Origin of the sequence: Parasphingorhabdus sp. (assembly GCF_039939955.1) — a bacterium.
Classification (GTDB): Bacteria; Pseudomonadota; Alphaproteobacteria; order Sphingomonadales; family Sphingomonadaceae; genus Parasphingorhabdus.
In genome coordinates, this window is record NZ_JBDVHS010000002.1 from 454,756 (window position 1) to 512,237 (window position 57,482).

General features: G+C 55.2%; 52 protein-coding genes (2 of these 52 only partly in view). 35 read left to right on the forward strand and 17 right to left on the reverse strand.

The window, feature by feature from the left end; all coding sequences use genetic code 11:
- From kduI to ABJG22_RS02475, 4 genes are all read left to right on the forward strand, one after another.
- A protein-coding gene (gene kduI / locus ABJG22_RS02460; protein WP_348018644.1) for a 5-dehydro-4-deoxy-D-glucuronate isomerase crosses the window boundary here: on the forward strand, positions 1–401 show its final stretch. The gene continues 436 nt to the left of window position 1, outside the view; only the last 401 of its 837 coding nucleotides appear in the window; the start codon falls outside the window, past its left edge; it ends in the stop codon at positions 399–401.
- A complete protein-coding gene (gene kduD / locus ABJG22_RS02465; protein WP_348018645.1) occupies positions 401–1,168 on the forward strand; it encodes a 2-dehydro-3-deoxy-D-gluconate 5-dehydrogenase KduD in 768 nt (255 codons plus the stop codon). The genes kduI and kduD overlap by 1 nt, the downstream gene beginning before the upstream one ends.
- Before the next feature lie 91 nt (positions 1,169–1,259).
- Entirely contained in the window at positions 1,260–2,684 is a 1,425-nt protein-coding gene (locus ABJG22_RS02470) for a carboxylesterase family protein (RefSeq protein ID WP_348018646.1), read from the forward strand.
- A gap of 47 nt (positions 2,685–2,731) precedes the next feature.
- Positions 2,732–3,253 carry a hypothetical protein gene (locus ABJG22_RS02475; protein ID WP_348018647.1) on the forward strand — a complete coding sequence of 174 codons (522 nt, stop codon included), beginning with the start codon at positions 2,732–2,734 and terminating at the stop codon, positions 3,251–3,253.
- A gap of 19 nt (positions 3,254–3,272) precedes the next feature.
- Here ABJG22_RS02475 and ABJG22_RS02480 read toward each other — a convergent pair whose 3' ends face one another.
- Together ABJG22_RS02480 and ABJG22_RS02485 are read right to left on the reverse strand one after the other, a co-directional pair.
- Positions 3,273–4,292 (reverse strand): alpha/beta hydrolase, encoded by a 1,020-nt coding sequence (locus ABJG22_RS02480; protein ID WP_348018648.1) that lies wholly within the window; start codon positions 4,290–4,292, stop codon positions 3,273–3,275.
- A 4-nt stretch (positions 4,293–4,296) separates the two neighbouring features.
- Positions 4,297–5,673, reverse strand: coding sequence for a pectate lyase (locus tag ABJG22_RS02485; protein WP_348018785.1), 1,377 nt, complete (start codon positions 5,671–5,673; stop codon positions 4,297–4,299).
- Positions 5,674–5,910: 237 nt separating this feature from the next.
- On the opposite strand from ABJG22_RS02485, the gene ABJG22_RS02490 reads away from it, so the two are divergent.
- The gene (locus tag ABJG22_RS02490) at positions 5,911–8,664 is read left to right on the forward strand and encodes a TonB-dependent receptor (protein WP_348018649.1); all 2,754 of its coding nucleotides are present in this window, start codon (positions 5,911–5,913) and stop codon (positions 8,662–8,664) included.
- Positions 8,665–8,853: 189 nt separating this feature from the next.
- Here ABJG22_RS02490 and ABJG22_RS02495 read toward each other — a convergent pair whose 3' ends face one another.
- A complete protein-coding gene (locus ABJG22_RS02495; RefSeq protein WP_348018650.1) occupies positions 8,854–9,906 on the reverse strand; it encodes a LacI family DNA-binding transcriptional regulator in 1,053 nt (350 codons plus the stop codon).
- Positions 9,907–10,096: 190 nt separating this feature from the next.
- Here ABJG22_RS02495 and ABJG22_RS02500 point away from each other — a divergent pair, with 190 nt between their 5' ends.
- The 15 genes from ABJG22_RS02500 (at position 10,097) to ABJG22_RS02570 (ending at position 25,298) form a co-directional block, all read left to right on the forward strand.
- Entirely contained in the window at positions 10,097–10,885 is a 789-nt protein-coding gene (locus ABJG22_RS02500; protein ID WP_348018651.1) for a 2-keto-4-pentenoate hydratase, read from the forward strand.
- Positions 10,886–10,997: 112 nt separating this feature from the next.
- On the forward strand, positions 10,998–11,651 hold the full coding sequence (gene eda, locus ABJG22_RS02505) for a bifunctional 4-hydroxy-2-oxoglutarate aldolase/2-dehydro-3-deoxy-phosphogluconate aldolase (protein ID WP_348018652.1): 654 nt from the start codon (positions 10,998–11,000) through the stop codon (positions 11,649–11,651).
- 15 nt (positions 11,652–11,666) lie between these two features.
- Positions 11,667–12,698, forward strand: a complete 1,032-nt coding sequence (locus ABJG22_RS02510; protein WP_348018653.1) for a sugar kinase — start codon at positions 11,667–11,669, stop codon at positions 12,696–12,698.
- Between the two features lie 53 nt (positions 12,699–12,751).
- Complete coding sequence (locus tag ABJG22_RS02515) at positions 12,752–13,798, forward strand: TRAP transporter substrate-binding protein (protein ID WP_348018654.1); 1,047 nt, start codon at positions 12,752–12,754, stop codon at positions 13,796–13,798.
- Entirely contained in the window at positions 13,791–14,321 is a 531-nt protein-coding gene (locus ABJG22_RS02520; protein WP_348018655.1) for a TRAP transporter small permease, read from the forward strand. The genes ABJG22_RS02515 and ABJG22_RS02520 overlap by 8 nt, the downstream gene beginning before the upstream one ends.
- Positions 14,321–15,601: a TRAP transporter large permease gene (locus ABJG22_RS02525; protein WP_348018656.1), complete on the forward strand. Its 1,281-nt coding sequence runs from the start codon at positions 14,321–14,323 to the stop codon at positions 15,599–15,601. Before ABJG22_RS02520 ends, ABJG22_RS02525 begins: the two co-directional genes overlap by 1 nt.
- 112 nt (positions 15,602–15,713) lie before the next feature.
- Entirely contained in the window at positions 15,714–16,229 is a 516-nt protein-coding gene (locus tag ABJG22_RS02530; protein WP_348018657.1) for an RNA polymerase sigma factor, read from the forward strand.
- A 97-nt stretch (positions 16,230–16,326) separates the two neighbouring features.
- Positions 16,327–17,334, forward strand: a complete 1,008-nt coding sequence (locus tag ABJG22_RS02535) for a FecR domain-containing protein (protein WP_348018658.1) — start codon at positions 16,327–16,329, stop codon at positions 17,332–17,334.
- A gap of 140 nt (positions 17,335–17,474) precedes the next feature.
- Positions 17,475–21,047: a TonB-dependent receptor gene (locus tag ABJG22_RS02540; protein WP_348018659.1), complete on the forward strand. Its 3,573-nt coding sequence runs from the start codon at positions 17,475–17,477 to the stop codon at positions 21,045–21,047.
- Positions 21,048–21,067: 20 nt separating this feature from the next.
- Complete coding sequence (locus ABJG22_RS02545) at positions 21,068–21,667, forward strand: biliverdin-producing heme oxygenase (protein WP_348018660.1); 600 nt, start codon at positions 21,068–21,070, stop codon at positions 21,665–21,667.
- The gene (locus tag ABJG22_RS02550) at positions 21,651–22,118 is read left to right on the forward strand and encodes a YbaN family protein (RefSeq protein WP_348018661.1); all 468 of its coding nucleotides are present in this window, start codon (positions 21,651–21,653) and stop codon (positions 22,116–22,118) included. The genes ABJG22_RS02545 and ABJG22_RS02550 overlap by 17 nt, the downstream gene beginning before the upstream one ends.
- Positions 22,118–22,900 carry an energy transducer TonB gene (locus ABJG22_RS02555; RefSeq protein WP_348018662.1) on the forward strand — a complete coding sequence of 261 codons (783 nt, stop codon included), beginning with the start codon at positions 22,118–22,120 and terminating at the stop codon, positions 22,898–22,900. The genes ABJG22_RS02550 and ABJG22_RS02555 overlap by 1 nt, the downstream gene beginning before the upstream one ends.
- A 254-nt stretch (positions 22,901–23,154) precedes the next feature.
- Positions 23,155–23,733: an ureidoglycolate lyase gene (locus ABJG22_RS02560; protein WP_348018663.1), complete on the forward strand. Its 579-nt coding sequence runs from the start codon at positions 23,155–23,157 to the stop codon at positions 23,731–23,733.
- Positions 23,726–24,082: a hypothetical protein gene (locus tag ABJG22_RS02565; protein ID WP_348018664.1), complete on the forward strand. Its 357-nt coding sequence runs from the start codon at positions 23,726–23,728 to the stop codon at positions 24,080–24,082. The genes ABJG22_RS02560 and ABJG22_RS02565 overlap by 8 nt, the downstream gene beginning before the upstream one ends.
- Positions 24,083–24,107: 25 nt before the next feature.
- Positions 24,108–25,298, forward strand: coding sequence for a class I SAM-dependent methyltransferase (locus ABJG22_RS02570; RefSeq protein ID WP_348018665.1), 1,191 nt, complete (start codon positions 24,108–24,110; stop codon positions 25,296–25,298).
- A gap of 51 nt (positions 25,299–25,349) precedes the next feature.
- Here the strand turns inward: ABJG22_RS02570 and ABJG22_RS02575 are convergent, their stop codons facing one another.
- Positions 25,350–26,864: an aldehyde dehydrogenase family protein gene (locus ABJG22_RS02575; protein WP_348018666.1), complete on the reverse strand. Its 1,515-nt coding sequence runs from the start codon at positions 26,862–26,864 to the stop codon at positions 25,350–25,352.
- Positions 26,865–27,026: 162 nt separating this feature from the next.
- On the opposite strand from ABJG22_RS02575, the gene ABJG22_RS02580 reads away from it, so the two are divergent.
- On the forward strand, positions 27,027–28,418 hold the full coding sequence (locus ABJG22_RS02580; RefSeq protein WP_348018667.1) for an MFS transporter: 1,392 nt from the start codon (positions 27,027–27,029) through the stop codon (positions 28,416–28,418).
- A gap of 27 nt (positions 28,419–28,445) precedes the next feature.
- Here the strand turns inward: ABJG22_RS02580 and ABJG22_RS02585 are convergent, their stop codons facing one another.
- Positions 28,446–29,828, reverse strand: a complete 1,383-nt coding sequence (locus ABJG22_RS02585) for an MFS transporter (RefSeq protein WP_348018668.1) — start codon at positions 29,826–29,828, stop codon at positions 28,446–28,448.
- Positions 29,829–30,116: 288 nt separating this feature from the next.
- Here ABJG22_RS02585 and ABJG22_RS02590 point away from each other — a divergent pair, with 288 nt between their 5' ends.
- On the forward strand, positions 30,117–31,199 hold the full coding sequence (locus ABJG22_RS02590) for an LLM class flavin-dependent oxidoreductase (protein WP_348018669.1): 1,083 nt from the start codon (positions 30,117–30,119) through the stop codon (positions 31,197–31,199).
- 11 nt (positions 31,200–31,210) lie between these two features.
- Here the strand turns inward: ABJG22_RS02590 and ABJG22_RS02595 are convergent, their stop codons facing one another.
- Together ABJG22_RS02595 and ABJG22_RS02600 are read right to left on the reverse strand one after the other, a co-directional pair.
- Positions 31,211–31,594 (reverse strand): hypothetical protein, encoded by a 384-nt coding sequence (locus ABJG22_RS02595; protein WP_348018670.1) that lies wholly within the window; start codon positions 31,592–31,594, stop codon positions 31,211–31,213.
- Positions 31,591–32,568 (reverse strand): alpha/beta hydrolase, encoded by a 978-nt coding sequence (locus ABJG22_RS02600; protein WP_348018671.1) that lies wholly within the window; start codon positions 32,566–32,568, stop codon positions 31,591–31,593. Before ABJG22_RS02600 ends, ABJG22_RS02595 begins: the two co-directional genes overlap by 4 nt.
- A gap of 156 nt (positions 32,569–32,724) precedes the next feature.
- Between ABJG22_RS02600 and ABJG22_RS02605 the strand changes: the two genes are divergently transcribed.
- Both ABJG22_RS02605 and ABJG22_RS02610 read left to right on the forward strand, forming a co-directional pair.
- The gene (locus tag ABJG22_RS02605) at positions 32,725–33,582 is read left to right on the forward strand and encodes a DUF1838 family protein (RefSeq protein ID WP_348018672.1); all 858 of its coding nucleotides are present in this window, start codon (positions 32,725–32,727) and stop codon (positions 33,580–33,582) included.
- Positions 33,572–34,930, forward strand: a complete 1,359-nt coding sequence (locus ABJG22_RS02610) for an MFS transporter (RefSeq protein ID WP_348018673.1) — start codon at positions 33,572–33,574, stop codon at positions 34,928–34,930. Before ABJG22_RS02605 ends, ABJG22_RS02610 begins: the two co-directional genes overlap by 11 nt.
- Here ABJG22_RS02610 and ABJG22_RS02615 read toward each other — a convergent pair whose 3' ends face one another.
- From ABJG22_RS02615 to ABJG22_RS02635, 5 genes are all read right to left on the reverse strand, one after another.
- Positions 34,931–36,298: an MFS transporter gene (locus tag ABJG22_RS02615; protein WP_348018674.1), complete on the reverse strand. Its 1,368-nt coding sequence runs from the start codon at positions 36,296–36,298 to the stop codon at positions 34,931–34,933.
- On the reverse strand, positions 36,295–37,308 hold the full coding sequence (locus ABJG22_RS02620) for a phosphotransferase (RefSeq protein ID WP_348018675.1): 1,014 nt from the start codon (positions 37,306–37,308) through the stop codon (positions 36,295–36,297). The genes ABJG22_RS02615 and ABJG22_RS02620 overlap by 4 nt, the downstream gene beginning before the upstream one ends.
- Positions 37,283–38,044, reverse strand: a complete 762-nt coding sequence (locus ABJG22_RS02625; RefSeq protein ID WP_348018676.1) for an alpha/beta fold hydrolase — start codon at positions 38,042–38,044, stop codon at positions 37,283–37,285. The genes ABJG22_RS02620 and ABJG22_RS02625 overlap by 26 nt, the downstream gene beginning before the upstream one ends.
- 38 nt (positions 38,045–38,082) lie before the next feature.
- Positions 38,083–39,267 carry a serine hydrolase gene (locus tag ABJG22_RS02630; protein ID WP_348018677.1) on the reverse strand — a complete coding sequence of 395 codons (1,185 nt, stop codon included), beginning with the start codon at positions 39,265–39,267 and terminating at the stop codon, positions 38,083–38,085.
- A gap of 167 nt (positions 39,268–39,434) precedes the next feature.
- On the reverse strand, positions 39,435–42,017 hold the full coding sequence (locus ABJG22_RS02635; protein ID WP_348018678.1) for a TonB-dependent receptor: 2,583 nt from the start codon (positions 42,015–42,017) through the stop codon (positions 39,435–39,437).
- Positions 42,018–42,317: 300 nt separating this feature from the next.
- Between ABJG22_RS02635 and ABJG22_RS02640 the strand changes: the two genes are divergently transcribed.
- The 3 genes from ABJG22_RS02640 to ABJG22_RS02650 are packed head-to-tail and all read left to right on the forward strand — an operon-like array spanning position 42,318 to position 45,557.
- A complete protein-coding gene (locus ABJG22_RS02640) occupies positions 42,318–43,709 on the forward strand; it encodes an MFS transporter (protein ID WP_348018679.1) in 1,392 nt (463 codons plus the stop codon).
- Positions 43,699–44,733: a Gfo/Idh/MocA family oxidoreductase gene (locus tag ABJG22_RS02645; RefSeq protein WP_348018680.1), complete on the forward strand. Its 1,035-nt coding sequence runs from the start codon at positions 43,699–43,701 to the stop codon at positions 44,731–44,733. The genes ABJG22_RS02640 and ABJG22_RS02645 overlap by 11 nt, the downstream gene beginning before the upstream one ends.
- On the forward strand, positions 44,733–45,557 hold the full coding sequence (locus ABJG22_RS02650; RefSeq protein WP_348018681.1) for a formylglycine-generating enzyme family protein: 825 nt from the start codon (positions 44,733–44,735) through the stop codon (positions 45,555–45,557). The genes ABJG22_RS02645 and ABJG22_RS02650 overlap by 1 nt, the downstream gene beginning before the upstream one ends.
- A 17-nt stretch (positions 45,558–45,574) precedes the next feature.
- Here ABJG22_RS02650 and ABJG22_RS02655 read toward each other — a convergent pair whose 3' ends face one another.
- Positions 45,575–46,357, reverse strand: a complete 783-nt coding sequence (locus ABJG22_RS02655) for an SDR family NAD(P)-dependent oxidoreductase (protein ID WP_348018786.1) — start codon at positions 46,355–46,357, stop codon at positions 45,575–45,577.
- Positions 46,358–46,570: 213 nt separating this feature from the next.
- Between ABJG22_RS02655 and ABJG22_RS02660 the strand changes: the two genes are divergently transcribed.
- Positions 46,571–47,917: a cytosine permease gene (locus ABJG22_RS02660; protein WP_348018682.1), complete on the forward strand. Its 1,347-nt coding sequence runs from the start codon at positions 46,571–46,573 to the stop codon at positions 47,915–47,917.
- Between the two features lie 13 nt (positions 47,918–47,930).
- On the opposite strand, the gene ABJG22_RS02665 is transcribed toward ABJG22_RS02660, so the two are convergent.
- Positions 47,931–48,788 carry an alpha/beta hydrolase gene (locus ABJG22_RS02665; RefSeq protein ID WP_348018683.1) on the reverse strand — a complete coding sequence of 286 codons (858 nt, stop codon included), beginning with the start codon at positions 48,786–48,788 and terminating at the stop codon, positions 47,931–47,933.
- 114 nt (positions 48,789–48,902) lie between these two features.
- Here ABJG22_RS02665 and ABJG22_RS02670 point away from each other — a divergent pair, with 114 nt between their 5' ends.
- Genes ABJG22_RS02670 through ABJG22_RS02685 form a run of 4 tightly spaced genes read left to right on the forward strand, consistent with a single transcriptional unit; the run spans position 48,903 to position 53,267 of the window.
- Positions 48,903–50,198, forward strand: a complete 1,296-nt coding sequence (locus tag ABJG22_RS02670) for a M24 family metallopeptidase (RefSeq protein ID WP_348018684.1) — start codon at positions 48,903–48,905, stop codon at positions 50,196–50,198.
- Complete coding sequence (locus tag ABJG22_RS02675; protein ID WP_348018685.1) at positions 50,195–51,034, forward strand: LLM class flavin-dependent oxidoreductase; 840 nt, start codon at positions 50,195–50,197, stop codon at positions 51,032–51,034. Before ABJG22_RS02670 ends, ABJG22_RS02675 begins: the two co-directional genes overlap by 4 nt.
- A complete protein-coding gene (locus ABJG22_RS02680; RefSeq protein ID WP_348018686.1) occupies positions 51,031–52,299 on the forward strand; it encodes an NtaA/DmoA family FMN-dependent monooxygenase in 1,269 nt (422 codons plus the stop codon). Before ABJG22_RS02675 ends, ABJG22_RS02680 begins: the two co-directional genes overlap by 4 nt.
- Positions 52,296–53,267, forward strand: a complete 972-nt coding sequence (locus tag ABJG22_RS02685) for an alpha/beta hydrolase (protein ID WP_348018687.1) — start codon at positions 52,296–52,298, stop codon at positions 53,265–53,267. Before ABJG22_RS02680 ends, ABJG22_RS02685 begins: the two co-directional genes overlap by 4 nt.
- 54 nt (positions 53,268–53,321) lie before the next feature.
- Here ABJG22_RS02685 and ABJG22_RS02690 read toward each other — a convergent pair whose 3' ends face one another.
- A complete protein-coding gene (locus ABJG22_RS02690; RefSeq protein ID WP_348018688.1) occupies positions 53,322–54,242 on the reverse strand; it encodes a hypothetical protein in 921 nt (306 codons plus the stop codon).
- A gap of 174 nt (positions 54,243–54,416) precedes the next feature.
- Here ABJG22_RS02690 and ABJG22_RS02695 point away from each other — a divergent pair, with 174 nt between their 5' ends.
- A complete protein-coding gene (locus tag ABJG22_RS02695) occupies positions 54,417–54,707 on the forward strand; it encodes a DUF1330 domain-containing protein (protein ID WP_348018689.1) in 291 nt (96 codons plus the stop codon).
- Positions 54,708–54,740: 33 nt separating this feature from the next.
- Positions 54,741–55,715, forward strand: coding sequence for an alpha/beta hydrolase (locus tag ABJG22_RS02700; RefSeq protein ID WP_348018690.1), 975 nt, complete (start codon positions 54,741–54,743; stop codon positions 55,713–55,715).
- A gap of 25 nt (positions 55,716–55,740) precedes the next feature.
- Here the strand turns inward: ABJG22_RS02700 and ABJG22_RS02705 are convergent, their stop codons facing one another.
- Positions 55,741–56,181 (reverse strand): c-type cytochrome, encoded by a 441-nt coding sequence (locus tag ABJG22_RS02705; RefSeq protein WP_348018691.1) that lies wholly within the window; start codon positions 56,179–56,181, stop codon positions 55,741–55,743.
- 254 nt (positions 56,182–56,435) lie between these two features.
- Here ABJG22_RS02705 and ABJG22_RS02710 point away from each other — a divergent pair, with 254 nt between their 5' ends.
- Positions 56,436–57,380 (forward strand): alpha/beta hydrolase, encoded by a 945-nt coding sequence (locus tag ABJG22_RS02710; RefSeq protein ID WP_348018692.1) that lies wholly within the window; start codon positions 56,436–56,438, stop codon positions 57,378–57,380.
- Between the two features lies 1 nt (position 57,381).
- Here the strand turns inward: ABJG22_RS02710 and ABJG22_RS02715 are convergent, their stop codons facing one another.
- A protein-coding gene (locus ABJG22_RS02715; RefSeq protein ID WP_348018693.1) for a hypothetical protein crosses the window boundary here: on the reverse strand, positions 57,382–57,482 show its final stretch. 271 nt of this gene lie beyond the right edge of the window; only the last 101 of its 372 coding nucleotides appear in the window; the start codon falls outside the window, past its right edge; the stop codon is at positions 57,382–57,384.

The window sequence follows — 57,482 nt, forward strand, 5'->3', positions numbered from 1 at the left end:
CCAACCCGTTAGACCGGGGGGATCTCGCCAATTCGAACCAGCGGACCATTTATCAGCTGGTCATTCCCGGGGTTTGCGAAAGCGCGCAATTGTTGCTGGGCCTGACGGTGTTGGAAGAAGGCAGCGTGTGGAACACCATGCCGCCGCATCTGCACGACCGTCGCAGCGAGATTTACATGTATTTTGACATGCCCGAAGAAAGCGACCGTGTTTTCCACTATATGGGCGAGCCGGAAAGCATGCGGCATATCGTGATCGCCAATGAAGAAGCGGTGATCAGCCCGCCATGGTCGATCCATATGGGGTCTGGCACCAAAAAATATGCCTTCATTTGGGCAATGGGCGGTGAAAATCTCGACTATACCGACATGAATGTTCTCGACATTTGTCAGCTGAAATAATGGATATGTTCAACCTCACCGGGAAAACAGCCGTTGTAACCGGCGCCAATACCGGCATCGGTCGGGGCATTGCGCTGGCGCTTGCCGAGGCAGGCGCGAATATTGCCGCTGTGGGTCGCTCGCCGGCCACCGAGACCGTCGAAAAAGCGAAGGCGCTTGGTTCCGATGCGGAGATTATCTCGGCCGATTTGTCATCGACCGAGCCGGTCCAGCGCATCATCGATGAGACCAAGGAAAGATTCGGCAGCATTGATATTCTCGTCAACAATGCCGGAACGATCCGCCGGAACGATGCCGTCTATTTTTCCGAGGACGATTGGGACGTGGTGATGGACACGAACCTGAAGAGCTTGTTCTTCCTGAGCCAGGCCGCAGGGCGTGAGATGATCGCCGCGCATGAGAGCGATGGTCGTATCGGCAAGATTATCAATATCGCTTCCATGTTGACTTTTCAGGGCGGCATCCGCGTGTCCAGCTACACGGCGTCGAAATCAGGCGTGGGTGGGCTGACCAAGCTTCTGGCAAATGAATGGGCTGCAAAGGGCGTGTGTGTGAACGCTATTGCGCCGGGCTATATCGCCACCAACAATACGGCCGCCTTGCAAGCGGATGAAGATCGCAACCGCCAGATTATGGAGCGGATACCGGCGGGCCGCTGGGGCGATCCGTCGGATGTCGGTGGTGCCGCCATCTTCCTGGCATCAGATGCATCCAACTATGTGCAGGGGCACATACTCGCGGTCGACGGTGGTTGGCTCGCGCGTTAGATTTCGTCCGAACCGCCGGGTTGTTCTTGGCGGGATCGGGGCCGCTGTCCTGACCGCTAGCGGTGTCCAGGCAACGACAATAGCTTTTCCAATGATAGAAGCGCCGGCTGGCCGCTATGTCGGAAGTTTCGCATATGACGTCGCTGAGCCAGCAAAAAGCAAAGTCAGGCGTTTTGTCGGCATACGCTATGCCCGCGCGGACCGCTTTCGGGCGCCGCAGCCGGTCTTGGTTGCCGAGCAGACAGCGGACAGAGAATTTGGTCCGGTATGCCCCCAGCGTGGCCAGAGATATCAGCCGCAATCAGAGGATTGCCTGTTCCTGAATATCTGGACCCCCGCTGCGGCTTCTCACCAAGCGCGGCCGGTCATGGTCTATTTCCACGGCGGCGCTTATGCGTCGGGAAGCGTGACTGATCCCGTCAATGACGGCACCGATTTGGCGGCACAAGGTGACGTTGTGGTGGTCACGGTCAATCACCGGCTCAATGTTCTGGGCTATCTCTATCGGCCTGATCGTTTTCCCGGCAGCGGCAATAATGGTCAGCTGGACCTGATCGCGGCGCTGCAATGGGTCCAGCGCAACATCAACGCCTTTGGTGGTGATCCCGATAATGTTACGGTCTTCGGCCAGTCTGGTGGTGGCGCAAAAATCGCAACGCTCATGGCTATGCCCGCGGCCAAGGGACTGTTCCACAAAGCCATTACCATGTCCGGCCAGCAGGTGACCGCTTCGGGCCCACTGAATGCAGGGAAGCGCAGTGCTGCGTTTCTCGCGGCACTGGGTGAAGATGTGGATCCAGAAACGGCCGCCGTTGACCGATTGATGCGCGCGCTATCCGCAACCGACCCGATATTGGGTGGTCGCCTTTACATGGGACCGGTGCTGGATATGCGGCATTTGATGCGCCACCCGTTCTGGCCAGATGCCGCGCCGCAATCGAGCCATATTCCGATGATGCTGGGCAACACGATCATGGAAAGCCGGGCGTTCTATCGTTTAAACAAACCGCCGATCGCCGACTTGACGATGGACAATCTGGCCGAGCGGATTGCGCCGCAGATGCGGGTCGACATACGGCCCGACTGGGTGGTGTCACAATTTCGCAACCGCTACCCCGAGGCAAAGCCACTTGAGCTATTCCATCGCATTGTTACCGCGGCGCGCAGTTGGCGTGGGCAGGTGGAAGAGGCGGAAGCGCGGGCAAGACCTAGTGCGCCGTCCGCTGATCGTACCTTTGTCTATCAGCTGGATTTTGCGCAGGCCAAACATACCGATGATATTGCGCTGTCTTTCGGGACCATGATCAACCCCACCGCCGAGCAACAGGCGATGAGCGACAAGATGATGGTAGCCTTCGTGCGGTTCGCGAGAACCGGGAACCCCGGCTGGGCGCCTTATGATCTCGCATCACGACAGACGATGATTTTTGATGAGAATAGCCGGGTCGAGGAAGACCCACGAAAATGGGAAAGGCAAATATTTGCGACGGTTCCCTATATTCAGCCGGGAAGCTGAAGCGGCATGAGTTCACAATTTGATAGTGCGATAACAGGAGAGAGAGAATGAAATATCTGATCACAATGACAATTGGCTGCGCAGCATTGGCGGCCTGTTCACCATCAGAACAGGATGCGGGCGAATCCGCGATATTGGATGCAGGACCAGAAGCGACGATTACCAAAGTCGACGATGTTCCCGAAGCGGTGCGGTCCACCGCCTTGTCCAAAATTCCCGGGATGGTGATCCTGGAAGCTGAACGCAAAGAACGCGACGGCATGGTCTTTTACGATGTCGAAGGAACGCGGCCCGATGGCAGCGAGGTCGAGCTGGATATGTTGGAGGAAAATGACGGCTATGTGGTGGTCGAAGTGCAGCGCGATATAGCATGGACCGATGTGCCGGAAGATGCCCGTGCCGCTGCCCCTTCAGGTCTGTTCGCCCCGGTGCGCGTGATCGAGAGCGTGCAGCAGGACGGAACGATCATTTACGAACTGTTCGAAGACGGAAATCCAAAAGAACCATCTGCAGAAATTGCGGTGAAAGACGGCAAGGCTGAAATGCTGACGGAACGCTGGAAATATTGACGGCGAACGGCTGCTGTTTTCAAGTCAGCTTGTTTGCATGCAGCCAGTTCCAGAGCAATTCTGGCCAAATAGATACGGGTAGACCTGCCGTTTTCATGAGCCCGAAGCCGTGCGCACCCTGCGCAAAATAATGGGCCTCTACCGCAGCTCCGATGGCGCTCGCGGCTTCGTGCAGCCGTTTGCTGTTGGCGATAGGCACGATGTCATCGTCCTCGGCATGCAGCAGAAACAGGGGTGGCATATCGTCCCGGACATTTTGTTCGGGCGAATATCGCTCGGTCATGGCAGGATTGGGGTGTGCCCCGATCAAGCGATCGCGGCTACCAACATGGGTGATAGCCGGGTCCATTGATACGACCGGATAGATGGCGATGACCGCATCCGGGCGAGCGGATGCACCATCCGCTAGGTCGACGGGATCATAGACGGCGGCATCGAAACGCGTCAGCAGGCTGGTTGCGACATGGCCGCCAGCCGAAAAACCAATGAAGGCCATTTTGTCGGGGTGAATATGGTCTTGCGTCGCGCGTGCGCGGACCATGCGAACCGCGCGCTGTGCGTCGACAAGCGGTACATCATGGGCATCTGCCCAGCCGTCGCCGGGCAAGCGGTAGAAAAGAACATAGACGGTAACACCGCGTTCGCGCAGCAGCCGGGCCAGCTCATAACCTTCCTTGTCGACCACGCAGTAGCGATACCCACCACCGGGCGCGATGATGGCAGCCGCCCCATTGGGCGTGGCGGGTCGAAAGATCTCCAGCCTCGGGTTGGTTATATATTGAGCGATGCGGTCGCTAGCGAGCGGATCATCGCTGCGCTGCACGATCTGTTCTGACAGGCCTTTTGGAATGGTCAGGTGGTGTTCGGGCCATAGGGATATAATTTCATCCGGCGCAATATTGGCGGGCCGATTCCATCTTGTCGTTGGACCGGATGAACGATCAGCAAGTTGGGCGTATAGCGAGTCATTGCGGACGACAAGGCTCGCTATACCGGTCAGAAGCGCGGCCTTAAAAAGGTCGCGCCTTCGTAATCCCATCGCCCTACTGCTTCGTCGTGCGCATGGCTGCATCCCGATCGCTCAGCCTTTCTTGCGGCGCTGGAGCGGACTGGCCGGGATAAAGACCGGACAAGGGTTCCATCGTCGCAATGTCCCATTGGCTTTCATCAAATGGCATCCGCACCGGAGCGGTCACTTCGGGATAGCCGCTCACCTCATTCTCGTCGTCGATGATCTCGCCGCGGCCCTCGGCCACGTAGAATAATATCCGGATTTCCTCATTATCACGGGCCCACGGTCTTGCGCCTACGTTTGCCAATACGGATGTTTCTACGTCACGCGCGGGCAGAATCTGCATATCGCTAGTCGATGCCATTGGCTCCTGAACGGTGATCAGTTCGGCACGGGTTTCTCCATAGCGTCCAAACATCGGAAGCGGCTCGCCCTGTCTATCAACGGCGATATTATCCTCTTCATAATATTTGAGATCGCCATCGCCACCCAGCATCAGAAAGGGCAGGCGGGGATTGGTATCATTGCCGCCCCGCATCACATTGCCGATCGCACTAATCTCTCCGGCCACATATTCATGGCCGGCCCATTCGAGATTCATAAGGTTGTAATGCACCGCTCGATGCTGCGGATTATAGATGAAGTTATTGACCATCAATGCCTGTGCGCCGCCTTTTATCAGCGGACTGCGCTCAACATTATGCGCCCAAAGGTTCCGGTAGAATACCATGCCAGTAACATTGTCATGGATTAAAGATCCTTTGCTGTGCTCGCCTTTCGGGTGGCTGGCATCGGCCAGCCCTTCAGCGGCCAAATTGTTGGAGAAGGTAATGTTGCGACTGGTACCTGCGCGCCATTCTTCCAACGTTTTGCCGGTGAAGCGAGGGCCGGAAGCGGACATGTTTTCGTCGACCGCCCATAGTAAAGTACAATGATCTACAATCACATTTTTAGCGCTGACGGTTGAAATGGCGTCGGCTTCCCAACCGCTTCGTTTCGGTTGACCGTCGACACCTGTGTAGACCCGCAAATGGCGGATCACGACATCATGTGTTCTCACGTCAATACCGCTGCGAATGATCGTGATGCCGGGTCCCGGAGCGGTCTGCCCCGCGATCGTTAGAAAAGGTTCTGCGATTGTCAGATTGTTTCTTTCCATGTCGATCACGCCGCCAACTTCAAAGACAATGATTCGCGGCCCCTGTGTCTCGATGGCTGCTTTTAATGACCCCGGACCGTCTGAGGCGAGCGTCGTGACGCGAATGATCTGACCGCCTCGGCCGCCAATGGTTTGCGCCGCCGGACCAACCGCGCCGGGGAAAGCGACCTGGTTTTGCGCGAAAGAAGGGGAGGCCTGAAAGCTGACTATTCCGGCCAAAACGAGCAAAATTTGCAGTGATATCTTTATCAATTTACATCTCCTATAATTCTCTCTTGACATAAGTTTTCAAAAGCAGCAATAAGAATGACACCGGTTACCATAAAAGTTCCGGTATGGGCCGTAGAAGATTTCAACGACACACGACCATTGTTTATCGCAGAAATACTGTCACTCATTACAGCCAGACAGTTGTTTTTGCCAAAGAAGTAACCGGTGTCATTTAGGCTGGTACTTATGGGTAGGAAAGTTTTGGGAGGATATATTATGAAAAATGGTTTTGCAAATTCCCGCCGTAAAGTCGCCGCTGCGCTTGCTTGCAGTGCCTCGATTGCCGGCTTGCTCGCAACTCCGGCTTATGCACAGGACGGTGAGCAGAATGCGGATGGTGATGATGTTATTGTCGTCACCGGCTTCCGCGGTAGCCTGAACGCGGCACTGGACGAAAAGCGCCTCGAAACAGGCGTTGTCGACGTCATCAAGGCAGAAGATATTGCGGATTTCCCTGATCTAAATCTTGCGGAGTCGTTGCAAAGAATTCCCGGTGTCGCGATTGACCGTCAAGCAGGCGAAGGACGACGGGTTACGGTTCGCGGACTGGGCGGTGACTTCACACGCGTCCGGATTAACGGCCTCGAAGCTATCTCTACCAATGGTGGTTCGGATGCGTCGGGCGGAACCAACCGCACACGCTCGTTCGATTTCAACGCATTTGCCTCGGAACTGTTCAATGAGTTGAAAGTGCGCAAAACCCAGTCGGCCTCTATCGAAGAGGGTTCGCTGGGCGCCAATGTGGAACTGAATACCGGTCGGCCATCTGACTATGGTCCGGGCCTCACGGGCGCGATTTCGGCGCAGGGTTTCTACAATGATCTTTCTGAAGATCTCGGTCCCCGGATTGCAGGCTTGTTGTCCTTCACAAATGAAGATGAAACATTCGGCGCGCTTGTTTCGGTTGCATATTCTGACCGCAACATTCGCGAAGAGGGCTTCTCATCGGTTCGGTTTGATGATTTGGGAACGTTCCGGTCTGCCAATGGTGAAATTTGTGCAGGCAATCCCGTAGGCGGTGCATGTGAAGAACTCCGCAACGCTTATTATGCGCGTATTCCTCGCTATGGACGGCTGGATTATCAGCAAGAACGTCTCGGTCTTACCGGTTCGCTGGAATTTAATCCGAGCGACCGTCTGAGCGTGAGTTTTGACGGACTCTATTCGAAATTCAACGGCGTGCGCGATGAGGAATTTCTAGAAGCATTCGTGCGGGGTAACACAGATAATTTTGATGTGACCGCCTATGATATCAATTCCGACGGCGTGATCACGCGGTTGGTTGCGAATGTTCAACCCGATGCCGGAAATGGTCTTGTGCCGATCCGCAGCGAACATCGTCAGGATAGATTGTCCAACGAATATTATCAGATTACCGGCCGCGTCAAATATGATGTAACCGACAGTCTGCAATTTGATATTCTTGGCGGGCTTTCCGTATCGGACTTCAATGTGCCACAACAGGCGACGATATTCTTTGACGCTGCCAGCCCGGTCAATGGTTATTCCTACGACTTTACCGGCAGTCTTGAAACGCCCGCGATTGGTTTTGGTGACTTTGACGTTACCAACCCGGCATCATTCCTGTTCACGCAGTTTCGGAACCGTCCACAGGGTGTGAAAAACACCTATGATACCATACAGCCGAACCTCGTTTGGGAAGCCAATGACAATATCACGCTGAGAGCGGGTTATAGTTATAAGAAGTTCGAATTCTCCACTTTCGAAGGACGGGCAGAAGGCAGCGTTGATGGCTTGGCCGGCTTCGCGGCGGCTCCCGTAGTGTCGGATGCGATCGCTGGACTGGTGACCGATTACGGCAGCGGCCTTGGTGTTTCTGGCATTGATAATTCGTGGGTGTCGGCGAATTTTGACGCAGCTGTCGCTTTGATTGATCTGTTCAGCATTGAGCCGGTTCAACGCCTTCAAGATACCCGCAGCGTGGTCGAAACAGATCATGGTGGTTATGTTCAAGCCGACTTTAATTTTGAATTGGGTTCCTTGCCGGTGCGCGGTGACTTGGGTGTGCGCTATGTCGAAACCCAAACGTCATCGACGGGTTTTGTGGGCTCTACGAATGTGACTTTAGACCGTAAATATGACGACTGGTTGCCATCGCTGAATCTCGTGATCGAGCCTGCTTCGAATCTTGTTATTCGTGGCGGTGTATCGCGTGTTATGGCGCGGCCAACGCTGGGCAATCTGACGCCAGGCGGTTCGATCGATTCTTTCAATGGTCCTCCATATGTATTGAATCTGGGTAACCCGGGCCTCGATCCTTTCCGGGCTTGGACCTATGATTTGAGCTTTGAATGGTATTTCCAGCCGGAAAGTCTTTTGGCCCTCTCGTTGTTCCGGAAAGACGTTAGTTCTTTCTTCGTGGAGAGCGATACCATTGAAACGACGTTCAGTCAGACGGGCTTGCCAGACAATGTGGCCTCACCAACTAGCCCTCTGGGTATCGATCTCGCGAATGGATTGGATCCCCGTGTTGATGTGAATCAGCGCGTGAATGGCGGTGATGCAAAAATTGAGGGCTTTGAAGTTGTATTTCAAACGCCGTTCACTTTTCTGCCAGGCTTGTTCGAAAACTTCGGTGTGACGGCAAACTACACCTATGTGAAATCTGATGACATCATCGGCTTCTCACCGCACTCGCTCAATACGACGCTATATTATGAAGATGATAAATTTAGTGCTCGGATCACGGGGGCTTATCGGGACAAATATCAAACACGGCGTCCCAATGCGAGTGGCCGAACGGAAGGTCGGGAAGAACGCGGTGTTGCATCCACTTTCAATCTCGATTTCTCGACATCTTATCAGGTAACCGAAAAACTGTCGGTCACATTTGAGGCGATCAACATTACCGACGAGTTTGAACATCAAACCTTCGACCAGTTAGAGCTGCCAACGCTCTACCATCATACGGGTCGCAACTTTTTGATAGGAGCACGGTATAATTTCTAGGAAGTTTCCCGGTTCCTAGAGTTCTACGAACTGATCAAAGCTTATAGCTCCAGTTCAAAAAGCCATTGATTGGTTCGTCAGCGAGAGGCCGATTTCCACTCTTCCGGAAATCGGCCTTTTCCTTGTCCGGAGCTCGTAGTTTCTCTGTCGATAAATGTGGGCGCGTAAATATGTACTGCGCTCTAGGCGCTATTTTTTTGGCGCTGCTACCGATTGTCGCTCGATAAACTTGGAAGGAAGCATCGCATATTCGGGATCTTTGATATCCGGAACCGGCGGTAGAAAATCGGAAACCAGCATATGGGCTGCGTGCGCGCCCATTTCGCGTATCGGCCAACGCACGGTGCTCAGGCGAGGCCAGATGTGGGTGGCCGTCGGGGAATCGTCAAAGCCGATAATCGACAATTGTTCGGGTACCGAAATGCCGTTACCTAGCGCGACTTGCATGACACCTGCTGCCATTTCATCATTGCTTGCAAATATCGCGGTTGGTCGGTCTTTGAGCGACAATAATCTTTCGCCTGCCTCAGTCCCTGAATCGATACGATAATTGCCCTGCGCAATAAGTTCGTCCGGCATCGTCAAGCCCGCTGCTGCCAAGGCATCTTGAAAGCCCAGTTCGCGTTCTTTTGCCGATCGAAAACCCTGTGGTCCCCGAACAAAACCGATGCGGCGATGCCCCAGATCGATCAATTCCCGACAGGCTTTTTCAACCACTTCCCGGTCGTTGGAAGAAATGCATCGCCCGGGATCATCGAGCGTCGCAGAGCCGATCCGGACATAGCGGACGCCCAGAGATTGGCACAATTCGGTCAGATCATCATTTTCGGAAATGGGCGGTAACAGAAGAGCGCCGATCGGCCGCTGCTTCTCCAGAAAAACTCTAACATTTTCCAGCATATCATCCGAGCCGCGATTGACCGGTCGGACCAGAAGCGCCAAATCACTATCCTTGATCGCATCCAGAACGCCATTCTGGAAATTAAGCACGGTTTGCGCATTCGGATTATCATGCAGCAGTACGATTAGAAAATTTCGTCGAAAGGCCAGGGCCCGCGCTTGCGGGTTTGGGACAAAGCCCAGCTTATCAATGACCTTTTTGACTTTCTCTCGGGTCTTTTCGCTGATCAGAGGGGATTCATTGATAACGCGGCTGACTGTCTTTTTGGATACGCCGGCTAAGGCGGCAACATCATTGATCGTCGGCTGCTTTGTTTTCGAACGGTTCGCTCTTGTGGGCATTCAGAAAAATCCGTGTGTTGATCGGCTCGTATCTCTAAACCGACAGGGCAATTTCCAGCGTATATTTCCAGCGGCATAGCGCAAAGCCATCATTTCGTCGACAGCTTGTTGAAATCCAATAGAAACGAAACATACTTGTTTTTGACACCGGTGTCTATTAAGGAAAATAGGGCAAAGAGGAAATATCGCCATGCAAGAAAATTTGGGACATCAATCTATCGCGAAAGCTTTTGTTGAAGCGCGCAAGGCGGCGTCCATATTGCACTCCTATCCCGGCGACATTCCGCAATCGATGGATGATGGCTATGCTATTCAGGATATCGCAATTGCCCTCGATGGCCGTCAGATCGGCGGCTGGAAAGTCGGGCGCGTGCCACCAAATCACGTCGAGAAATTTGCTGCCGAGCGGTTGTCGGGACCGATTTTTGTCGATGAAATTGCGTATGAATCGGATGGTGATGGTCCCGAGATGCCGATTTTCGATGACGGATTTGCTGCCGCTGAAGCCGAAGTTCTGCTGCGCTTGGGGTCGGTGCCTGACGGAGAATTTAACATTGATACGATCGGGCAATATATTGATGATGTTCGGGTCGGAATTGAAATCGCTAGCTCGCCTTTTACGGGAATCAATGGATATGGGCCGGCGGTAACAGTCTCTGATTTTGGCAATAACAAGGGTATTGTTCTCGGGGCTTCGATACCGGGATGGCGCGACGCGGATCTGCTCGCGATGCCGGTCAGTCTGGACATTGACGGGGAAACCGTGGGTTCCAATAATATGGGCGAGATGCTGGACGGACCATTTGGTTCGGTCGTTTTTCTGCTCGAACTGTTGAAGAAACGGAACATCGTCATCACCCCGGGCATCTGGGTTTCGGCAGGTGCCATTACCGGGGTGCATGACGTCGCGAGCGGGCAGACCGTCAAAGCAAAATTTGGAGATGATCTGGAAGCTGCCTGCAAATTGGTGGCGATCTAGAGGGCAAATAAGGGGCTGGCTGGCGGTGATGATGTTGCGCGGTATTTTGGATATATCGCGCCCCATCTGAGCCCATATTTTGAGATAGCCGACATGAGACAGGAATGATGAAATGAGCATGGATATTGCCGAGCAGTTGAATGTTAGGCTGGCTGCTGCCCCAGTCGTACCGCTGATCGAAGCGAGCGATCCTGACGTCGCCATTGCCACCGCAAAGGCTTTACATGCTGGCGGATTGAGCGTGGTCGAACTGGTGCTGCGAACGGACGCGGCTCTGGAATGTTTGTCCGCTATCATCGCCTCAACGTCGGATATCATTGTTGGTGCGGGCACTGTCCTCACAGTCGAGCAGGCCAAGGCGGTCGAAGCGCGCGGCGCACAATTTGTGGTATCCCCAGGACTGGTGGATGAGGTGGCTAAATTTTGTATCGGGGCCGGATTGCCCTTTTACGGAGGGACTATGACCGCTGGCGAAGTCCAGCGGGCCTATGCGCTGGGATTGCGGACCGTGAAATTTTTCCCCGCAAAGCTTGCCGGTGGGGTGCCGATGCTCAAGGCGCTCAGCTCGGTATTCCGCGACATGCATTTCATGCCGACTGGTGGTGTATCAGCCAATAATCTCTCAGAATTTTTGGCACTGCCATCGGTCATTGCCTGCGGCGGGAGTTGGCTGACGCCAAAGGATCTTATCGCGGCAGGTGATTATGACGCCATCACAAGATTGGCGCAGGAAGCTGTCGAAATCGCCCGCCGGACGCGAGCATAAGGAAGGATAAGAGATATGGCTGAATTTCTGTCATTTGGTGAAATCATGTTGCGGTTGAAGTCGCCGGGGCATGAGCGCTTTTTCCAATCTCCCGCGTTTGAAGCGACCTTCGGTGGCGGTGAAGCCAATGTGGCGGTCGCGCTGAGCAATTACGGTCTGTCCTCTGCTTTTGTAACGGCGCTTCCCGATAATGCTATCGGGCAGCACGCTATCAATGAAGTGCGACGCTTTGGCGTAGACACTTCGATGATCCGGCGCAGCGGTGATCGGGTTGGTATCTATTATTTGGAATCAGGCGCAAATCAGCGGCCGTCGAAAGTGGTCTATGACCGGGCACACAGTGCGATTTGCGAAGCGGGTCCGGGCGATTTTGACTGGCCGACGATTTTTCAGGGCGCAAAATGGCTGCATATTACCGGGATTACGCCTGCGCTGAGCCAGTCTGCCGCCGACCTGAGTCTGGAATGCGTCAAAGAAGCGAAGAAGGCCGGGGTGACGGTGTCTTGCGATTTCAACTTTCGGGGCAAGCTTTGGAAATATGGCAAGACAGCACCGGAAGTGATGACTGAGCTCGTGCGATATGTGGATATCGGCATTGCCAATGAAGAAGACTGTCAGAAATCGCTCGGCATCAGCGTTGATGTCGACGTCGAGACCGGTGAGCTTGATACGGCAAAATATGAAGCGCTGTCGGAGAAAGTTCTCGAGCTTTATCCCGATATGCGCACCATTGCGATCACACTCCGGGAAAGCCATAGCGCCGATCGCAATGGCTGGTCCGCCTGTTTGCGTGACCGCGCGCAAGGGTTCAAGCTTTCCCGTCACTACGAGATTACCGATATTGTCGACCGCGTTGGCGGCGGCGACAGTTTTGCCTCGGCGCTGATTTATGGCCTAAACGCTTATGATGACAAACAGCAGTCGCTGGAATTTGCTGTGGCGGCAAGCTGCCTGAAGCATAGTATCCTTGGCGACTTCAATCGGGTCAGCGTCGATGAAGCCGAGAAGCTGATGGCTGGGGATGGTTCGGGAAGAGTGCAACGCTGATTGTGGAAGCGGTGAGTAAAGGCTGCTTTGCGTAGCCGAAGGGAGGGGCGATAGTGCGTTACCGAGAGAAAAAGATGGCCGGGTTCCTGACGCTGGGGCAGCAGGGCGGTTTTTCGCGGCGGCAATTGCTCGCCACTGGCTTGGCAGCAACGGTACTTTCCGGTTGCGCAAAAGAGCCGGGCATGGTGTTTCGGACGGCCGAGTTTCATCCAAAAGACTATCCGACATCCATGGCGATCACCGAAATGGGGCGCTTGATGGAAGGCTATTCAGACGGCAAGCTTTCGCTGAAACTCTACGCCGGTAGCCAATTGGGTGCGGAACGGGACACGCTTGAAATGACAACCTTTGGCGGGATTGATATCAATCGGGTCAGCCTGGGTCCGCTCAATTCGATAGAGCCTATGACCAATATTCTGGGCCTTCCCTTCCTGTTCAATAATGTCGCCCATATGCGCTATGCAATGGACGGAGCGCCGGGACAGCAAGTGCTTCGTGCGCTGGATTCCCATGGTCTGATCGGCCTGTGCTTTTATGATTCAGGCGCGCGATCATTCTACAACACAAAGCGCCCCATTAGAACGCCGGACGATATGGCGGGCATGAAATTCCGGGTCCAGAACAGTGATCTTTATGTCTCGCTGATCCAGGAATTGGGCGGCAATCCGACACCCATGGCATTGGGCGAAGTGTACCAGTCGCTGGTGCAAGGTGTGATCGATGGAGCGGAGAATAATTGGCCATCCTATTATGAAGGACGGCATTTCGAGGCGGCAAAATATTATAGTCTGACTCGTCATGTTATCGCGCCGGAAGTGCTGGTCATGTCGAAACAGCGTTGGGACATGCTTTCTCCCGCCGAGCAAGAAATTGTCCAGAAGTCCGCGCGAGAATCCGTGCCCTATATGCGCACATTATGGGACGCAAAAACGCTGGAAGCGGAAAAGGCGATCCGGGCCAGCGGTGTGCAGGTCAACGAGGTGGATGATCAGCAGGCCTTTGTCGAACGGGCGCAACCTGTGTGGAGCCAATATATCAGAACAGCGGCCGAACGAAATCTCGTCGACGCAATAACCGAAATGGGGGCGGGTCATGCTTGATCATATTACAGCGTTTAACGCGCGATTGAGTCGGGTGATTTTATGGGTAGCCGCTGCCGGGCTAGTCGCGATGACCTTGATTATCGGCTGGCAGGTTTATGCACGCTATATCCTGAACGCCAGCCCCAGCTGGTCGGAGCAGACTGCGCTTTTGCTAATGATATGGTATGTCGTCCTCGCTTCTGCCGCCGGATTTAACCAAGGCTTTCATATCCGGATCATGGCCTTGCAAAATGCGCTGCCCGAAAATGTTGCCCGGATCATGCGTCTGATTGCCGAGCTGGTTGTTATCGGCTGTGGTTTCATGATGCTGATATGGGGCATTGAACTTACCAATATCATTTCCAGCCATGTCATTCCTTCACTGGGTATCTCCCGTTCCTGGGCCTATTTGCCGCTACCGATTGCGGGCGCCGCGATCATATTATTCTGCACCACGCGATTTGTCGGGGAATTGATGCGGCCCGGCTGGACGGCGGAGAAACCGATTGAATCCGCCTTGCACGGCGAAGGAGAAATCTGATGGAGCTATTCATTCTGCTCGGTGTTCTTCTGCTATTGCTGGCCTTGGGCGTGCCGGTTGCTTTTGCTTTGCTTACGGCAAGCGCGGCGGCTTTGCTCGCGCTCGATATTCCGCTTGCGGTTTCCCTGCAGCGCATGGCCGCGGGGATTAGCGTCTTCTCGCTGATGGCTATTCCCTTTTTCATTTTCGCGGGCGATCTCATGTATCGTTCGGGCATCGCCGGCAGGCTCGTCGATATTGCCGAGGCTTCACTGGGTCGCGCGCGGGGCGGGCTTGGACAAGTCAATATTGGTGCGTCGATGCTGTTCGGTTCGGTATCAGGGTCTGCCATTGCCAATGTGTCTGCGATGGGATCGACGATTTCGCCGCTCATGGAACAGCGCGGCTATGATCGGGACTATGCCGCCAATGTGAATATCACGGCCGCGATTGTCGGTCTGCTCATTCCGCCATCGCATAATATGATTATCTATGCGGCGGCGTCGGGAACCGGTGTTTCCATTGGTGATCTGTTCCTGGCTGGCATCATCCCCGGCATATTGACCGGCGGCATGTTGATGGCGGTGGCATGGCTGGTGGCCAGAAGGCGCGGCTATCCAGCAGGTATATTTCCGGGATGGCGCCTGTTCCTGCGCGCCGTTCTTTTCGCGCTTCCCGGATTATTGACCGCGGTGATTATCATCGGCGGGATATTGAGCGGTATTTTTACGGCTACGGAATCATCCGCTGTGGCAGTGCTCTACACGATCATGGTCGGCGTTCTGGTATATCGGACGATCGGATTTCAGAAATTTGTTGAATCAGCAATTTCGTCGGTCCGGATTACCGCCATGGTGCTGTTGATTATCGGCGCGGCAGGCAGTTTCGGCTATGTGTTGGCCATATTAGAAGTGCCGACCGATCTGGCGAGCCTGATCAGTTCATTGACCAACAATCCCATATTGGTGTTGCTGCTGATCAATGTCATATTGCTTCTGCTCGGAACATTCATGGATATGTCGCCGCTGATCGTAATCACCACGCCGATATTCCTGCCGATTGTCAGTGTGCTGGGTATTGATCCGGTGCATTTCGGGGTGATCATGATGCTCAATCTTGGGATCGGATTGGTAACCCCACCGGTGGGATCCGTGCTTTTTGTTGGTGCGGCCATTGGCAAGATTTCCGTCGAACAAACGATGCGGACAATTTGGCCCTTCTACCTCACACTGATCTTTGCGCTCTTGCTGATCAGCTATATTCCTTCTCTGTCGATGGCGTTGCCCAATCTGATGAAATAGCGATCCGACGCGGATGGCGGTTCATCCGGCCTACGGTCATATAAGCAAACAAGGGCTCGTCCTTATTGCAAGTCATTCGCAACTGCTGTAATGACTATGTGGTCAATCAGTCATGTCTATAAACTCCAATGCCTTGTCGCGTCTGTTGCTTTCAGAACGCCAATCTCTGCTCCGACAGGTCAGCCGGCTGGTTGGCCGGGATGGTGCGGAGGATGTCGCACAGAAATTATGGCTGAAGGTGCAGGCGGTTCGAGATGATTCACCGATTCTCAACAAGCGCGCCTATTTGCGGCGGCTCGCCCACAACGTCGCTGTTGACCATATCAAGAGCGATCAGCGGAAGACGGCAGTGGCTCAGCATGCGGAAGCGTTGCTATGGGGGCAGGACCATGAACTGGGTCCCGAGCGTATTGTGGAATCGCGCGAAACGCTTCAGCGTGTCCGAGAGGCTTTGGCGAACCTTCCCGAACCGACACGCACCATATTGCATCTCACGCGCATGGAAGGCCTGACCCAGCGTGAGACGGCGGAGCGTGTAGGCGTAAGTTCTACGACGGTTGAAAATCACCTGCGCCGGGCGTTGGCGCAACTCGCTCGTATCCGGGATGGAGAGGCGGACGAGCAATAAATATTCCGAAAGCAGCTTGGGAAAAGGGCGGTTGGTTCCGTCTAATGTTTAAGGCATCCCGAAATAGGGCCGCTGTCAGATCCATATATAATCAGCAATGAAGAAGCAGACCATTTCCATATCCGAACCAAATATCAAACACGCGCGGTCTGACTTAGGCGAACGCGCGCAATATTGGATTGTTCGCCTCGCTTCGAAGGAAATGGACAAGCCGGAGCTGGAACAGTTGGAAGCATGGCTGGCGGAAGATGAAAGTCATGCCCATGCTTTTGCTCGAGAGCGTGCGCTGTGGCAGGATTTGGATGTTGCCGCCGATAGTCCCAACGAAGGTAAGGCATCAACGCCCAATGTGCGCTCGACTGCCTGGCAGAGGCGTCCGCGCCTTTCCCGCCGGCGCCTTGCTCGGGTCGTGCCCCTAGCGCTGGCCGCTAGCGTCTTCGCTCTGTTCTTGGGCCCGACATTGCTGATCGAAATGCAGTCCGATTTCCGTACGGCGGCCGGAGAGACGCGCAATATTGCGCTGTCGGATGGCTCGACCGTGGTGCTGGATAGCGCGACTGCAATTGCCGTAGACCTGGAAGAGGACATCCGTGTCGTGCGTCTGTTGGAAGGGCGTGCATGGTTCGAAGTGCAACATGAATCCCGGCCGTTTTTGGTCGAAGCGATGAATGGGCTAACACGTGATATCGGCACTGCCTTTGAAGTTCAGAGAGCCGAAGATACGGTCCAAGTCTCCGTGACCGAAGGCGCCGTTGAAGTGCAGGGCCAAGCTGCTGATGTGGCCCTTCCCCTTAAGGCTGGGGAACGGGCTCGCTACACGGATACGGGCGTGGTTCCGCTCTCCTCTCGTCCTGTTGCGGCATTGGCTTCATGGCGCAATGGTGAGCTAATGCTCGACCAACAGCGCGTGGATGATGCCATTCATCAAATTGCCCGCTATCGCGCTGCGCCGGTTTGGCTGTTCGGCGACTTCGACGCTCTTCCCGCGGTCAGCGGCGTATTTTTGATCTCTCGGCCCGACGAGGCGTTGGAAACAATAGCCGGCATGCGGGATTTACAACTGGTTGAATTGCCCGGCGGCGCTGTACTCATACGCCCGATGTAAAATAAATTTGCTGCCACCGTTGGGAAAAGCCCCTCGACATCAGTCTACCTTCTGACATCTAGTGCGATTGACTCGCATTAGCGATAATAGGAGCGCCAAACGACTTGGTGCTGCGAATGCTTTGAAGGGATTTCAGGATAATGATTTCGAATGTTGGCTGCGATAGGCGGATACTGAATGTTGTGCGTCATATGATGTTGGTCGGTACGGCGATGAACCTCGCCATGCCTATGCCTGCAGTGGCCCAAGAGCAGGCCGCTGCTCCGACTGCTACGCAATATGATTTTAGCATCGGCGTCCAACCGTTACGCGGTGCACTTCGCCAAATCATGCAGCAGGGCAATATCCAGGTCGGCTTCGAAGCTGTGGAAGTGGACGGCAAGCGTTCGGCAAGCGTGTCTGGCACCATGGCGGTGAACGAAGCCTTGTCCGCTGTGCTCGCCGGAACCGGTCTTACCTTCCGCAGTCTAACCAATGGCTCGGTGGTCATCGAACCGGCACCGGTCGTCGCCGATGGCACGGTTCAGCTACCCACTTTGAAGGTGGAAGGAACGAGCGGTGCGTCCGGTAGCGGGAAGCATTCCGGACGCGGCAATGACGGCGATGCTGTTGCTTCGCGCGACGCGCCCTATCGCAGCGCCGCCTCGACCGCCCACATCTCCGCCGAGCAGATCCAGCAGAACCGCGGTACATCGCCGGGCGATTTCCTGCGCGGTGTTCCTGGTGTCCTGAACGGCGACAATCGTAACTCCGGTGCGCTGGACGTTAATATTCGCGGGATGCAGGGCATGGACCGCGTGCCGGTGGTAATTGACGGATCGCTGCAGCAATCGACCGTTTATCGCGGCTATTCCGGTGTCGCCGGACGGACCTATCTCGATCCCGATTTGGTCGGCAGTATCTCGATCGAAAAAGGGCCTAGCGCGGCAGCAGACGGCGTCGGCGCCACCGGCGGCGTGGTGCGGGCGAATACGCTGAGCGCCAATGATCTGGTGGCCGAAGACAAGAATTTCGGCATTCGTTTCAAGGCGGGATTGCAGGGCAATAATGTCGATATTCCGGCAGTGGGCACGCTCGGCACCGGCAATGGTTCCGACGAGCGTTATGCCCGGCCCGACATGCTGGACCTGAACGGTTATAATTTCAGTATCGCCACCGCGTATCGCTCGGATGCATTTGATCTCGTCGGCGCCTTTGCGCGCCGCAAGACCGGCAATTATTTCGGAGGCGAACATGGTGAAGTGCCGGCAGGCAGCAGCCGTTACCAGCATGGCGAGGAAGTGCTCAGCAGCTCGCAGGACAATACATCCATATTGTTGCGCAGCGTGATCCGGCCCCACGACGATCTTGCTCTCGACCTGTCCTATATGCGCTACGAAAGCGATTTTGGCGAAATGATGCCGTCGCAGATCGTCCGTTTCGGTGGCGCTTTGCAGGCACCGCTCAGCCGGACCCATGTGAACACCTATACCGGACGCTTGCGCTGGGATCCCGCCGACAACGACCTTGTTGATCTGCATCTCGACAGCTGGGCAACGGATAATTTTACCAGCATCGAAACGCTCTATCGCTTTGACCTACCCAACGGGACCGTGCGCAACGACGATGCGGCTTTTCAAAGCCAATCCAATCGCTGGGGCTTACGGCTCTGGAACGATTCCCGCTTTGATACCGGGATTGGCGCGCTCGCGCTGAGCTATGGCGGTTCCTATACCCGCGAACGGTTGAAGCCGCCGCCCGGATGGGAAGATTATAAGAATAATTCGGGCTATAGTGATTTCGTCGAACCCCGCGACGGCTGGCGCAATGAATATAGCGCCTATCTGTCCGGTGAGCTCAAACCGGCCGATTGGCTCACGCTCAATGCAGCGATGCGCTACACAAAGGTGAAATCGCACGACAATAATCTGGTCGACGTGTCTATCGGATCTGCTGGCGAGCGGGACAGCGTGATCGGCTATAATGACGAGAATAACAGCGGCTTCTCGCCCATCGCTTCGGTCATCGTGGAGCCGCTGCCAGGATTGCAGTTTTTCGCCCGCTATGCCGAAGCGATACGCGCGCCGAGCTTGTTTGAATCGACGACCGGTTTCTCTTTCTACCCCGATCCGGACAATCGCGCGCGGGCCGAGCGGTCGCGCAACAGCGAGATCGGCCTGAACTACCAGACGGATTCGCTGATTGTCTCCGACGATGTCCTGCAGGCGCGGATCAGCTATTATTCCAACCATGTGGACGACTATCTGACACGCGGTAGCAGCGATGGTCTCACGTCGGTGATCAATATCGACAGCGCCGAGTTTCAGGGTGCGGAGCTTTCGCTGCGCTATGACACGGGCGGCGTCTATGCCGAACTGGCCGGTTCTGTTCTGACTTATGAAGAGTTCTGCACCCAGGCAGGTGCTTGCCGCGAAGGTGGAACCGCCAACAGCTATATTCCCTCCCATCTTCCGCCCAAGAACAGCCTTTCGGCGACGCTGGGCGCGCGGCTGTTCGATGAGCGGCTGCACGTCGGCGGGCGCTATACCCATATGGGGGATCGCGGCAACACGATCTACACATTCGGCGGATCGACAACGGTTGTCGATTGGGAACCCTATGATGTGTTCGATCTGTTCGGGGATTTTCGGATCGATGACCGGATGAGCGTGGAATTCGGAATCGATAATATTACCGACCGCTATTATATGGACGCGCTGACATTGGGCCTCATGCCTTCGCCAGGCCGGACCTTCCGGCTCGGCTTTACCGGGGCGTTTGGCGGCCCGGCCAAAGCGGAATCCGACAGCCAGCGCCAGCGTGCGATGGAATCCTATCTGCTCGGAAAAACAGCGGCCGGCTCGTTTGACGGCGACTGGAGTGGCTTCTATCTCGGCGCGTCCGCAGGCTATGCCGATATTTCCAGAAAAGGCACGACCACCGACGGCGCGGGCATTGAAGATGCCGTGGCCGCCACCGAAAGCGCCGATCTGAGCCATGGCGACATGCAATGGGGCGCGTTCGCGGGCTATAATTTCAATCTTGGTGGCAATTGGGTGGCCGGTGTCGAGGCCGATTTCGCCCTGATGCAGGGCAATGCCATGCGCTATGCGCTCTCGGAAGAAATCCAGACCGCCGCGAACGAATTATATGAGCTTGCCATCGATCAGGAAGCGCAGGCATCCATGGCCTATGATTCAAAGTGGATGGCTACAGCGCGCGGACGGATCGGCTATGCAACCGGCCGGGCCCTATTTTACGGAACCGGTGGTCTCGCCTTCCTGAAAGAGGAACAGACCCGCGGCCAGTATATTGACACCTATTCGGTGAGCAACCTGTCCCAAGCCAATCCCTACGGCTATCTGACCGAGCTCTCCTTTACCGAAACGGACAGCAAGACGCGGACTGGCTGGACACTCGGCGGCGGTGCGGAAATTGCTCTCGGCAAGAATATCGCGCTGCGCGGCGAGTATAGCTACGCAAGATTCGGGCAGAAGGATTTTCTGTTTGAAGAGGCCCGGTCCGGTGTGGGCAAGTCCTTCAGCTATGACGAGATTGTCGGATTTGGTCCCCCCATCATCTACGATATTCCGGGAATCGGGATCATCGAAATCCCGAACCCGATCTACGAACAAGTCACGCAGGTCGGCACCTCCGATGTCGAAAATGGCCGCCGGGCAGCCAGCAAGGCCGACGTTCATGCGCTGAAAATCGGCCTTTCCTTCCGCTTCTGACCCTTTCGGAGACATTGATAATGATTGAGACGATCGACATGGTTGAGGCATCACGGGCTAAAAGACTGAAGGCTTTGACGCACGAGGTGCATGACAAGCTGGACAAGTCCGTGATGGAAGCATCCAGTTTTGACGATTTGCAAGGCTATGGCCGTTTCGCGCAAATGCAATGGGCGTTCCACCGCGACATTGATGCGCTATATGATAACGAGCGGCTGCAGGCAGTCCTGCCCGGACTGCAGGATAGGCGCCGACTGGCGCTGATCGGGTTGGATCTCGTGGACCTCGGGCTTGCTCCGCCCGTAGTGGAGAGCCGCCCCATTTTTGCAACGAAAGAGGTGGTCAGCCTTCCCGCAGCGCTAGGTTGGCTCTATGTAGCAGAAGGTTCAAACATGGGTGCAGCTTTGCTCCGTAAACAAGCTGCAAAATTGGGCCTTTCGGATATTCATGGCGCACGGCATCTAGCACCCACCGCCGCTGGTCCAGCGGCGCATTGGCGGGATTTTACCGCTGCGCTTGATGCCCCGTGCTTCACTGATGAGGAGGAACGCTCGGTGGTGCGCGGTGCGCGGTCTGCTTTCGCCCGCGTTCAGGATTTGGCCTATGCCTGCCTTGGCTGAGAACACACCCACCTCAGCCGGTAAAGGGAACCTACGGAAGCGTGGGGCGGTAGCCCGAACCTTATGGCCCATAATGGGCTTGCTATTGGTGGGTGTGGGATTTTTAGGTGCCTTTCTGCCACTATTGCCGACCACCGTTTTCTTGATCCTAGCGTCGGCCTGTTTTGCTCGTTCATCGCCCAGGCTGGAATCTTGGCTTCTCAGCCATCCGCGTTTTGGTCCCGGTTTGCGGGCATGGCGACAAGAGCGCGCGATCTCCCGCAAAGCGCGTATTGCGGCATGGTCGGGCATGGCCGTGGGCTTTGGATTGTTCCTATTGGGCGCGCAGCCTAGGCCGCTTGTCGCCGTCGGTGTCGCCGTTGCCTTGCTGCTGTGCGCGCTCTGGATCGCTAGTCGGCCACTTCCCAGTCGCTCACTGTCCAGCGGCGCAGCGCCGAGTGTCCGGGAATAATGAAATATATGCGCTTGCTGGACATAGGGCGGGAAGCAGCTGTGCCGGCCGCGAGTTTCGCCTCGGACCGGTCAGAAGCTATAGAGTCCAGCACGAACCATGAGCGCGGCCAATATAGCAGCACGTCCCCTGCCAACCGTTCGGTGGCTTTAACGCTGACGCTGGCGTTTCATGCGCTTTTCTTGGGCGGCTTTCTCATTCAATGGGGTGTCACCTATGTGAAGCGTGAAACCCCATCATTGGCAGTGTTTAATGTTGCTCCGCCGGCCGCTCCATCGGAACCAATCACCGAAGTGCCCCCCGGACCCAAGCAGGTGGAGAAGGAAACACCAAAGCCCGAACCGGTCGAGCGGGATATCGAACCACCTGAAATTCAGCTGGTCAGCGATAATCCGGTCGCAATGCGTCAACGGATCCCGGATCCCGGCCCGCCGGTTGAGAAGACCACCGCGCCAGAAACTAGCCCCCTCCCGCCAGCTTCGCAGCACAGCAATGTAGAAGCAAGTTGGGAGGCCCAGTTGCTTGCGCATCTTGAGAGATTCCGGCGCTATCCGGCAAGCGCAAAGGCCCGCCGCGAACAGGGCATAGCCTATATACGGTTTACGATGGACAAGCAGGGGCAGCTGATAAGCGCGCAGCTTGCCAGGTCTTCTGGCTCGCGACGCTTGGATAAGGCTGCGTTAGCAACCATAAAACGCGCGGCGCCTTTTCCTAAGCCACCGCAAGACCTGCCTGGAATTTCGTTGGAGCTTACCGTTCCGATCGAGTTTTTTATGCGATGATGACATCGGTAGTCCGCTAACGCTGTGCGTCCCGCAGCCCCGTCATTATTTTCGGGTGACAGATGCTTGTTTATCCGGTGAGCGGACAAGGCGGGCTGGGCGGGCTGTATCAAGCCAAATCATGGCCTAACTATCCAGAATATTGTAGATTTTGAGAATTTCGCTATTTCTAAAGAGCAACCCAATGCATGGAACCCGACCGCGAGATGGCTGCACTGGACGGATGTGCTGCGGCAAATGTTTGGAATGAAAAAATGAGTAACCATAAAGCTATCCACCTGCCCCTGATCAAAGCCAGCGCTGAAGCATTGGCGCCGTTCGGGCAGATTATCGGTAGCGCCAGTGGCGTGAAACCGGTTGCGGTCGACTTTTATAAGGGCGCGGTTGCAATGTCCTACCCGGTTAAGTTTGAATGCGAGCATCCGGTTGAAGTGTCGCTTGCCAATCTTGACAGACGGCCAGGCGAAGTGCGCTATATGGAGCGGCATTTTCAGCATACGCAGGCGTTTATTCCGCTCGGTGGAAAGCCGTTTGTGGCGGTTATGGCCCCACCGAATGATGGCGAATTGCCAGACCTTTCGTCCGTTCAGGCATTTTTGTTTGACGGATCTGCCGGTTTCCAGCTGCATCTGGGCACCTGGCATGAATTTCCCTTTGCGCTTGAATCCCAAACAGAGATGATAGTTCTGCTTTCTAGCCAAACCGGCTATGACCTGAAAGCCAAGGACGCTGTGACCGAGGAAGCCTTCGGTCCCGATCTGGACAAGAAGGATATTGCGGCGCGCACGGGCACATTATTCCAATTTGATTTGACGGAGCATAGTCATGGTTGAACGCAAAAATCAGGAACGCACAAGTCGCTCCAAAGGCAGTCAGCCTATCGTTTTCGAGGACGAAAGGCAGGATGCACTGGCCGGGATGGTCTTGTCGCTTTTGGGCGAAGTCATGGTTCTCAAGGACCGGCTTGATGCAAATGAACGGATGTTGCAGGCAGCGGGTCTGCATGGTCCAGAGGACGTAGACCGGTTTACGCCCGATATGGCCGTGAATCAGCATCGTGGCGCGTATCGGCAAGCGATCTATGACCGTGTTCTCGGTTCGGCCCTTGAACGGTTGTTGCCAGAATCGCTGACCGAGCAATCGGCTTATGACGGCGTTTTGAACGAAGTGGCGTCCGACTAAAATTTGGTCTGAAAGGAAATACCCAATGCAGAAGCAGCTAAACCACAGCCATTTTGGCCATGCGATCATGCCGCAGGCGACGCATGATGAACAGGCAATGGAAGACCATTTTCTGGCGATGCGGGCTTGGACCAATCGCAATGTCGATCCGCTTGACCGGCGTTTGCTCGACGAAGTCATCGTGCCGGAAGCAGAAGCGGAAACCGGGAATAAACCGACCAGCAGCGCGCATGTTCGCAAACCGTTGGAAGCGCACCCGCTGCATCAATATTGGCTCACGCTTTCGCTCCATTATCAGGACCGTATCTGGCGTTCGATCGATGGTTCTATCGACCGTCAATATGACGACCTGGCGGAAAAAGTGGAACAGCATAGCAAGGCGCCTAAGGGCAGTCTGACACTGGATCCCGATCTCGAGATTCCGCGCTATATCGGTGCGCTCGATCATCACCGGATGCCAGGTAGCTATACAGTCGACACAGCAGAAGACGATTTTCGGGCTGGCGCTCTCTACGACCGTTTCTCATCCACCTATTTGCGGAACATGAATGGTGGTTGGAAAAATGATGGGCGCGGCCATACTCTGGCGAGCCATGTGAAGGATTTCTATCCCGATTTTCAACCCAAACGCATTCTAGACCTTGGCTGTTCGATCGGACAGAGCACCACGGCTATTGCCAATGCCTATCCCGACGCGGAAATCCAGGCGATTGATTTGGGCGCGCCGATGTTGCGCTACGGCCATGCCCGAGCCGAATCCATGGGCGTCCCGATCCATTTCAGTCAACAGAATGCGGAATGCACCAATTTTGAAGACGGTAGTTTTGATATGGTGACATCATCTGCGATGTTCCATGAAACTTCGGCCAAAGGCATGCGGGCCATCATGCGCGAATGTCATCGCTTGCTCCGTCCCGGCGGGATCATGTGCCACGTCGAAGTGCCGCCACGGCACGAGCATCTATCGCTCTGGGATCAAATGCGGTGCGATTTTGAATCGCATTATAATAATGAGCCTTTCATGACATCCCTGGCTCGCACCGATTGGGTCGAAGTAGCAGAAAAGGCAGGCTTTGAACGCGACAAGGTCTTGGTGGGCTATCGTAAGGGCGTGCCGGAACTAAAGGTCGACCGTGATGACTTTTTCACGGAAGGACATCCCGAAGGCCGCACCATGCTGGGTAGCTGGTACGCCTGTTCCGCTATCAAGGATTAAGAACGACTGGATGGAAGCGCAGCAGACAATCTGCGCGCTTCCATCTGGAAATTAGAGTCGAACCGTAACCGCTTTGGTTTCAAGAAAGAGCTCTAACCCTTCACGGCCAAACTCGCGGCCCCAACCCGATTGCCGGTAACCCCCAAAGGGAATATTGGGGCCGACCGCGCCATGGCAATTCACCGATACATGGCCGGACCGGATGCGGCGCGCCATCTTGTGGGCAAGGGACAGATCGCGTGTCCAAACGCTGCCGGATAGGCCGTAAATACTGTCATTTGCCTGCCGAGCTACTTCCTCCAGATCATCCGCTTTGAACCGCTGGACGGCAATCACCGGTCCGAAAATTTCTTCTCTCACAATTTTCATATCGGGCGTGGTGTCCGTGAATATCGTCGGGCTCAGGAAATTTCCCGGTCCATCGATCTTGTCGCCACCCACTGCCAAGGTTGCACCTTCGGCAAGACCTGCTTCGATATAGGCAAAGACCCGCTCCCGGTGTTTCGCGGTGATGAGGGGCCCAATCTGTGTTTCCGGATCCAGCCCGTTACCGATCTTGAGCGTTTTCACATGCGCTACCAGCCGCTCAATCACTTCGTCATGTATGCTGTCTTCCAAAAAGATGCGCGTACCGGCCATGCAATTCTGCCCTTGCAAAAAGAAACCGGCCTGCGCGATGCCCGGCACCACCAGATCGATGTCGGCATCGGCGAACACAACTACAGGCGACTTGCCGCCCAGTTCCAGCGAAACTTTTTTGAAATTGCCGGTTGCGGCACGCGCGATTTCTCCGCCGACGGCTGTTGAACCAGTGAAGGCAATCTTGTCGACATCGTCGTGGGCGGCCAATGCTGCACCGGCGGTGTGGCCCAGTCCGGGAATGATATTTACGACGCCCGGCGGGATGCCTGCTTCTTCCAGAAGATGCCCGAGATACAGGGTCGCGAGGGGCGTATCCTCGGCTGGTTTCAACACCACCGTGCAGCCTGCAGCCAAGGCCGGACCCAGTTTCAGCGCCGCCATGGATAGCGGTACATTCCATGGAAGCACCATGCCAACCACGCCGACCGGTTCTTTCAGCGTGTAGGTAAAGGCCTCCGCTTCGGCCAAAATCATGGAAGGCGGTGTCGTCGTCGTGCCTTCAATTCTTTCAGCCCAGCCGGCATAATAGTTGAACAGGCTGCTCGTATTTCCGACGATCATGCGTGCCAGCATGATGGGCATGCCGTTATCGACCGTATCCAGCTCGGCAAGCGTTTCGCTATGCTCTTCGACAATGCGCGCAAGTTTCCGCAATATTTCGGCGCGGTCGAAGCCGCATTTGGTGCTCCACTCACCTTCAAAGGCCCGTCTTGCCGCAGTGACGGCAATGTCGACATCGGCCGCACCGCCACAGGCGACTGTCGCCAGCGGCTTTCCGGTCGCAGGATCGACGACGTCCAGTGTCGCGCCATCCTGCGCTTTTTGCCATTTGCCATCAATCAGCAACTCATGGTTTGCCTCAAGAAATTTCAGGGTTTTTGCTTGGGGGGACGGCGCAGCCATGGGGTTTATATTGACGCTCATTATATACAGTACCTCAGTGAATAATTCTGGATTACCATAGAAGCGGTCGAAAACGAACGGGCCAATCCATCCATCCATCTGGCCACCTAGCGGATAACGGAACATAGCGTATGCGCGGATCAATTGGGATGAGGGAAGAGACTTGTTTACCCAGGAGGCTTAATGGCTGAATCAATTGCACCAGCAGACGCGCCGGTATCGCAAGGAGTGATGCTCAAATATGGTGTCGGCCAACTGGGTGCGCAGATTTTCCGCGATACGCCCGCCGTACTGCTTCCGATTTTCATGATCACCATGCTGGGCATACCTGCCTGGCTTGCCGGTTTGGCGATCATGGTTCCCAAACTCTGGGTTATCATTTTCGATCCTTTGGTTGGTTCTTTTTCTGACCGTATTGAATCCCGGTTTGGCCGCTCGCCGATGCTCGCTTTGGGTGCGGTCGCTTCTTCGCTGGGCTTCTTTGCGCTCTTCACCGTTTCAGATTTTGGTTCGCCCTGGCTTGCCGCAGCGATCGTATCTTTGACCTTTCTGCTTGCACAAACCGGTTTCAGTGCCTTTTCCGTACCCTATCTGGCGCTGGCTGGTGAGCTATCCAAGGACACACATGAACGGACCAAAATTCTGGTCTACCGCATGATCTTCACGATGATTGGTTTGATCATTGGCATCGGAGCCGCGCAACCGTTGACCGAATGGTTTGGCGGTGGCCGGATCGGTTGGATGGCAATGGGCGGTGTGCTGGGAATGATATGCGCTTTCACCATGTTGACGACAGCACTCAGTCTATGGAGTTTCCGCGCGGATCGGGTGGCCGAAGAGCAGGTTGGCCTGATGGCACAATTGAAGCGTGCTTGGCGAAACAAGCCATTTGTGTTGATAAACCTGACGAATTTCTTCCAGAATATCGGTTCGGCTTGCTCCTTTTCGGTCGTCGGCCTGATATTCATTTATTCGATCGGGAACATTTCTCTGCTGTGGCCGTTCATGCTCGCCATGACTGCGGGTTCTCTCCTCAGCCAGCCGGTCTGGCTGGCCACGTCAAAACGTTTTGGTAAATTGCCGATGTTTGTTCTGGCCTGCATTGCTTGGTGCTTGGTGACATTGAGTTGGCTGGCTTTGGGAAAATTTGGAGACATGAGTTGGGCCATGCCGTTCTTCGGAGAGATCCGTGTAGAAGTCATTCTTGTCATGGTGCGGGCCGTATTAATCGGTGTTTTTAACTCCGGTTTCGTCTTGCTAGCCATTTCACTCTTCACCGATACATTGAGCTACGGGGTTAAACCTGGGCAGGCACCGCAGGAAGGCAGCCTTTCTGGCGTCTGGTCCGCTTGCGAGAAATTGGCCTTTGCGATCGGCCCCTTGATCAGCGGCGCGGTCCTGTCGATATTCGGCTTTGTTTCATCGACCGGTGGAGCGATTGCGCAGACAGACGTTGCGATCAACGGTGTGATCCTTTGCTACTCGGCTATTCCGGCAGCAATTGTCCTGCTGAGCCTGTTCTGCCTGCGCCGCTATGGGAAGTTCATGCAGGAAGAGCCCGCTGCCGCCGCTTAAGCTGGCTCAGACCCTCCGTCTTGCCGGTTATTCGCGCGGCGCATTGCTATCCGGATATCGCCCGCCAATCTTGTAGAAGCTGATGCAGATAGCGTTGCAGGCAAAGAAGATGACCGGCAATATCGTGAAGCAGAAGTAGAGGGCGAAAACAGCAGAATCCGGCTGCTGAACGATCTCACCGCCCTTTGTCGGCAGATAGTTGGCGAAGCTGAGATAGGCTCCGACAGCAGCAACACCGAGCGCGAATGTGGTCTTTTCGATAATCGCGATGACACTGGAGAGCAGCCCTTCGCGGCGTAGCCCTGTGACTTCGCGATCATGCGCCAGACTGTCGACAAACATAGAGATAGACAACAGGATCATGCCGCCCGATCCGATCCCGCTGATCAGACCACGCCAGATGATGCCCCAGGTGGTGATGGAGCTGTCGGTCGTTAGCCAGCTAAGCGAACCGATCGCCATCAGAAATAGGCCGATGATATAGGCGTTGCGCTTGCCCATTCGTCTTTCCATCCAAAGCCAGAGCGGCATCGACAAAGCGGTCGAGATATTTTGTGCCAAGGCCAGTTGCACTTGCCCGCTATAGCCAATGAGCAACACGTTTAAGTGGAACAGCAGGCCTGTTGTCGCGAGGCTGGCGAAGGCAAGAAACTGGAATATTTTGGCAGCAATGATCGCGACAAAGGGTTTGTTGCGTAATATCTGCTTGACCGTTTCCCAACTCAATGCGGGTTCTGGTTCCTTCGATGCCTCGATATGGGGCGCGCTGCCGGTTCCGAAGAAGGATGCCAGCATAGCGGAGCCAATGACCAGAGCCATCACCCAGCCCATCAGCATATAGCCATTGGCATCGGCACCGCCCCAGGAAATCAGGGCCGCAGTTCCGGCCATAGCAAGCACTTGGCCGATGGATACGAACAGGGTCCGAAACGATAGCAATCGGGATCGCTGATATTTCGACCCGGTCATTTCGGATGGCATGGCCATATAGGGCACGTTGAACAGTGAATAGCCGGTCGAATAGAGGATCAATGCCAGGAACATATAGAGCGAGATATGTTCGTCGGCCAAGGACGGCGGAGAAAAAATCGCGAAAAAGGAGAGCGCTGAAACCAATGCGCCGGCCAGCAGATAAGGCCGGCGACGGCCCCATTTTGTGCGGGTCTTGTCGCTCATCGAACCGATTACGAAATCGGCTATCGCATCATAGAGCTTTGATGCCATCAACAGATAGCCCGCGACCTCCGCATCCTTGCCGAGTACCGTGGACATGAAGGCCGGGAAATAGGTGGTGACGCCATTGAGCATGATCGACACGCCGACGGTGCCAACCCCGAACCCAAGGCATACGCTTAGAGGTAGTTTTGGATCGGATGTACCGTCCGGATTGATATGTTGTGGTTTGCTCATTCTAGAAACCGCGCCAGAAAATGCGTGTCTGTCTGCTCATGGTTCTAAAGAACTGGAGATATTTTCCGCGTACATCGTCGATCATTGGGTTCGCCTATCTATAAGCCGATTGTTTACAGGCCGTATCGAGCCTCTCTGACTCTCGGACATATTTGGTCGCAGAACGGATAAAGGCGCGTGCCGATGCAGATTCAGGATCAAGCTTCACCTGTCGGATAAGCGGACCACGGCTGCTATCTAGCTACTCCGGCAGCACTACTATTTCTCCCACATCAAGGGAGATTACCAATGCCAGTCGAAATCAACGGGTTGCTGAACCACAATATTTCCAGCGAGACCCATCCCCTTCCTTTCACGCAATTTGATCGCGATGGCGTTATACGGATGGCCAAACTGCACGATGACTGGGGCTATGATAAAGTGTTGCTAGCCAATGCAGCGGTGATGCCGGACAATATCAGTCTTGCCGGCTTTGTTGCCGCCGCTACGGAGCGGCTGGGCGTCATGCTCGCGCACAGACCTGGCTTCATTCCGCCGACGATGGCGGCGCGCATGCTGGCGACAATCGATCAATTGATGCCGGGACGGATTGGTGTTCATATCATTACCGCGGCCAGTGACGAGGAAGTCAAAGCCGACGGCGACTATGTCTCCAAGGTCGAACGCTATGACCGCGCCAGAGAATATATCGGGATATTGCGCGAAATGTGGAGCAATCCTCAGCCGTTCAATCATGATGAAAAATGGTTTCGTTTCGATGGCGGTTTTGCAGCCGTAAAGCCGACGCGGTCCGATATCCCGATCTATTTCGGCGGCATGTCACCCGCAGCGCTTGATGTTGCCGGAGAATGTGCGGATGTTTTCGCGACGCTCAGCGATACCGTCGAAGGGATGACCGAAGTCGTCAACAAGGTGCGCGCCAATGCAAAGCTTCACAATCGTGACCCGCGCTTCTTGATGTCGATCCGTATTGTCATCGCCGACACGGAAGAAGCGGCGTGGCAGCGCGCTGATGAACTGCGTGACACAATCGCCGGCAACCTTGGCGATCTAGACGTGAACACGGCTGCGGCAAAAGCGTCTGGTTTCCGGCGTACAGAAGAGATTGCCAAGCGCGGTGACCGGTTGGAAAAATGCTTCTGGAACGGCATCAACCAATTGCGCGGTGGCCAAAGCAATTCCGGTGCTTTGGTGGGCACAGCTGAACAGCTGAGTGATGCGCTCATGGATTATTATGACGCAGGGGTTTCGGCTTTCATTCTCCGGGGTTTTGATCCGGTAGATGATGTCATTGCTATCGGCCGTGATCTGATCCCGTTGCTACGCGCAAAAGTTGCCGCGCGCGACGAGGAGAATGCAATCTCCGTTTGAAGAAATGCGGATTAGGCCCGTTTCAGTTCAATCTGCATGATTACATAGCGGCCGTTGTAGTTGCAGGATGTGCCTTGGGCAGTTTGTCCGTCGGGCGCAAACGTCAGTTGTGACAGACCGAAAAAATCATGATCCTGTGTCGCTTCATGGTCCGGGTCGGCTTCATAGCCATAGCGCAGCTGGATTTCTCCGTTCGGCTGGATGACCAGCTTTTCAGCATAGCTGATAGAGCGTGACGATTTGATGCCCGATGTTTCCATTACAACCTTCGCGTGCCCGGTTTCTGTACCGGTTTCGGCGTCGATCTGCATGTCGGCGTCCCACTCGTACATCGTTGAACCATCGGGTGCGAGCGCGATACCATGCATCGCCCAACTGCCTGAAATGTTGGTCATTGGCCTGTCTCATTCGCATGAACTTTCGCCAAAAATGTTTTGAGGTCGGCCCCTGTTTCGACGTTATTTTCGAGCATAGGATAGTGGCCTGTATCGGGGTAGTGGACCAGCGTGACGTCGGTACCAGCAAATTGTTTCACCGCATCTGTCGCCATATCGATCGGCAGCACCGGATCACGGTCTCCCCATTGCAGCAGGATCGGCGCTTGCACCTTGGCGGCGTAATCGCCTGCGCCCGTGGCCCATACGGCCTTTTTATTGGCTTCGTAATAAGCCCGCACACGGGCATAGCCGCCCGGTATTGTGTTGGTCTTATAATACCAATCCACCACTTCAGGCGTTAGCCGTTCCGGCTTGCCGTAAAGCTCGGACATGGTCTGTCTATAATAGAGACGAGAGTTATAATTGGGGATGAGGTTCTGGTGAACCCAGATCAATCCCCATGTTAGCTGGCTGAAGTCGGTCGGTGGTGGTGCTTTGAGCGGCAGGGCCGAAAGCGCCAAGGCGCGAACCTTCTCCGGATGGGCAGATGCGTAGAGCACGGAAACCGTGGCCCCGCTGGAACTGCCTACCAGTGTGAATGTCTCCAGTTGTTTCTGGGCAACGACGGCTTCCAACAATTGTACTGCTCCGGGCATTCCCGTGGGGGGATTGGGATCGATGGTGAGACCATAAGGCGCCCAGTCAAACCGAATGACCCGATAGTCTTTTTTCAGCAGGTCGGCCCAGTCGTCCCACTGGCGCAAATTCGCCATGGACGAATGGAGCATGATGATGACCGGACCTTCGCCTTCATCGCGGATATGGACCGAAGCATCGCCAACCTGGATAAATTCAGACGGTGGTGTCGCATATTCGGCCTTCACTTGTTCATAGCTCGGATTCCACCAGCCCAAGCGCATGGTACCCAGAATAATGGCCGCCCCGAGAATAAGGATGAGAATGAGGCTGCCAGCCCATTTGAAAAACCGCATGGATATACTCCGTCAAATAAGAACCTGGAAATCTATGGATCATGTAGTGGGATGCGCCATGATACTCATTCTTGTCCGGCTAGCGGATAGTCATATCTGACCTGTGGTATAGCGGCTCAAAAATGACAGCTTGGCCAATCAATTGAAGGAAAAACCATGGACCTGAAACGGCGCGATGCGATGAAAATTATGGGTGCGTCTGCGGCAGCAGTAGCCCTGCCTGCTCAAGCGAGCGGCCATACTCCCGCGGTGCCGTTGGACTTGCAAAGTCCGGAAGGTCGTTTGCGGACGTTCATGCTTATCCGGCACGCGTTGGATGAGCGGGTTGTCGTGAACTGGGCCAAGGCACGCTATTTCGGCATGGTGGGAGATGAAATGACGCCGCTATTTGGCGTTGCCTCGGTCGTGCTGACACAAAGTCGGCCGACAGCGGGCGGCGGTTATCGCAGTGTGTCTTATGAGCTGGGCTATTTCACTGATCATGAAGGCACAACGGTAATCGATACGTTTGACAATCCTTATACCGGGGAAACCGTCACAATTCCTGACGGCGGCTATCCACCCTCGGTTGTGCTGATCGGCGCGGATCTTGAACAAAGGCTGGAAAAGCCGATCCCCGGCATGACGCTGGATCACCATATATCACCGCTCTATCAATCCGACGGGCAAATTTGGCTGACCGAACGCGTCCAGTCAGAGGCCCTTTTCCCCGGCGCGACCAAGCCGTTCCGGTATAATGATGTCTCGACCTATCACGCCAACGCAGAGGCTTTGGCAGATCCTGAAGCAAAACAAGTGCCGAGCCTAGTGGGATATAGCAATGTTGTTGGATGGCGCCCTTGGTTGAAAATGCCAGCGGACCATCCGGGCCATCTTTCGGCCTTTGGCTCCGGACGCACCGGGTCGCGTTTTGCGGAAGTGCCAAAAGCCTGGATCGATCGAGCGAAAGTACATCGTCCGGAGCTCTTGCAAGACCCGGGGGCATTTTTGAAATCTGCTTGGGGTGACAGTTAACATGGCCAGTGGCGTCGATTGGCGGGTAAAATTTGGTTTTGTCACACTGCCCATTGCCCATTCTGCAGGCTTTAATGTCGTCACGTTGCTCGCCTTCCGCTTTTTCACGGATAATCTAGCAATATCGGCGGCAGCGGCCGGGTTCCTCTTTGCAATTGTGAAAGTCTATGACGGGTTGCTTGACCCGGCGGTCGGCGCATGGACGGACCGGTTCGAATCCCGCTGGGGCCGGCGACTGCCATTTGTGGCCGCTGGTGGCGTTATGATGGTGGGGGGTGTGTTGATGATATTCTCGCCGCCCGATATCGCATCGCCCCTATTATTGCAGATATTCTTGGGCTTTGCTCTGCTATTGCATGCGAGCGGTTACACCGCATTGACGATACCCGGGCTTGCCATGTTGGTTGAAGCATCGAAAGATTATCATGCCCGTACGAGTCTGATGGCGTGGCGCGTTTTTGGCAATTCTATCGGAGTGGTTATCGGATCAACTATGCCGGCGTTGCTGTTGGTCACTTGGGGTGCAGGACGGCAGGGCCATACCGGCATGTCGATGATTGTCGCCGGAGCCGTTGCGCTGGCCACGGTGCTTACTCTGTTGGCACTGGCAAATGCGCCGCGCACCGTTCCTGATGGCGAGACGGAACGTTATCGATTGAAGGATCAGGTCAAGCTGGCCTGGGACAATCAGCCGTTCCGATTGCTGGCGTTTGCTCATATGTTCGTTCTGGCAGGAACGGCGGTTACGTCAGCTGCCGGTGCCTATTTCACCCGCTATGTCTTGGAGTTACCGGACAGCTATCTGGGGTCATACTATATGGTCGCCATGATTGGGTCGGTCGCCACGATGCCGGCATGGGTCTGGTTTTCACGCAAAGCCGGTAAGAAAAGCGCCTATATCACTGCCATGACATCCTATGGACTGATGCATCTTCTCTGGTTCACTGCGACGAAGGGCGAGGCAATGGAATTGCTGGGCCTGCGCGCGCTTCTGACCGGCGTTGCAGCGGGCGGCATGATCCTGACATCCTATTCCATGATGACGGACGCGGTGCGCTTTGATTACATCCGCAGTGGCCTGCGACGGGAAGGCGCCTTTGCCGGATTCACCACTTTGTTAGACAAGCTGTCCGCTGCGGCGGGCATAGCGCTAATGGGCTTTTTCCTGCAGTATAGAGGCTATGCCGCGACCACGCAGGCGGCGGATGCGAGCCAGCCTGAAAGCGCGGTCAATGCTATATTGATATGCCTGACCATCGTGCCATTTGTTGCCATGCTTTGTGCTGGACTGATCGTCAGCCGCTATAAACTCAATGAAGCAGATCTGGTGGAACCGGATCCGGCCTGACTAGGCCGGATCCGCAAGTTCTGGATCCAGGAGCAGCGCCGTTTCGGTTTTCGCTAAGCGCGCTTGCTTCATGCCGCGCCAGGCCAGCGCATTGAGCGCTGCACCGACGATGAGCGCGGGGATGGAGACGATCGCGATCGACCAGCCCACCTGCGTGGCATCGCCCAATATATGTTCGGTAACGGTCGCGATCAGCAGCGGTCCGCAAGCGGCACCGATCATGGTATTGAGGATCAGCGTCAGCGAAATGGAGCTGCCGCGCATCTGCGGCGGTACGATCGCCTGCAAAGTGGCAAACATCACCGTTCCGATCACCGAGAATATGGCGGCGCTGGATGCGACCAGCAGGGCCGCGACATAGACATTGTCCGCCATGACCGCGAGCGCGGAAGGAATGGCCAGCAACGGTGTCAGCGACAAGATTCCGAACCGCTTCATCACCTTCCCCTGCTTCATCGAGCGATCGAGCAGGAACCCGCCGATCAGTGGGCCGACGGCGGCAAAGGCGATAGAAAAGGGGCCCAGCCATGCACCGAGAAAGGCGGGAGATGCTCCGAAGCCGCGCATCAGCATCGCCGGCGCCCAGGAGCCAGCCCCGTAGGCGACGAGGAAAACGACAGCGAAACCGAAATATAGCGGCAGTAAGACGCCGCGGTTGCGCCAGAAAAATTGCGCTTCTGCAACGCCGGGCAGCGCCGATTTCAACGGTTTGGTTACGGTGACATTTTGCCGCGCCGGTTCGCGGGTTGTCATGAGACCAAGGGCGACAAGCAGGCCGAGCGCGCCGCAAATGAGGAAAGTCGTGCGCCATGGGGCCATCTCCCCGATCAGCGGGACAGCGGCAAAACCGCCTGCGATGGCGACGCTGATGATGATCCCGGTAACCGATATGGCGATGCCGTTGGCCAGTCCCTGACCCATCATATAGACGCTGATCGGGCGGCCGCGTTTCTCTGGCGGGAACATATCGGCAATCAGGGAGATTGCGCAGGGGCCCAAGGCGGCTTCGCCCAGCCCGACCATCAGGCGGGCGGCAAATAGTTCACCGAAACTGGTGGCATAGCCGCTTGCTATGGTGGCTACGCTCCATATGGATATGCCTGCAATCAACAGGCGTTTACGCGAGGTTCGATCGGCGAGCAGACCCATGGGCAGGCCCATGAAGGCATAGAAAACACCGAAAGCCAGACCCTGTAGCAGGCCGATCTGAACATCGGTGATCCCGAGATCGAGCCGCACCGGGTCGACCACAATATTGAGGATCGCCCGATCAATGACCGAAAAAATGCCGGCCAGAAACAGCAGGCTGACCATCCACCAGGCCGTACCGGTGCGCGGCCATGTCACAGGAGCGCCGCCGCCGGTCATAGGAGCCCCGCATCGCGGGCGCGGGTTTTGATATAGTCCCCGAGCCAGTCGAGATTGCGGAAGCGCAATGTCCCTCGTCCCACCGATACCGAGCTATGCGCCATGCCGGCGACAAGCCGGAATGCCTTGGCCATCATGAACAATTCACCATTTTCAGTCTCGAGTTGGGTGAAAGGACGGACCGATTGATATCCGGCTTCGAACGCTTCTCCATAAGCGGGCGAGAAGTCATAGAATAGATTGCCCCAGACGTAATTTTTTACGTCTTGCATCAGGAAGTCTTCGCCCGCGGCGTCGAAATCGAGGAAGGTGATCGTGCCCGCTTCGTCGACATGGACATTGCTCGGATGGAAATCGCGATGACAGATGCCCATTGGAACGCCTGCGTCGGCTAGTTCCTGCAGTCTTTTGTCGAGCGCGGATGCAATGATAGGGTAGTCGCGCAAATCGTCCGGGCGATCATAAACGAAATCAAGCAAGGCCGGCATGCAGATATTATAGTCGCAGGCCGTTTCCGTGGTGAACTTATGGTCCGCACCGGCATGTTCGATGCCGAGCAAGTGCATTTTCGCAAATTGGGCTCCGATGCTGGCAGCAGTATCCTCGCTCAGCATTTCCCCGAATTTTTTCCCGGGTGCCCAGTCGTAAAGGGCAAGAGCTCGGTCGCCTTCCGGTGACGCGGCCTTGAAATAAAGACTGCCGTCATGCTGTGGCACTGCCACGGAAGCTGGGAATTTGCGGTCTTTCAGAAAGGCTAGAAAATCCAGTTCGAACGCGACATCGTCAACATCACGGTAAGTCTTGCGCCAGACGCGCAGAGCATATTTGGTTTTCTCATCCTGGACCAGATAGACATCGTTCATGCCGCGATAGAGAAGCCAGGCCTCGACCTTCCCCGACACGGGATAGCGCGCCGCAACTTCTCTGGCGATAAAATCGGGGTGGACCACCGAGTGTGAAATCTGGGCAACCGGTAGGTCGCTACTAATCGAAGAATTTGTGTAGTTCATTGGCTATTCTTTCTTGTGCAAATTCAAAAATGTCTCGATCCAAGTCTGGAAATTCATGTATTTTGATATTGGATATCAACCGGGCCGCAGCGAGCGAGGCGTCTCTCAGCTGCTCGTCTGGCTGCAGTAATATCGTGGGCAGCTTGAGCGCGTCCAATCGCGAATAGTCATAAGACCAAACACCGAGATAGGCCCAGCTTGCGCGATCCAAGGCCATTGCCTTGTCAGCAAAGGACCGCATCGCGCGATCAAGCGGGACACGGGCATCGCGTTGGATGACGATATAGTCCCATAGGCGGGTGAGAAGCGACAATGTGACTTCTCCGCTTTCATTCGGGGCCGGGCCGTCTTTTGCCTGAGCAAGAAGTTCGGCTCGCTTTTCAGGCGGATACATTGGAATGCCGGTTAGAGCCAAGCGGCCCACTTTCTCGCTGCGCAACAGGGCCAGTTCTATCGCCAGCAGCGCGCCGGTGTGAAAGCCGTACACATCGATAGGGCCATCTATGTTCAGTGCATCAATGGCATCTGAAAAACTGGCCGCATATCCTGCCATATCGAGCGGTTCGGGCGGTGCATCGGACATGCCATAGCCGGGCGTATCAAAGGCAAACACCTGTCGATCCGTTGCGACAGCAGCCATCAACTGTTCATATTCAAATGAGGACGACGGATTTTGATGCAATAAGACCAAGACCGGCTTGGCCGGTTGATCCGGCCCGGCGAACCGGTAGTGCATTTGCCCGTATCGGCATTCGGTATAGGCGCGCGAAACTTTCAGTTGATTCCTGCCAAAATGATATTGGGCAGAGCGGAATCATCCCATGTAAAGCTTGGTGCGCCAATGCGGACAATGACCAGATTTTCCGATGGCACGATATAGACACGCTGTCCGGCCGAACCGTCGAGATAATAGACGTCATCCCGCGCAAAGGGCTCGGCAGCCGCTACTTTCGCGTTAATGCCTTTGCCATAGCTACGCTGCGGCGCATGGGGGCTGCCGCGCCAAACCTGCCAGCCATAGTTGGGGTTTGCCGGGGAAGCAGCGGTCATTCGTTTGATCCAGTCTTGCGGGACGATCTGGTCTTTGCCGACCTGGCCTTGGTTCAGGAATAACAAGCCGACGCGCAACCAATCCTGGGCGTTGGCTAATAGGCAACAGGAATAGCGCGGTGAGCCATTTTCACGATCAAGCCATAAAGTAGCATCCGATGCTCCGATAGGTTGCCAGACTGTCCGCGATAGCCAGTCCGCGTAGCGCATGCCGGTAGCGCCTTCTATGGCCCAGCCCAACATGGCTGTGCTGCCGTTAGCATAGCAAAATTCTTTCAGGGGAACGCAGCTATCCGGCCAACGGGCGGTGGCTTCGCCAATGTCATCTCCGAGACTATATTGCCAATAGGGACCATCGGTGGTCCGGGTGCCCCCCGGTGTCTGCATGCCGCTGGCCATTTCTAGAAAGGCGCGTATCGACATGGATCCACGCCGGGTGTTCTTCATCGTCGAAATATAGTCGGAAATGGGGTCGTCTACACTGCCAATATGTCCTTCGGCGACTGCGGTTCCGACGGCTAGGGCAACAACAGTCTTCGCCATAGAAGCTGTCGTGTAGCGCGACGATTGACCGAAATCGTACCAGTATTTTTCTAACTGCAGCTCGCCGTCCTTCCAGGTGAGCAAGGCGTAGCTTTTTTCGCTTTCCGCTAAAGCAACGGCCTTTTCAATTGCGGAGGCGCTGATTGTCGGTTTGTGGGTTGGCTGCAATTTTGCGGCGTTGCCGCCGACTACCGCTTCTTGCGGTTGATACCAGTCAATATCTTTGACCGAGGTTTGAATAGGGAAGTTTGCAAGCCGTTCATCGACCATTTTGACCTGCTCTGCACTTGGCCAAGCCGATCCCGCTTCCTGCGAAGCAGCCGGGCAAGCGATGCAAGCAGCCGCTAGAGCGATGATTTTGTACATGAGAAACGACCGCCTTATGGATGGATGATTTCGACCTTAACATGACGCGTGACATGGTGGTTTGGTATTCTGGGCTGATGATTAACCGACTAGCGGGTAGCAGTCGCCCATTAAAAAAGGGGCGGCACAAACGCGCGCCGCCCCTCCTGTCTAGCTTGGTTTCTAGCTTAGAATTTAAGACCAGCTTTGATACCGATCGTTCGTTTGTCCGGAAGTCCAACGTTCAAGTATGAGTTGGCGCCGGTCAACGAGAAGTCAGGCGTCAAGATCACATTCTGCGCAATAGACGTATATCGCGTGTTGTTCAGCAGGTTGTTCGCAAACAGTTCAAGCGATAGGTCGCCTTTGGTGAAACCGATCCGGCCATTTACCACTGACCGGCTTTTGATCCAGGTGAGGTTTGCGGCATCTACAAACTGTTTCGATTTGTAGTTCAGATTTGTCCGAATAAACCAACCGGCATCATCCCAGTTTTCAATATCACCATAAAATTCGACGCCCAATGTCCCTGAGTATTTTGAAGCGAGCTGCAACTGGTTGCCAATGAAGTCATCATCAATACTGCCGGTCAAACGCGAGATCGACGGGTCCGCGAAGCTTTGGATTGAGCTATCGTTGATTGCGCCCGCTGCGGTGATGGTCACGCCTTCAACTGGGTTGATCAACAAATCCAGCTCCGTGCCCCACAGATTGACATCACCGGAGTTTGCAAGCCCGCTGATGATCGATGGTACAGGTGGATTCACAGATGTGTCGTTAAACACAGTGGAGCGGTTGTTATACTGGCCGTTCCAATCGGCTTTATAGACAGCAAAGGAGGCCAGTACCGCGCCGTCCAAGAACGAGCCTTTCAAACCAGCTTCATAGTTGGTGAGTTTTTCTGGTTCTGTCACAACCTCAAGGCCAATGGAAGCAGCCGCAGCAACCTCTCCTGCGCTGCCGCTGAGAAAGCTTGTATTGAAAGAACTGAGGGCAACGTTGGCAGCTTTGGCCCATGATGCATAGATCATGATATCAGGTGTGATATCGTAGTTTACGATTATCCGCGGCTGAAAATTGTTGTATTTTTTCGAAAAGAACTGTTCGGTTGGACCGAAAGTACCGCCTGGTAGTCCGAACAGGTTATCTGATGCAACCGTCAATCCTCGCCCGCCAGCATAAGCAAAGATTTTATCTTGCTGATAACGGCCTTCGGCACTGATCTTCAAACCTTCGATTACTTCGTAGCTTACGCCACCAAAGATGCTCTTGGTGACCGCTTTGCCTGGAGGGCCAAGGCTACCGTCGCTGCGAGGTGCCAAGAACTGTTCCTCAGCAAATACGCTTACCAAGTCATTTTCGGAATAGGCGTTCAGATAGCTTACGCCCAACATGGCCTGCAATGGACCGCCATCGTCGTACGAGGCGCGGAACTCCTGCGAGAAGTCGCGGTTAGCCCGTTCGACCAAGAATGGGAAAGAATATGTCGTTCTGGCACCTGGAATGAAGGCCGCGGCACCATTTGCGATCGAATCACTGTCGAAATTATCCAGATCAGCTAGCTGGCTGTAAATCTCGTTATTATAGCCCGTCAAAGACGATAATGTGATACCGGTATCGCCGACTTCATAGTCGACTGTGAGATTGAGATGATAAAATCTTCTCACCAGGCCATATCCCTGAACACCGGTACTTGGTGAAGTGATCCGCTGATCGTAATTGTTCAAAATTCCCGCTAGGAGAGAATCTTCGGTTGTATTTTGCGCTGGGCTGAAACCCTTAGGAAGAGCAGGTGCCGCGCCACAAATATATGGACGTGTGACGGCGGTTTCTGTTGCAGAAATGCCTGCACTCAATCCGACCAGGTTGCAGTTAGAAAGGCTTGGAACAAGAATATCACCGGCGTTGCTTCCGGAATTGAACGGAATATTCAACGCGCCGTTATCGGACCGTATTTCATAGGCAGAAAGCATACCCTGTGCGGATGGGCCATCCTTGTCTTCAGAATAAAGACCAAAGCCGGCGATTTTCAAGCTGTCAGTTGGCGTGAAGTCTAGTTGAAGTGTGCCTGTGCGGGTTTGACGATCTCCCAAAGTCTGCCCTGGATTGGCTGCATTGTCATAAGATCCATCGGTGCCCCAAGCGCGGCCGGTGGCCCGAAAGCTCAGCACGTCTTCGATGATCGGGCCTTCCAAGGAGAGGGCAAGATCGTAGCTGCTCCGCGAGCCGCCAGATGCCTTGATTGAACCGCCGAATGTATCTGCTGGCGCTTTAGTAACCACGTTTACCGCGCCGGCAAATGTGTTGCGTCCGAAATAGGCTGACTGTGGACCTTTTAGAATTTCGATCCGCGCTGGATCACCGACTGCGTTTACAGCTGTTGCTGACGAAACAGGAACGCCATTGATAAAGGTTGCAGTTAGCGTTGACGTCGGAATGGATGGCGTGAAGCCACGCATTGAAATCTGCTGGAACGAACGGTCATTTCGGCCGGAGCTGATGTTGGAAACGTTGATGCCCGGTGTGTTTTCGACCAGATCATTGATCGATGTAATGCCTTTGGCTTCAATCGCTTCCGAGGTGAAAGCCGTGATCGCGATTGGCGTCTTCAACAGGTCTTCTTCTCGCTTACGGGCGGTGACCACGATAACGCCTGAGTTTTCGTCAGATGCCGTTTCTGTTTCCTGGGCAAGAGCCGCGCCGCTCGGCAATGCCAAGCTGGTTGTTGCAACGGCAATTGCGGCAAGTGAGCAATTCATCTTTCTAGTCATTGTGCGATATCTCATAGTTTGAAACCTTCCCGATATTGTCTGGTCCTTCGATGGAACCTTTGGATTTAATCTGTAAGCGGTTACGCTGGTCTACTTCCACCCCGCTATCCAAGTTGGATCATGCTGACCTCAACTGAATGCCGTTACTCTTGCGCGAGCGGCATTGTTACAATCTCGTTTCACTCACTATCCACCACGCGGTCAATTGGCGGTGTTTGGCCGCTTCTTTACAGTGAACGGTCCAAATAGATGACAATATGATGTAAAATTTATCGAACAAGCTGTGAAGGACTCGTAGATATGATCAGCTCCCGAGATACGGATGCAGAGCTTTCTCAGCGCTCCGGTTTGGCCGTTCAAACCAAGGCCGGTTTTGGCGTCGGACAGATTGCGGGGCAATTGTTTCGCGATGCGCCTTCGCTGCTGCTGCTATTCTATCTGACCAGTATATTGGGGATCGAACCGGCTCTGGCCGGAGCGGTCATTTTCATTCCGAAAGTATTGTTCGGAGCGGGCTTTGATCTCACCGTAGGATTGGTATCGGATCGCTATGCCGCTCAATTTGCGCGTCGACGCTGGTTGCTAATCGGAGCCATTGCGGCTCCTTTTGCCATGTTAGGCGCCTTTACCGTGCCCGAAGGCTCCCAATTTTTACAGCTGGCTTGGGTTTTTATCAGCTTCAGCTTTTACATGGCGGTCTTTTCCACCTTTTCCGTACCCTATCTCGCGCAATTTGCGGAAATGACCGACAGTCCAGCCGAACGGACCGAATTGATGGCATGGAAGCATGGTTTTACCGGCATGGGCGTATTGCTTGGTTCCGCCGGCACACCGATACTCATTCATATTCTGGGCGGCGGACGGTCTGCCTATATCTGGTCAATCGGGATAATCGGACTGATCAGTTCTGCCGCCTTGTTCATCGCCTGGTATAGCGCCGGTAAAATTTCGGACCGGAAAAACACCGCGCGTCCATTGGAATTCAAGGAACTGCTCAAGGTTTTTTCCGATCGGCGCTTTGTTATTCTTTGCCTGTCAGCTGTGATCATGACGGTGGCAGCCGGCATTTCTTATGCCAGCTTTGCCTTTTTCGTCACTTTTGCCATGGGGCGCAGCGATGCCTTCGTCCAGATCGGCATCATTTCTACGATCATGGCCGTTGTGGTCATGCTGGGTGCACCGACATGGGTATATGCAGCGAAATGGCTCGGTAAGAAACGTACCTATATCTTGGCCGCAACCTGTCACGGGCTGGTTCTGATCTGCTGGGGCTCGTTTGCCGACAGTCCTATGTATTTTGCTTATGTCATGGCGGGGTTGCTGGCGCTGTTCAATTCAGGATGGGGGCTGATCATCCTGTCGATGCTGTCGGATGCCATTGCGCGGTCTCGCGAAGAAAGAGGTGAAAACCGGGCCGGTGCCTATTCAGCGGTCTGGTCGATCATTGAAAAGGCAGGTATTGCAGCGGGCGGTACCTTGGTGGTTGGCGGCATTTTATCTTATACGGGCTTTGACACCGAAGCGGCGAAACAGGGTGTTGCGCAGAGCGTTGACGCCATTCAGGGCATAGTTTTGGCTTATGCCTTTCTGCCCGGTATTGCCAAAATTGTTACCGCCTTCCTGATCTGGCTATTCATGCCGGACGATGATTTGGGGAAACCTGCGCCCGTGAGTTTTGTCGATGAAGGTTGAACCGATCGGCCTCGCGCTGGTCGGTTGTGGCAGAATAAGCGCGGCCCATCTGTCGGCTGTTATCGATCAGGCCCCGTTGTTCCGGCTGGTTGCCACCGTCGATCCGGATTTAACGGCAGCACGCGCGGCGGCAGAGCCATTTGGCGCCAAGAGCTTTGCCTCGATGGTCGAGGCATTGGACCAATTGGATGTGGATGCGGTTTTGATTGCCAGCCCCAATGGCCAGCATTTCGAACAGGCGAAGATAGCCATTGGGGCCGGCAAACATGTCCTGGTCGAAAAGCCAATTGCCGAAACCGGCGCACAGGCATTGGAGCTGAGCGAGGCTGCGGCTGCCACTGGCGTGGTGCTGGCTGCGGGGCACACATTCCGGCACGGCCCGGCAGTGAGGACATTGATGGAGCGCTTGCCAAGCTTCGGGAAACTCTTGTCGGTCGAAGTCAGTCAATGCGTTTTCTGGGATGGGCCACAAGCCCCTTGGTGGGCCGATCGAACGACTGAAGAGGGTTTGATCCTGTCGTTGTTCGCACCGCATGCGCTGGATTTCGTGCAGCTCGTGATGGGGGGCGACGATCCGCTGCGCCTGCATGTAGAGGCTGCGCGCCACCAGTCGGGCTGGCAGGCGGAAGATGAAGCGATGATGCTATTTGCCTATCCGGACCGGAAAATGGTCAGCGTGCATATATCCTACAACCAGCCGCACGTGCATGATCGCAAGACGCTGTTCTTTGATCAGGGTGTCGCCGAAATCCGGGATGGCGAGCTGCTGCGCTGGAATAATGAACTGCTGGTGGAGCCCGCCGCGGGAATATTGACGGACAGCAGCAAAATGGGCGGTCGTGACCTGTCCCACTATTTTAGCGCCCAGCTAGCGGAATTTGGAAAAGCCATTAGAGGCGAACCCCATTGCTGTCCGACGGGGGATGATGCCGCCCGGCTAATTGGACTGATCGATCGCGTGCGTGAACAGGCGCTGCTCAATAGCGTGGATGTGATCTCGCCGAGCATAGAGGAGAAGAATTGATGTCCCTTATATTATTCGTCGCGTCGACCGCAGCAGGCCCGGTGATGGAACCGCCGAGCTTGCCACCGGTTCGCGGAGGCGCCGCTTTTGCCGAATGCGTTGAATGTCCGGAGATGGTGGTGATCCCGCCCGGAGAATTTGTCATGGGGTCCTCGCAGGAAGAGCGCGACACGCTGGGTGTGATGGATATGTTCGATAAAATGGAGTCGCCGCAGCATAAGGTGTCGATCGACTATTATTTTGCGGTGGGGCGCTATTCTGTCACCTTCGACCAGTGGGATGCTTGTGTGGCGGACGGAGGATGCAATGGCTATTCTCCCGATGATTCGGGATGGGGAAGGGGCCGTCGTCCCGTGATCAACGTAAACTATGCCGATACCCAGGCCTATATATCCTGGCTAAGCGACAGGACGGGACAGCAATATCGGCTGTTGAGCGAGGCCGAATGGGAACATGCGGGCCGGGGCGGTACCGATACATGGTATCCCTTTGGCAACAGCATTGATCCGGACAAAGCAAATTATGGTCATAATCTAGACCGCACGACACCGGTCGGTAGCTATCCGCCCAATGGTTTCGGACTGTATGATATGACAGCCAATACGGCCCAATGGGTGCAGGATTGTCATCATGATGATTATGTCGGCGCGCCGACAGACGGCTCTGCCTGGTTGACCGGCGACTGCAAATTGCGGAATGTACGGGGCGGCGGCTGGAGCCTTCAAGGATGGAGCGTTCGTGTAGCCCAGCGCATTGGTGATCCACCAGAAGCTCGCAACGATCATCTTGGCTTTCGTGTGGCCCGCGATTTGCCGCAACCCTGATCCGAGCAGCCCTGACCCTATCGGCCGCCAGCGACGTCCAACGTGCTACCGGTAATATAGCTTGCTTCTTGTGATGCGAGGAAGGTGACGGCGCTGGCGACCTCTTTGGGTGTGCCAAGCCGGTGCATGGGCACCATCCGGATCGGGCTATACTCCAATCCGTCTTTGTGCATCTTGCGCAAATAAGGCCCGGCCAGCTCGGTATCAATCGGTCCGGGCGCTACCGCGTTGATGGTGATTCCGTGATCGGCGAGCTCGATGGCCATATCCCGAACAAAGCCGATCACGCCGGCTTTTGCGGTGGAATAGGCGCAAGCTCCCGTATGAAAAGCGTTCCATACCGTTCCATTGCGAGCGCCGGACGACAGGCAAATGATGCGACCATATTTTCGCTCCATCATCGCTGGAAGCGCCGCCTTGGTACAGAGGAACATCGACCGCAGGCTTAGCCGCATGGTATAGTCCCAGTCTTCTACATCCATATCCCATATCCGCCCGGAGCGCCCGCCGCCGACATTGTTCAACAATATATCGGGAGTGAAGCCGGCATCCTGCACTTCAGTGAATAGCGCGGTGACGGCATCTTGATCGGTAACATCGCAGATCACCGAGAGCCGTTGCGCCTTGGCCTCCGTGAGAAGCGCTTCGGTTTCCGCTAGCCGTTGACGGTCCTTGTCAACGATGACGAGGCGCGCGCCCTGACTGGCCATATGCAGTGCGCAGGCTTTGCCAATGCCCAGTCCGGCACCGGTAATCAGGGCTGTATGACCGGAAAGACCGAAAGACAGATTTTGTTCCATCAACGGAGGCTAATATAGTCCCTGTTTGGCATGGACAGGATTGCGACGTTGACCGCTGTGCGGAAAATTTCGGGCGTGATATCATGGTTCGTTCCGACACGATCATCTCAATATTATCCGAACAGCGGGCAAAGGCGAAGTTTGCTTGAGCCACTGAGCGTCAAACATGGTCTCCTGCAACTATCGATAGACAATCGAAAACAGGGGGCGCTGATGAAATTCGATTTGAAAAAATGGTGGACGCTGGACGAAGCCATGGAAACGCAATCGGCTGACAATCCCTTTGCGCCCGTGACCGCCGATCAGCGGCAGGATACCACGCCGATGCTGGCCTTGGCCTTTGGTTGGGGCTTTCTGATCACCGGTTTAATCGCTGGCGGTCAGATCGGATCCGGGCTTTCTTTCTGGCCCGATTTCATTCTCGCAACCTTCGTTGGCAATTTGATCAACTTTGTGATCGGTGCGTTGGTCGCATTTATCGCCTATAAAACCGCCTGCAATTCCGGATTGCTTTATCAGTTCGTTTACGGGCGGGTTGGGGTCTATTTGCCGGTGATCTTTGTCGCCTTGCTGCTGACCGGGTGGCAGGCCATCATCGTTGGCGCCTTCGGTTTTACTTTCGCTCAGAGTTTTGAAACCCCGCTATTCTATGCGGTGGCCATCTTCGGGGGCCTATTGTTTACCGCTACGGCCTATTTTGGGGTCAAAGGCATCGAGAAGGTCAGCGTCCCATCGGTCGTCGTGCTGGTTCTGGTTGGGCTATATGCCATCTATTTGAATGTGGGTAATGCAGGTGGCATATCGGCCTTCCTCGCCTTGTCTCAAGATACAGCAGCGAAGACCCCGATGTCTTTTCCCACCGCGGTCAATCTGGTCGTCGGATCATGGGTGGTCGGCGCTGTGGTGATGGCGGAATATGCGCGTTTTGCGAAAAAGGCGTGGGTGGCCATCGCCATTCCGTTTATCGTGATGATCGTCGCCCAGTGGTTTTTGCAGATCGTCGGGGCCATGGGGTCGGTCGTATCCGGCTCACCCGATTTTACGACCTATCTTCTCAATCAGGGCATGATCGTGGCCGGACTGGGCATATTGGGTATGAGCCTGGCGCTCTGGACCACCGGCAATGCCAATCTCTATTTGCCGGCAATCCAGACCTCCGCGGTGATGCGGCGTCCCAAAAGGGTGATGGTCGTCGTCTGGGGACTATTGGGCACGGTCCTGGGCCTAGGTCTCTATCAATATTTTCTTGACTGGATCAACTTGCTTGCCGCGCTGGTACCACCGCTAGTCGGGCCGCTGATTGTCGATTATTATCTGGTGCATAAAGGCAAATATGACGCGAGCGATCTGCCCCGATTGCACCGGTGGAACTGGGTCGCGATAGCCTCATATCTAGCGGGCGCTTTTTTCGCCTATGCCCATCTGAAAGGCCTTCTGACGCTGCCCGAGCAACTGATTCCTTCGCTGTTCGGACTGCTGGTATCGATGCTCTGCTACGCGATTATCTGTGGTGTCGCTGCGGTGACGGGCCGGAAAGTTGGTTATTCCAGCGTCGCGTGAGGGCGAGCGGTCTTTATGCCGGGTCGATATTCCGGTCGATAAAGGCAGCAATGGCGGACGCCTTGAGACCCGGGCCGGGGGCGATGCTGACAATTTCGCCGCAAGGCAAAAGATCGAGAGCCGTTTCGACGGCTGCTTTCAGTGTTGGTAGTTCTCCCTCGGGTTTCAGCAGGAGCGTCGGTGCGTTTAACTCTGGCATCCGTTCGAAAGCGCGATAGTTGAAGGCTGCCAGATAGGGCTTGGAATAGCTGTCCAACGCCTTCAGCACATCCAGCGTGATCCGGTGCAATATCTCTGGTGGTGGCATCGGCACCGATAACCTGTTTTCTGGCGTTTTCAGGAAATGGGGAAAATATAGCGCTTGATCCCGACAGAAGTTGAAGGCCCAGGTCAGGTGGCGGCCATATTCGTCCGGTTCCACTTTCGGCGCGTAATTGGCGATGATCTGCTCGCGCAATTCGTCTTCATATTCGGTAATCCCGTCAAGCATGACCGTGCCGGTATTTTCGGGGAAGGCGACGCCAAATTCGCAGGCAATCCGAGCCCCGGTATGGGTGCCATATATATGGGCCTTGTCCAGTCCCAACTCAGCCATCATCCGTTTGATGGAATCGGCAAAATAAGGAATGTCGGGTGTCTCTGGCGACGGGACGTCGGAGTCTCCGTTGCCAAGTGTGTCCGGGGCGATAATCGAACCGCGAAACCCCGCTTCGACTAGTTCGCGCATCATATCCTGCATGAACCATGAGGATGCGGGTGAAGCGTGTAGCAGGATGATGGGAATAATATTCTTGTCTCCATCCCATATCCTCAAATGGAGCTGGCCTTCATCAAGACTAACGAATGCACGGCGGATTTTTGTGTCTGTCATGAAGGTAAAGTAGAGCGTTGCGCGGTCGGAAATCTGATCGCGCGGATCCTATCCAACAGGCGGATAGCGTCGAGACATGTTCCAACGTCGATCTGGTAAGTGCGAGATCAGGCTATGCCCAAATCGCTCCAATCCGATGATGCCAGATTGCTTCGTGCGCTCGAAAGCCGCGGGCCGATGAATCAGGAGCGGGCCTTGGCCGTGATGGATGCGCACGGGTTGGACGGGATTGTCGTCGGTGCGCCGGAAAATGTCTTTCACGTAACCGGGCATTGGCCACAGATTGCGCGGACGCGTATCGGCCAGCCCCCGGGTACATTCGCGGTGCTGACCCGGCGGAATATCGAACATATCGGACTGGTCACCAGCAGCTTTCTCTATTTCTACACCTGGTCCGACGGGCGTGCGCGAGAAGACGTTGAGCCATGGCTCTATAATGGCCTGGGAGACGACGGCGATTTCAGTCCGGCACCGCGCTATGATTTTTGCGCTGACCAGCAGGCCGTGCCGTTAAGCTCTCTAGAGAGTCACCGGAGAACCGCGCTTGATGCTGGATTGGAGCAACGGCAAAGCTTTCACGATGCGGGCGCGGCGCTGGTGCGGGCGATACAGGATATGGGCTTGTGGAAGGGCCGGATCGGTTTTGATGATGCGGTCATCCACGAGGTTGCCCAGCGGCATGAGATGCCCGGTGATCTGGTTCAGGCAGATAATATCCTGCGCGAAATTCGTTTGATAAAATCGCCGCTCGAAATTGCCCTGATGGGGCGGGCGGCAGAGGCCAATGTCCATGCCCTGAACGCGGTCGGTGCGGCGGTTCGTGCCGGTGCGACTCACCGCGACTTGCAGGCACTATATCTCGCAGAGACGGCTGCTCGGGGTAATAAAGCAGTCTTTTTAAACGTCGATCGCGTTTCCTCTGAACTCTTCGGGGAGACGATCAAGGACGGGCAGGCCCTGTTCCTCGACGGCGTTAGCCATTTCATGAACTATCATGGTGACTATGCACGCACGGTGTTTGTCGGTGAACCGACAGCCGCTGCCCGCCGTGCGGCAGAGGCCGCAGCCTTTGGCTGGTCTGCCATCCGCGAGCAATTGCGCCCCGGTCTCCGCTATTCCGAGATCGTCGCTATGGGACAAGAAGCTGTCACCAAAAAGGGCTTCGGGGTCACGATCGGCTTTGGTCCGCATAGTGTCGGACTGGCACACACGGACGAACCTGGAGAGCTGGCGGGCGGCTTTTACCGCAAGCCGGATCTGATCCTTGAGCCGGGGATGATCATCAGCGTTGATTGCCCGGTATTGGATACAGGCATCGGCGGCTCTGCCCATTGCGAAGACCTGATGCTGATCACGGCGGACGGCGCCGAACCCATTCATTCCTTACACGAACCGGTGATAATCATATGAACAGACATTTTATACTATCGGCTACAATCGCGCAGCCCGAGCTCAATGATCCTGCATGGGCAGGAACCGTGTTGGGGGCGGCAGAGCGGGCCGGGGTCGATCTTGTCGTGCTTGGCGCACCCGGTTCGTTGCCATTTGATCCGATGGTGATTGCTGCATGGGCAGCGCCGATGACGCAAAATATCGGACTGGTCCCTTGCGTATCCACTGCAGTTGCACATCCGTTTCATGCGGCGCGATCCCTGTCTGCGATCGATTTCCTGTCATCGGGACGGGCGGCCTGGAACCCGGTCACCGGGGATGGGCATGACGATTCAGTGACAGCTGATATGGTGGCTGCGGCCCGTAGCTTATGGGACGGTTGGGCCGGTGATGCGCTGATTATCGACAAAGAAAGCGGTCGCTATCTAGATGCATCCAAAGTGCGGCTAAGCAATTATGATGGTCCGCATTTCAAAGTGAGAGGGCCGCTAAACGCTGCTCGGCCTTTGCAGGGACATCCATTGCTACTGTGTGATGCTTCCCAGCCATTTGATGTCGCGGCGGCGGACCTCGTGATAGTGGAGGAAGGGCAGGCCCCGCTTTCTGGCACAAACTGTCTGAGGCGGGCCGGAAGCCGTGCCGATCTTGCAGCGCTGGTTGCGGCATTTGAAGCGGGCGAGATTGCCGGTGTGCACTGGACCCTCGATGATCCGGGCGAGGACATTCGGGAGATTGCTGAATTTTCTAAGGCAGTTGCTCATCTCAGACAAACGGCTGCGCCCGATGCAACATTGCGGGAAAGGCTATGCCTTCCCCTCGCCGACCAACTGATCTCCGAAGGAGCGTTCGCATGACCAAACAGATACATTTGTGGGCCTTTCTTCAGGGCATCGGACATTATCCAAGCGGCTGGCGTCATGCTGATGCTCAACCCGAGGATGTCTTCAGCATGGATTATTATAAATCCGTGGGACAGCTCGCCGAGCGCGGGCGTTTTGACTCGATCGTATTCGGTGACCAGTTGCAGTCGCGCGGCGCGAACGGGCATACGCCGGAACGGGTGGCTATTCCGACACTAGACCCGATTGCTCTTCTGGCGGCGATGGGCGCGGTTACCGATCATATCGGCTTGGTCGCGACCGTATCGACGACCTATTTTGAACCACAAGCTGTGGCAGAGCGCTTTGCTACGCTGGACCGGGTCACCGGGGGGCGTGCCGGTTGGAACATTGTCACGACCGCGCATCCGGCCTCGGCATGGAATTTCGGACAAGACGAAATGCCGGAGAAATCCTCGCGCTATGCACGCGCGCATGAATTTGTCGATGCGGCTTGCGAGCTTTGGGATAGTGCCGATGCGGACAGGAAAGCCACTCCGGTTCAATATCGTGGGAAGCATATTAGGATGGACGCCGCGATGCCGGGACCGGTCCTGCCGCAAGGACGCCCGATCCTGGTGCAGGCAGGGCAATCTCCGGACGGTCGTGCTTTTGCAGCAGCGACTGCGGAGGCGATTTTCTGTCCTGCGCCGACCAAGGAAGACGGCATTGCTTTCCGCAATGATATGCACGAACGCATTGCTGCGGCTGGTCGGGATCCGGAAGCGGTCAAGATCATGCCGGGACTGTCTTTCATACTGGCGGATTCAGAAGAGGAAGCAATCGCCAAAGACGAAGCGATACTGGATTTGGCAGACGAAGCCTTGTGTATTGAATATCTCGGAGAATCGATCGGCTTCTGGCTAGGCGGTCACGATCCGAAGGAACCAATTCCATTTGATGATATTCTTGCCGGCACGGAATTTCCGGTCGCTGATATTACCCGCATGTTGGAAAAACCGGCGGCAAGCGGCATCGCGCTTGGCGAATTTGCATCCAACCATGTGCGCACCCCGCGCGGGCATACGGTGTTCCGCGGTACACCCCAGCAACTGGCCGACCGGATGATCGATTGGATTGATTCCGGCGCTTGCGACGGCTTCACTCTGCAACCGGCCTATATGCCGGGCGAGCTGGAGATCTTTGTCGATCAGGTTGTACCCTTGCTCCAGAAAGCTGGCCGTTTGCGGTTGGAATATCCCGGGCCGACCCTGCGTGATACGATGGGGATAGCGGCATGACTATATTGCGGCGTATTGGTGTTGCGATTGCCTTACTCCTGTTGGTTTTGGGTGGCCTGGTTCTCTCGATGCGGTCGGGGGCGTGGAATACTGACCGGGAGCAAGTGACGGCGAAATGGGGTGACGATCCGTCACAATTTATTTCGATCGATGATGTTCCTATTCACTATCGCGACGAGGGAGTGGGACCAGTCGTGGTGCTCTTGCATGGTAGCATCTTGAACCTGCACGAATGGGACGCTGTTGCAGAGCGGCTCAAGGGCCGTTTCCGCGTGGTCCGGTTCGATTGGCCCCCTTATGGCCTTTCTGGACCGGACCCCAAAGGGGTTTACACAACGGCGCGCGCTGCCGAATTGATGAACGGTCTATTGCAGAAGCTGGCCATTGAAGAATTTGCATTGGTGTCGACGTCCAACGGCGCGAATGTTGCGCTTGAATATAACCGGCAATATCCGGGCAATGCATCGGTCATGGCATTTTCAGTATTGCCGCTTGAGCGACCGAGCCAGACCCGCGAGATCGACTGGCGGCTGCGCGCGATGATGCCCTTTCACAAACATCTGGTGCCCGGTTGGCATGCGCGTTCATGGTATCGGTTGATTTTGGAAGACACGACGCCGGATAGTTTTGAACCGACGGCGGAGATGGTCGAACAAATGTATGATATGAACAACCTGCCTGGCGCAGTGGCTCGGCAGAAGGCCTATATCGATTCCAACACCAAGCTATTCCAGACAAGCGACGTTGCCGCGATCGCCGAAACGGTTCGGGTTCCTGTCCTCTTGCAATGGTGTGCCTATGATACGGTCATTTCACAAACAGCCCAGAAATCTGTCGATCGCTTTACCAATACGACGGTCGAACTGATTGAATATGAAGACCTAGGGCATTTCCCCATGTGGGAAGACCCGGACCGGTTTACCGCTGATCTCGTGGCCTTTCTGGATCGCACCGCGAGAACGGAATAGCAGGGTTAAGGCCAACCCTGCTATTCATCCATATAATAGACTAGCGGGACCTATCTAGTTCCGATATTCGGCCGCTTCGCGTGAAAGTCCGGCAATCGGGTCGGCGGCCATTTCCGGGTCCGCTTCGGCCAGCATCGTCCGCCAGTCTTCCGGCATGTCCGAGTAGCGGCTGACTTTCTGTCCGACGCTACGCAGTGTCTGGGTTCCTGCGCCCGGGGGCATTTTGAGCCAACGGGCATAGTCGGTGACATCACCACCATAGGCCATAGCGCTGGCAAAATGTACATTGGGATCAAGTGCTTCATGATCGGGGCTGCTGATCATGCTCATATCGTTCAAGACACGTGTGGCTTGGCCCGGCGTTTCGGCCGTAGCGCGGCTATGGGTCTGGAACGTGATTGTGTTGCCGACGCGATAGAAAACCTCTGGAACATGTTCGAGGGTAAAAGTGGACCCCCCGATGTTTGACGGCAATTGCAACGTGTTGTTCACATCATATTTAATATGCGTAGGTCCGACAGGCGCAAAGGGAAGGTCGATCATCTCTCCGGTAATCGGGTTGAGCAGTTGGTCTGTCCGTTTCGCGCTGTCGAGCTGGGAACGGAAGCCCAATTCATATTGTACCACGTTCATCGTGCCATCGGGATTGGGCTTGACGAGCATGACAGCACCAAAAACCAGTTCGCAAATCGGGATGAGATTAGCGCCCTGCTGTGCATAGTTGCGGCCACGGAAATACCAGAAAACCGGCCCGGCGTCTGACCGAAGTCGCATCCGGCGCATCATGGCCACTCTGCTCGCTGTGTCTGTAGGAATTCCCTGTTCCCTCAACAGCCCGCTGGTTCCAGGTTGGTTATCCGTGCTTGTGGCAGCGCGAACGCCGCTCGCCAGGCTCCCCGCTATGCCAAGTGATACGCCACCTGCCAGCATCGTTCTGCGGCTTAGCAATGAACATTCATCATTGGGATCATACATGGTGGTAACTCCTTTTTAGGATGGGACGGCTGTTTTTCCATGTGCTACCATTTGATGATTTCGCCCGCGTCTGCCGGTGCGACCATGTCCGCTGGTCGGACAGGTCGAGCGGCCAAGGCAAATGAGGGATGGCGCTGTCCTAGGCACTGATCGCATTAATCGATGGAGATATTTATGCCCGCTTGGTTTGTAATTACCGCTCATGTTCACGATCGCGAGCCCTTCGTGAATGTCTATTCTCCCGCAGCAGCAAAACTGGCTGGCGAAATGGGCGGCAAATATATTGTCCGTGGACGAGGCGGCCAAGTGATGGAGGGAAATGACAAAGACGGAGCCGGTGCGGTTGTGATTGAATGGCCGGATCGTGAATCTGCTTTGCGATTCTGGAATTCACCGGAATATGCCGAAATCAAAAAGCTGCGCGATGACTTGGCGGATGTGACCGTCACGCTGGTAGACGGCTAGGCATTTGAATTTTCTCGCAAAGGATTGCGTCCGATGAAACAGTTGATCGCCCTGATGGCGTTGTTATTTGCAGCTACACAGCCGGCACTGGCATCTCCCCCTTCGACGATTGCCACCTATATCCAAGAACTGGAGCCCATGCCGGTCTGGCCGAAAGGCGTCCCGTCGATGACGGATTGGCCCGGTCTTGCGAATGTTCCGGTAGAGGAAGAGCTACGGGCTGATGATGAGCAAGCATGGAATGTTACAGTTCCGACGCTGCAACCCTTTCTTCCGGATCCGAACAAGGCAAACGGCATGGCGGTTGTCATTGCGCCCGGTGGTGGCTTTCGTTTGCTGGCAATCCATCACGAAGGGAGCCGTGTTGCTCGCTGGTTTGCCAAACGCGGTGTCGCGGCCTTTGTCCTCAAATATCGGTTGATCCAATCGCCCCCGGGTGAAAGCAACGAGGAAATGCGCGCGCGCGTTCAGGCCACTCTGGCACCGGGTATCGGCGGCGTTCCCGGGTCCGAAGACGCGGCGGAAGCGCTACGTATCGTTCGCGCCAATGCGGCGCGCTGGGGTATTGATCCGCAGAAGGTCGGAACTATCGGCTTCTCCGCTGGCGGTCATATCGCGGCCATGCCGATGTTTGGCCCGTTAGCAGAACGTCCGAATTTTACCGGTATGATCTATGGCATGCCTTTTGGTGAACCGGGGCCGGATATTCCGCCTGCCAATCTTCCCTATCCGGAAGGAACGCCGAGCGAACCATGGTTGCAGCCACCGGTTACGCCCGCGCCAGATCGTCTGCCGCCAATGTTCATGGCGATGGCCCAGGATGATCTTGCCGTGGGGATTGGTTTTCGTGCCTTTTATGACAAGCTGTTCGCGGCAGGATATCGGCCGGAGATGCACTTATATGCGCGAGGAAAACATGCTTTTGGTGTGGTGCAGAATGATATAACCGCTGATCGCTGGCCAGAGCAGTTTCTGGCTTGGGCCGAAATGATCGTGGCAGAAGACTAGCCTCCCTCCCGATCACCAGAATCGGTCAATCCGCTGCTGGGCTATCCGTCGACTCTATATAGTCGATCAACTGCTTGCGTTTTTCGGAATCCGCTATGCCGGAGAAGGCCATTATTGTGCCCGGCACGGTTGCAAAGGGCTTGGTGATAAATTCGTCGAGCTTTTCTCTGGTCCAGGCAAAGTCTGCTGCGCCGAGAGCCTTGCTATACCTATAACCCTCAACCGAACCTGCCTTTCGGCCAACCACATTGTGCAAATTGGGTCCGGTTTTTTTCGGTCCATCGGCATCGAGCGAATGACAGGCAGCACATTGCATGAACAGCGTTTTCCCGGGCACCGCTTTGGGCATTTTTGACGCGGTTTCCTTGTTTGAACCGGTGTCGGATGGGTTTTCTTGCGGACTGCCGCATGCTGCGAGCATGGCACAAGCCGCGATGGTGTTGACCAATTTTGAAGCTATTGCCATTGTGAACTATTCCTATTTTTCTTGGCCATTATCACCGGCCCTGTCAGCCGAATGATCCTAGGGTAAAAATATCCGCAGAGGGGACATTTCTTCTATGAAAATCACAAGGCAATGATGCATGTTGGATCGACATATGTCCGAGCAGTGAACAGCTTTGGCAAGAATTAAACGTGGTTGTTTGGTTAAACTATAGCGTATTCTGACGTCTGCTATGGTTGAATTCAGGCAAAGTTGATCAGGAAATTGGAGGCCCCATGAACGGTAAGGGTAGAGCAGGCAATATTCCGCAACTGGCGTTGACTTTGACGCGGCGTGCAGCGTTGGTGGGTTTCGGGACCATGGCTAGCGCCGCCGTTGCGCACAAAAGCCGGCTCGGATCAAGTGCGCCGATAGTGACGAAAATTACACTTAGGGCGGATGATGACCGTGCGATCACTATCTTCGATTGGTCTCCCACGCGCTGCGCCGTCGGGACCATATTCTTTTCCCATGGCGCTGGATCTTCACCCGACAAATATACGCGTTTGATCGAACCCTGGGTGATGCAAGGCTGGCGCGTATTGGCACCCCTGCATGTGGACTCCAGAGATCATCCCGACACCGGAAACTATGCCGGCTTGGCAAGCTGGAAGACGCGGTTAGAGGATTTGCGCGCATTATCGGCCTATCTGGGCGGAGAGCATTATGTGGCTGCGGGTCATAGCTATGGCGGGCTGGTCGCGCTCACTTTGGGCGGCGCCCAATCCATCCCACCGCAAGGGGTGACCAGACCGCTTCATGATGACAAGGTGCAAGCCGTGGTTGCTTTCTCTCCACCGGCTCCGATCCCCGTGCTGGTGACCCGTGAAGGCTATGCTGAAATCTCCGTGCCCGCGTTCATTCAGACCGGAACATTGGATATTGTGCCAGGCATTACCGATGATAGCAAAGACGGTTGGAAAGGGCATCTGGTGCCCTATGACGCGGCGGCAGCGGGCGGGCACCGCTATGGTCTGGTGTTAGCGGGCGTGGACCATTATTTCGGTGGCGCTATATGCGACTATGACAAAGCCGGTCCGCCGCAGCTAGCTCAGCTGGATGCGGCTGTCAGTTTATCGAGCCTGTTTTTGCGCGCCCATGGACTCAATCAAAATGGTGCGCGCAAGGGTCTTGAGGAGCGGATCACGGATCGGCTCCCCATTCGTTTACTCGGCAAATAATCTACTGTTTGGCGATTTCTTCAATCGTCTCGTGATAGCCGCGTGCGCTCTCTTGCTGGGCCGCTTCATTGGCCTCTTTACGCATCAAGGAATACATACGCG

What these genes read in the sequence shown, in the direction of transcription:
- kduD (WP_348018645.1), top strand. Translation starts at nt 401, where the DNA reads ATGGATATGTTCAACCTCACCGGGAAAACAGCCGTTGTAACCGGCGCC.
- ABJG22_RS02470 (WP_348018646.1), top strand. Translation starts at nt 1,260, where the DNA reads ATGATAGAAGCGCCGGCTGGCCGCTATGTCGGAAGTTTCGCATATGAC.
- ABJG22_RS02475 (WP_348018647.1), top strand. Translation starts at nt 2,732, where the DNA reads ATGAAATATCTGATCACAATGACAATTGGCTGCGCAGCATTGGCGGCC.
- ABJG22_RS02480 (WP_348018648.1), bottom strand. Translation starts at nt 4,292, where the DNA reads ATGGGATTACGAAGGCGCGACCTTTTTAAGGCCGCGCTTCTGACCGGT.
- ABJG22_RS02490 (WP_348018649.1), top strand. Translation starts at nt 5,911, where the DNA reads ATGAAAAATGGTTTTGCAAATTCCCGCCGTAAAGTCGCCGCTGCGCTT.
- ABJG22_RS02495 (WP_348018650.1), bottom strand. Translation starts at nt 9,906, where the DNA reads ATGCCCACAAGAGCGAACCGTTCGAAAACAAAGCAGCCGACGATCAAT.
- ABJG22_RS02500 (WP_348018651.1), top strand. Translation starts at nt 10,097, where the DNA reads ATGCAAGAAAATTTGGGACATCAATCTATCGCGAAAGCTTTTGTTGAA.
- eda (WP_348018652.1), top strand. Translation starts at nt 10,998, where the DNA reads ATGAGCATGGATATTGCCGAGCAGTTGAATGTTAGGCTGGCTGCTGCC.
- ABJG22_RS02510 (WP_348018653.1), top strand. Translation starts at nt 11,667, where the DNA reads ATGGCTGAATTTCTGTCATTTGGTGAAATCATGTTGCGGTTGAAGTCG.
- ABJG22_RS02520 (WP_348018655.1), top strand. Translation starts at nt 13,791, where the DNA reads ATGCTTGATCATATTACAGCGTTTAACGCGCGATTGAGTCGGGTGATT.
- ABJG22_RS02525 (WP_348018656.1), top strand. Translation starts at nt 14,321, where the DNA reads ATGGAGCTATTCATTCTGCTCGGTGTTCTTCTGCTATTGCTGGCCTTG.
- ABJG22_RS02530 (WP_348018657.1), top strand. Translation starts at nt 15,714, where the DNA reads ATGTCTATAAACTCCAATGCCTTGTCGCGTCTGTTGCTTTCAGAACGC.
- ABJG22_RS02535 (WP_348018658.1), top strand. Translation starts at nt 16,327, where the DNA reads ATGAAGAAGCAGACCATTTCCATATCCGAACCAAATATCAAACACGCG.
- ABJG22_RS02540 (WP_348018659.1), top strand. Translation starts at nt 17,475, where the DNA reads ATGATTTCGAATGTTGGCTGCGATAGGCGGATACTGAATGTTGTGCGT.
- ABJG22_RS02545 (WP_348018660.1), top strand. Translation starts at nt 21,068, where the DNA reads ATGATTGAGACGATCGACATGGTTGAGGCATCACGGGCTAAAAGACTG.
- ABJG22_RS02550 (WP_348018661.1), top strand. Translation starts at nt 21,651, where the DNA reads ATGCCTGCCTTGGCTGAGAACACACCCACCTCAGCCGGTAAAGGGAAC.
- ABJG22_RS02555 (WP_348018662.1), top strand. Translation starts at nt 22,118, where the DNA reads ATGAAATATATGCGCTTGCTGGACATAGGGCGGGAAGCAGCTGTGCCG.
- ABJG22_RS02560 (WP_348018663.1), top strand. Translation starts at nt 23,155, where the DNA reads ATGAGTAACCATAAAGCTATCCACCTGCCCCTGATCAAAGCCAGCGCT.
- ABJG22_RS02565 (WP_348018664.1), top strand. Translation starts at nt 23,726, where the DNA reads ATGGTTGAACGCAAAAATCAGGAACGCACAAGTCGCTCCAAAGGCAGT.
- ABJG22_RS02570 (WP_348018665.1), top strand. Translation starts at nt 24,108, where the DNA reads ATGCAGAAGCAGCTAAACCACAGCCATTTTGGCCATGCGATCATGCCG.
- ABJG22_RS02575 (WP_348018666.1), bottom strand. Translation starts at nt 26,864, where the DNA reads ATGAGCGTCAATATAAACCCCATGGCTGCGCCGTCCCCCCAAGCAAAA.
- ABJG22_RS02580 (WP_348018667.1), top strand. Translation starts at nt 27,027, where the DNA reads ATGGCTGAATCAATTGCACCAGCAGACGCGCCGGTATCGCAAGGAGTG.
- ABJG22_RS02585 (WP_348018668.1), bottom strand. Translation starts at nt 29,828, where the DNA reads ATGAGCAAACCACAACATATCAATCCGGACGGTACATCCGATCCAAAA.
- ABJG22_RS02590 (WP_348018669.1), top strand. Translation starts at nt 30,117, where the DNA reads ATGCCAGTCGAAATCAACGGGTTGCTGAACCACAATATTTCCAGCGAG.
- ABJG22_RS02595 (WP_348018670.1), bottom strand. Translation starts at nt 31,594, where the DNA reads ATGACCAACATTTCAGGCAGTTGGGCGATGCATGGTATCGCGCTCGCA.
- ABJG22_RS02600 (WP_348018671.1), bottom strand. Translation starts at nt 32,568, where the DNA reads ATGCGGTTTTTCAAATGGGCTGGCAGCCTCATTCTCATCCTTATTCTC.
- ABJG22_RS02605 (WP_348018672.1), top strand. Translation starts at nt 32,725, where the DNA reads ATGGACCTGAAACGGCGCGATGCGATGAAAATTATGGGTGCGTCTGCG.
- ABJG22_RS02615 (WP_348018674.1), bottom strand. Translation starts at nt 36,298, where the DNA reads ATGACCGGCGGCGGCGCTCCTGTGACATGGCCGCGCACCGGTACGGCC.
- ABJG22_RS02620 (WP_348018675.1), bottom strand. Translation starts at nt 37,308, where the DNA reads ATGAACTACACAAATTCTTCGATTAGTAGCGACCTACCGGTTGCCCAG.
- ABJG22_RS02625 (WP_348018676.1), bottom strand. Translation starts at nt 38,044, where the DNA reads ATGCACTACCGGTTCGCCGGGCCGGATCAACCGGCCAAGCCGGTCTTG.
- ABJG22_RS02630 (WP_348018677.1), bottom strand. Translation starts at nt 39,267, where the DNA reads ATGTACAAAATCATCGCTCTAGCGGCTGCTTGCATCGCTTGCCCGGCT.
- ABJG22_RS02635 (WP_348018678.1), bottom strand. Translation starts at nt 42,017, where the DNA reads ATGACTAGAAAGATGAATTGCTCACTTGCCGCAATTGCCGTTGCAACA.
- ABJG22_RS02640 (WP_348018679.1), top strand. Translation starts at nt 42,318, where the DNA reads ATGATCAGCTCCCGAGATACGGATGCAGAGCTTTCTCAGCGCTCCGGT.
- ABJG22_RS02645 (WP_348018680.1), top strand. Translation starts at nt 43,699, where the DNA reads ATGAAGGTTGAACCGATCGGCCTCGCGCTGGTCGGTTGTGGCAGAATA.
- ABJG22_RS02650 (WP_348018681.1), top strand. Translation starts at nt 44,733, where the DNA reads ATGTCCCTTATATTATTCGTCGCGTCGACCGCAGCAGGCCCGGTGATG.
- ABJG22_RS02655 (WP_348018786.1), bottom strand. Translation starts at nt 46,357, where the DNA reads ATGGAACAAAATCTGTCTTTCGGTCTTTCCGGTCATACAGCCCTGATT.
- ABJG22_RS02660 (WP_348018682.1), top strand. Translation starts at nt 46,571, where the DNA reads ATGAAATTCGATTTGAAAAAATGGTGGACGCTGGACGAAGCCATGGAA.
- ABJG22_RS02665 (WP_348018683.1), bottom strand. Translation starts at nt 48,788, where the DNA reads ATGACAGACACAAAAATCCGCCGTGCATTCGTTAGTCTTGATGAAGGC.
- ABJG22_RS02670 (WP_348018684.1), top strand. Translation starts at nt 48,903, where the DNA reads ATGCCCAAATCGCTCCAATCCGATGATGCCAGATTGCTTCGTGCGCTC.
- ABJG22_RS02675 (WP_348018685.1), top strand. Translation starts at nt 50,195, where the DNA reads ATGAACAGACATTTTATACTATCGGCTACAATCGCGCAGCCCGAGCTC.
- ABJG22_RS02680 (WP_348018686.1), top strand. Translation starts at nt 51,031, where the DNA reads ATGACCAAACAGATACATTTGTGGGCCTTTCTTCAGGGCATCGGACAT.
- ABJG22_RS02685 (WP_348018687.1), top strand. Translation starts at nt 52,296, where the DNA reads ATGACTATATTGCGGCGTATTGGTGTTGCGATTGCCTTACTCCTGTTG.
- ABJG22_RS02690 (WP_348018688.1), bottom strand. Translation starts at nt 54,242, where the DNA reads ATGTATGATCCCAATGATGAATGTTCATTGCTAAGCCGCAGAACGATG.
- ABJG22_RS02695 (WP_348018689.1), top strand. Translation starts at nt 54,417, where the DNA reads ATGCCCGCTTGGTTTGTAATTACCGCTCATGTTCACGATCGCGAGCCC.
- ABJG22_RS02700 (WP_348018690.1), top strand. Translation starts at nt 54,741, where the DNA reads ATGAAACAGTTGATCGCCCTGATGGCGTTGTTATTTGCAGCTACACAG.
- ABJG22_RS02705 (WP_348018691.1), bottom strand. Translation starts at nt 56,181, where the DNA reads ATGGCAATAGCTTCAAAATTGGTCAACACCATCGCGGCTTGTGCCATG.
- ABJG22_RS02710 (WP_348018692.1), top strand. Translation starts at nt 56,436, where the DNA reads ATGAACGGTAAGGGTAGAGCAGGCAATATTCCGCAACTGGCGTTGACT.